The sequence below is a fragment of the Streptomyces sp. LUP30 genome (assembly GCF_001746365.1).
Lineage (GTDB): Bacteria > Actinomycetota > Actinomycetes > Streptomycetales > Streptomycetaceae > Streptomyces.
The window spans coordinates 1-56,338 of the sequence record NZ_MJAJ01000011.1; the positions used below are offsets into that span (position 1 = coordinate 1).

Below are 56,338 nucleotides of genomic sequence, written 5' to 3' on the forward strand. Positions count from 1 at the left end.
ATCCGACGACCAGCAGCGGCACCGCGACCAGGACGGCCGGCGCGATGGCGGGCGCGGCCGCCGTCCACACCCCCAACGGCTTCTTCGCGGCGAGCGGCGGCTACGAGCACGCCGCCTCCCTGGGCCTGGCCGCCGCGGGCCTCGCCGTCGCCGGCCCCGGTCGGCTCTCCCTGGACCACGCCCTCGGCCACACGGTCGACCGCGGCTGGATGGTCCCGGCGGCGCTCGGCGCGACGGCGGCCGTCACGGCGGTGGTCGTGGGCCTGCGCAACCAGCGGCTGCGCAGGCGGGCGGAGGGCGAGCAGGAGTCCCTGTTCGACGAGTGAGCCCCGCCGCCCGCCGGGCCCCCGCGCCCGGTGCGTGACCTGGCAGGCTGTGGCGATGGACACTCCGCCCCAGCAGCCCGCCCCGCGTCCGGTTCCGCAACGCGCGCCACGTCCGGTTCCGCAGCCGCCCCCGGGACCTGGGCCGGCCCCCGTCGGGATGCCCGGTCCCGTCGGGATTCCCGGTCCCGCCGAGGTGCCCGGTCCCGCCGAGGTGCCCGGTCCCGCCGGACCACCCGACCCGACCCGACTTGCGAACCCCTCAGGGCTTCCCGGTCCTGACGGTCCGTGGGCCGGCGCCGACGTCTGGGCCACCGTCGACGCCCTGCGGGTCTGGCTGGACGACAACCGGGCGCACGGCGGCCGCGAAGGGCTGCTGCTGCGCGTGCTGAAGCTGTCCGAGGAGGTCGGCGAGGTCGCCCAGGCGGTCATCGGCGCCACCGGCCAGAACCCCCGCAAGGGCGCAGACCACACCTGGGAGGACGTCCAGGCCGAGCTGTGCGACGTGGTCGTCTCGGCGCTGGTGGCCCTGCGCACCCTGACGCCGGACGCCCCGACGGTCTTCGCGGGGCATCTGGCGCGCGTGGCGGACCGATCCCTGGGGGCCGGGCATCCGGACGGCCGCCCCGCGTGACCCGGCCGAGCGAACGGCCGGCGTGACGGACACGGGGCGGCTCCCGCGCTCACCGGCTGCCGCGGCCCGCGGCCCGCGGCCGTGCGGAACGTTCCCTCGGTTCACGGAACCGTCCGTCCGCCGTCCGCGTGGCTCTGTACGATCACCGCACGCGAAGCGGGGGCGCTGAGGCTGAGGGGGCGGGCATGGTGGACAACGCACGCAGACGCAGAACGACTTGGTCGGTGAGGGCGGCGGCGTCGGCGGCCGGGGCGGCACTGCTGGTGGGCGGTTGCGGCGCCGGGGGCGGCGAAGCGGCCGGACCGAGCCCTTCGGCGTCCGGCCGGTCCGCGACGCCGTCCACGTCCGGCTCCCCCTCCCCACCGGCGTCCACCGAGGCGTCGGGCGGGGCCACGGCGAAGGCGACGCCGTTCAAGGCGGACCCCGCCAAGCTGCCCCGGACGGGGCGACAGGCCGAGGCCCTGGTGCAGGCGGTCGCGCTGCAGCCGCAGGACTGGGGCTCGGGCTTCCGGGCCCAGCGGCCGTCCGCGAGCACCCCCGGCACCGTCGCCGTGCTCGACGCGGAGTGCCGCTGGCAGCGCCGGCCCCTCCCGAGCAGCGTCCTGGCCTCGTCGTCCCGTTACAGCGAGCTGCCGGGCACGGGCGGCGAGGGGACGCTGAAGGTGACCGCAGCGGTCACCGTGCACACCACCGTCCGGGCCGCCGACGAACAGTTGGCCACCACCCTGGAGGAGGCGCTGCGCTGCCGGGAACAGCAGGTCCGCACCGACGAGCGGATCTCCGGACTCGCGTCGGTCGCCACTCCCTACGGCCAGGGCGGCAACACCTACGCCGACGACTCGGTGCTGGAGATCGGTTCCTACCTGACCGGGAACACCCCGCAGTCGTACCGCTGGAACGTCGCCCGGCTCGGCTCGGTGACCGTGGCCGTGTCCGTGATGGGCGCCCAGGGTTACCGGGACGACGAGTTGACGAAGCGCGCGTCGTACGCCCTCACCACCATGCTCAGCCGGATCGAGTCCGAGCTCGGGGGGAAGAACTGATGGAACCGCTGCGTTCGTCCGATCCCGCGCGGATCGCGGACCACCGTCTGCTGGGCCGGCTCGGCGCCGGGGGCATGGGCGTGGTGTACCTGGCACGCACGCCGGGCGGCGCGCTGGTGGCGCTGAAGGTCCTCCTCGCCGAGTACGCCGAGGAACCGGGCTTCAAGGAGCGGTTCCGCCGCGAGGTCGAGACCGCCCGGCGGGTCGACAGTCCCTGGGCGGTGCCGCTGGTGGACGCCGACCCGGACGCCGAGGCGCCGTGGCTGGCGACCGCGTTCGTGCCCGGCCCGTCGCTGGGCGAGGCGGTGGTCGCGCACGGCCCGCTGACAGAACCCGGCGTGCGGCTCCTCGGCGCCCGGCTGGCCGAGGCGCTGGGCGAGGTGCACCGGGCCGGTCTGGTCCACCGGGACCTGAAGCCGGGCAATGTGCTGATCGCCCACGACGGCCCCCGCCTCATCGACTTCGGCATCGCCCGCGCGCCGGAGGACACCGCGCTGACCGCGACCGGGCTGGTCGTCGGCACCCCCGGCTATCTGTCGCCCGAGCAGGCCATGGGCCCCGGCGGCGACGGCATCGGACCGGCGAGCGACGTGTTCTCCCTCGGCTGCGTGCTGGCGTTCGCGGCGACCGGACGGGCGCCGTTCGGCAGGGGGGCGGTCGACGCCCTGCTGTACCGGGCCGTGCACGACCCGGCGGACCTCGACGGGATGCCGCCGCGGCTGCGCGAGGTGGTGGAAGCCTGCCTGGAGAAGGAGCCGGCCCGGCGGCCCGAAGCCGCCGAGCTGGTAAGGCGGTTGGCGGCCGGGGGCGACCCGCGGACCGCGGTGTGGGCCGACGGCGGCCCGCAGCACGCGGCGGCCTCCGGGTGGCTGCCGGAGCCGGTCGCCCGGCTGATCGCCGAGCGGTCGGCCGCCGCGCTCGCGCTGCCGGACATCGAGCACACCCAGGCCCCGTCCGACGCGCTTCCCGAGCCCGGGCCGGCGCAGCCCGGCACGGACGGGACCTCCGGCTCCGGCCGGGCAGCGCCCGGCACGGGCGAGACGTCCGGATCGGGGCGGCCGGAAGCCGACACCCAAGGGACGTCCGGCTCGGAGCGGGCTGAAGCCGACACCCAAGAGACGTCCGGCTCGGAGCGGGCTGAAGCCGACACCCACGAGACGTCCGGCTCGGGGGCGCAGACTCAGGACGCCCACCCGGCCGGCCGGCGCCGTTTCCTCCTCCTCGCGGGCGGGGCCGTCGCGCTGACGGCGGCCGGGGGCGGGGGCTGGTGGGCCGCTGCCCGGGACGACGACACGGGAGGCGACAGTCCGTCCGCCGCCGCGTCTTCACCGCGCCCTGTGCACACCGTCGCGCTGCACGGTGACCTCAGCGGGCCGCAGCGGGACACGGGCAGGGCACAGGAGCGCGGACTGCGGCTGGCCGTCGCGGAGTTCAACGCGCGCGGCGACGCCCCGTTCACCGTCAAGGTCAGGACCGTCGACGACGGCGGCGATCCCGCGGCCTCGGCCCGGCTCGCGGCGGAGCTGACGGACGACCCGGCGGTCCTCGCGGTGGTCGGCCCGACGACCGACGCCACGGCGCAGGCGGCGCTCGCGAAGTACGACTCCGGGTTGCTGCCGGTCGTAGCCGTGTCCCCCGGCGGGATCAGCCTCGTCCTCCAGGGGTTCCGCTCGTTCCTGCTCGGGCGGCTGCCCGACTCGGTGCTCGGCCTGTACCTCAGCAACTACCTTCGCGGGACCGCCCGTTCGCACAAGGTCGGCCTGATCGTCGATCGACCCGCCGGCAACTACGGGACGGATCTCGGCACCGCCCTCAGCACCCAGCTCAGCAACGCGCAACAGCCGCCGGTGCCGGAGGTGGTCAGCGCGATGCGCCGCGACTTCGGCGCCGCGGTGGACGCGGTGCTCTCCGCCCGCGCCGACTCCGTGTTCTTCGCCGGTCTGCCCGACCGGGGCGCGCTGCTCGCCTCCACGTTGCGGGAACGCGCCTTCCGGGGTGCGCGGGTGTCCGGCCCGGCGCTGCTCGACGGCCGTTTCCTGACGCAGGCCCAGGAGGCCGCCGAGGACTGGGTGATGGTGGCCCCCGTCATCGACGCGAGCGGCAAGCCCGAGGCGAGGAAGTTCGCCGCGGCCTACCGCGAGCACTGGAAGGAGGCCCCGCCCCGGTACGCGGCGGAGGCCTACGACGTGACGGGGATGCTGCTGAAGGCCCTGTCCGGGCTCCCGGCGAAGAGCAGGACCCGCAAGAACCTGCTCACGGCCGTTCAGACGGGCAAGTACCAGGGCGTCACCAAGGCGTTCGCCTTCGAGCAGACCGGCCAGATGGCCAAGACCGGTCTGATGGTCATCGACGGCACCGGTGGCTTCCTCTGGCGGGTCGAGCAGGGCGACTTCGTGTACGGCGGCCCCGCGCCGCTCACCATCTGATGGAGCCGCTGCGCTCCGGCGACCCGTCCCGGCTGGGTCGCTACCGTCTGCTGCGGCGGCTGGGCGCCGGCGGCATGGGCGTCGTCTTCCTGGCCCGTGCGCCGGGCGGGGGAATCGCCGCCGTCAAGACGGTCCGTGCCTCGTACGCCGAGGAGCCGGGCTTCCGGGCCCGGTTCCGCCGGGAGGTGGAGGTCGCCCGGCGGGTGGACAGCCCGTGGGTGGTCCCGCTGCTGGACGCGGACGCCGACGCGGAGACGCCGTGGCTGGCGACCGCGTACGTCCCGGGCCCGTCGCTCGCCGAGACGGTGGACGTCTTCGGACCGCTCGCCCCGGCCTCCGTGCGGGTGCTGGGTATGCGGCTGGCCGAGGCGCTCGACGCGGTGCACACGGCGGGTCTCGTGCACCGTGACGTGAAGCCGGGCAACGTCCTGCTGGCCCCGGACGGCCCCCGGCTCATCGACTTCGGCATCGCCCGCGCGCCCGAGGCGACCGCGCTCACCTCCAGCGGCGTGATCGTCGGCTCGCCCGGCTTCCTCTCGCCGGAGCAGGCCCGGGCACGGGGCGGGGAGATCGGCCCGGCGAGCGACGTGTTCTCGCTGGCCTGCGTGCTGGCGTTCGCCGCGACCGGTGTGCGGCCCTTCGGCGGCGGCGGGGCGGCCGGCATGCTGCTGCGCACGGTCTACGAGGAGCCGGACCCCGCCGCGATCCCGGACGAGCAGGCCACGCTGCTGAGAGCCTGTCTGCACAAGGACCCGGGCCGCCGCCCCACCCTCGCCCGTCTCCGCGCGACCCTCGAGGAGCAATCAGAGGGGGCAGAGGGGCCGGAGGGGGCACAGGGGGCTGCGGGAGGAGCCGGAGGGACAGGCGGGACCGGAAGGGCGGGAGGCGCGGGTGGCGCCGGAGGAGGGAGAGGAGGGAGAGGAGGGGGACGGGGAGGTGATCCGGCCGAGCCGACGGGCTGGCTGCCCGCGTCGGTCACCCGCCTGATCAACGACCGGTCCGCCGCCGTGCTCGCCATCGGCGCCATCGAGCCGACCCAGGTGTCCGCGCGGGCGAACCCGGCTTCCGCCGCCTCCCCCACGCCCCTGGTGTCGCCGGAAGCCGCGACGATGACGGCCGTCACGGCTTCCCCTCCCGTCACGCCCACCGTGCTCGGCCTGCGCCGCCGCAGCTTCCTGCGCCTCGGCTCCACGGCCGGGGTCCTGGCGGCGGGCGGCGGGGCGTGGTGGTGGAGCACCCGCCCCGGAACGGCGACGTCTCCGCCGTCCTCGACGGGACCGCGCCCCGAACTCGTCGTGGCGTTCCACGGCGACCTGACCGGCCCCGGCAGGGAGAACGGCAACACCCAGCTCAACGGCGCCCGGCTGGCCGTCGAACAGGTCAACGGCCGGAGCGGCCGCCCCTTCCGCGTGAAGCTGCTCCCGTACGACGACGGCGGCGCCCCGGCCCGGGCGGCCGGCCTGGCCCGGCAGCTCACGAAGAACCCGGCAGTCCTGGCGGTCCTGGGGCCCACCACCGACGCGTGCTTCCTCAGCTCCGAGGCCGCGTACAACCAGGCGGCGATGCCGGTGGTGTCGGTCTCGGTGGGCGTCGACACCCTGACCGATTCGCTCGGCCTCAACGTGTTCCACTCGCACGCGGCGCTGCACGTCAAGGACGACCTCTTCGCCGCCCCCTGCGTCCGCTATCTCAGCAACCACGCCGACGCGCGCAAGGTGTTCCTGGTGGACGACCGGGCGCAGGGCGACCTCGCCTGGACGCTGTGCGACCAGACCCAGCGCGGACTGCGCCAGGCCGGCCGGGACTCCACGCTGACCAGCGTCCCCGCCGGGAAGTTCGACCCCACGGCGCTGGCCGCGGCGGTGCTGGCCGCGGGCGCGGACGCCGTCCTGTGCACGGGTGACGCGCCACGGACCGCCGGACTGGCGTCCGCCCTGCACGCCGCCGGATTCACCGGGACCCGCATGGCGACGGAACGCGCCTTCGGCCCCGCGTTCCTCACCGGCGCCGGCGCGGCCGCGACCGGCTGGGTCTTCGCAACGTCCTTCGTCGACCCCGGGGTCCGCCCCTCCGCCCGGGCCTTCGCCGCCGCCTATCGCAGCCGGTTCGGCGCCGCTCCCGGCTGGTACGCGGCGGAGGCCTACGACGCCGTGATGTTCCTGGCGGAGGCCTGCGCACAGGACGGCACCGCGCTGAGAGAGCGCGGCGCGATCGCCCGCAGACTCCGCGAGGTCTCCCACACCGGGATCACCCGCACCGTCAGGTACGTGCAGAGCTACGGCTTCAATCACGACGCGATGTTCGACTACCAGGTCACCGACGGCAGGTTCCGCTACCTCGGGCAGTACCTGGAGGCCGCGGTCTCGTGAGAGCGAGTCCGTCGGCCCGTGACTCCGTCGACCGGCGGGGCAGCGGGCAGCGACCGGCGGGGCAGCGGGCAGCGGGGAACGACGGGGCGAATCCGGCGGTCGGCCCCTGGCGCGGCGATGTCACTCCGCGTCGGCGACGACCGATCCGACGCGCTCGGCGAGGCCCGGGTCGCGCCGGACCAGGAGGGCCGCATAGCAGACGGCCGCCAGCAGGGCCGCCAGCGCCGCGTACGGGAACCAGCTGTACGGGGCGGGCTGTCCGGGCTTGGCGAGGTAGTACAGCGGGATGAGAACGGCGAGGGCGCCGACCGCGGGCAGCACCACGTGCCGCACTATCCGGAACTCCTGCGGACGGTACCTGCGGTAGTACAGCGGCAGCGCGATGTTGGACGCGAGGTAGACCAGCAGGATCAGGATGGCGCCCAGGCTCGACGACTCGGCGAAGAACACCACCGGGTTCATCGGACCGCCGTCCTCCCCGAGCACATGCCCCGCACCCCAGCCGACGATGATCAGCAGCGCGGTCGCGGCGAAGGTGACGATCGCGTTGTTCGGCGTGCGGCGCGTGGGGTGCACATAGCCGAAGAAGGACGGCAGCAGCCCCTCGCGTCCGGCGTTGAACACCAGCCTGGCCTGCGAGTTGATGCCCGCGATCAGCACGCCGAGCGTGGAGGTCAGCCCGCCGACGTAGGCGAGGACGGCGAGTGCCCCGAGGGTGTGCTGGGCGACGTCGACGAAGGGGATCCGGGAGGCGCCGAGCCGCTGCACGTCGTAGCCGAAGCCGGTGACCGTGGCGTAGGAGAAGAGGATGTAGCTCACCGTCATGATCGCGACGGAGGAGAACACGGCGCGGCCGACGTTGCGCCGCGGGTTCTCCGTCTCCTCGGCCAGCGCGGCCGAGTTCTCCCAGCCGATGAACAGGTAGACCGCCAGCGGGAAGCCCGCCGCGAGGCCCTTGACGCCGTGGGTGAGGTGGGAGGGCAGGAACGGGGCCGCGGAGAGGTCGCCGCGGTGCTCGACGAGCGCCGCGACCGACACCACGACCAGCACGAGCATCTCGACGCCGAAGAAGTAACCGGCCCACTTGGTGGACACGCCGATCCCGCGCAGCATCAGCACCACCGACAGGCCGGTCAGCAGCACCGTCCAGATGATCCAGGGCAGATCGACGCCGGTGTAGTGGTTCAGGGTGATCTGCATGAACCCGCCGGAGATCGCGATGACGGAGGCCATCGCGATGATGTAGCCGAGTCCGGCGAGCAGAGCCGTGGTGACGGCGCTGACCGGCCCGAAGGTCTTGCCGACGAAGGTGGTGAAGCTGCCCGCCGAGGGGTGCGCCCGGGAGAACTCGGCCAGTGTGTTGCCGAACAGCGCGACCGCGGCGCCCGCCGCGACGATGGTCAGCGGGGAGGCGACGCCCGCGGTGGTGGCGAGGAACGCGAAGCCGAAGAAGAAGCTCATGGCGGGGCCGACGTTGGCCATCGTGGCGGCGGCGATGTCCGCCATGCCGAGCACGCCGCCGCGCAGCCGCTGAGGCGTGCCGCCGGCGCGACCCGACGTCGGCGAGGGTCCGACGGGTCCGTGGTGAGGCATGGCGACAGCTCCTTCGAAGAGGTCAGCGCGGTTCGGCGTGCTGGTGCGCCTTCACCGCTCGGACCGCAGGGTCCATCGCGCCGCGGGCGAGTTCGTCGAGCAGGTCGGCGTGGCAGCGGTTGCGGGCCCGCACCTGCGCGGGTGCCGGCGCGGGCCCCAGCAGGCACTGCCGGCCGAGCAGGTCGGCGGCGAACTCCCGGATCCCGGCGCCGCCGAGCGCCTGGGCGAGGTCGAGGTGGAAGCGCGTCTCCAGTTCGAGCAGCTGCGCCGGGTCGTCGGTCAGCTCCATCTCCTCGACCAGCGCCCGCAGCCCGTCGAGCGGACTGTCGAGCAGACCCCCGTGCGGGCCGCCGGGGAGTTCGCCGGGGAGTTCCCCGCCGAGTTCGCCGGCGGCGTGTGCGACGAGCCCGCACTCGAGCAGCAGGTGGAACGCGTCCAGTGCGGCCGCCTCCTCCGCGTCGTACATCACGGCGACGACGGCGTCCCAGTCCGTCGCGACGAAGGTGCCGCCCGCCCGGCCGCGACGGCGGTCGAGCAGGCCGTCCTGGCACATGGCCTCCAGCGCCCGGCGCACGGTGATCTCACTGATCCCGAGCTCCTCGGCGAGGACGCCCGCGTCCGGCAGCCGGTCACCCGGCGACACCGAGCCCAGACGCACCCGCAGGGCGATCCGGGACCGGACGAGCTCCGCTCCCGTGGGGCCCCGGCCGGCCAGCACGCGAGTGTCCCAGCCGGTGTAGGGGCCGAACTTGCCCGCTGCATTCACCACGGCGCCACCTTAACGGCCTGGCGAACGGGGTCACGGTGTGGTCCACAGAGGGCTCCCGGAAACGTGGGGGTCCGCGCAGCACGAAAAATAGAGCAAGGTGAACACTTAAACAAGTCTTGTTCTTTTGGATCGTACTGAACTAATTTCCAGACACCCCTGGTCCGCACTCCCCTCCATGGATGTCGACATGACCACAACCGTCCCCAGAACCCCTCCCTCCGAGCCCGGCAGGTCCAGCGAACCCGGCGAGTCCGGCGAGTCCGGCGGCCTGCAGGCCGGACTCAAGAACCGTCACCTGTCGATGATCGCGATCGGCGGAGTCATCGGCGCCGGCCTGTTCGTCGGCTCCGGCTCCGGCATCGCCGCCGCGGGCCCCGGCATCCTCGTCTCCTACGCGCTCGTCGGCGTCCTCGTCGTCCTCGTGATGCGCATGCTCGGCGAGATGGCCGCGGCCAACCCGACCTCCGGTTCGTTCTCCGCCTACGCCGACCGCGCGCTCGGCCGCTGGGCGGGCTTCACCATCGGCTGGCTGTACTGGTTCTTCTGGGTCGTGGTGCTCGCCGTGGAGGCGACCGCCGGGGCCAAGATCCTGGCCGGCTGGATCCCGGCGGTGCCCCAATGGGGCTGGGCCCTGATCGTCATGATCGTCCTGACAGCCACCAACCTCGCCTCGGTCAGCTCCTACGGCGAGTTCGAGTTCTGGTTCGCCGGCATCAAGGTCGTCGCCATCGCCGCGTTCATCGTGCTCGGCGGCCTCGCGATCTTCGGACTGCTCCCCGGCTCCGACCACCCGGCGAGCGGATTCTCCAACCTCACCGCGCACGGCGGCTTCCTGCCGCACGGCCCCGGCGCCATCCTCACCGGCGTCCTGATGGTCGTCTTCTCCTTCATGGGCAGCGAGATCGTCACCCTCGCGGCAGGCGAGACCGCCGACCCGCGCGCCGCCGTCACCAAGGCCACCAACAGCGTGATCTGGCGGATCGCGGTGTTCTACCTGGGCTCGATCCTGATCGTGGTGTCGCTGCTGCGCTGGGACGACCCGGCGATCCTCAAGGACGGCTCGTACGTCGCCGCCCTGAGCTCCATCGGCATCCCGCACGCGGCCCAGATCATGAACACCATCGTGCTGACCTCGGTGCTGTCCTGCCTCAACTCCGGCCTGTACACGGCCTCGCGCATGGCCTTCTCGCTCGGCCGCCGCAACGACGCCCCGGCCGCCTTCGGGAAGACCAGCGGCCGCGGCGTCCCGCGCTCGGCCATCCTCGCCTCGGTGGTCTTCGGCTTCGTCGCGGTCGCCTTCAACTACCTCTGGCCCGACACGGTCTTCCAGTTCCTGCTCAACTCCTCCGGCGCGATCGCCCTGTTCGTGTGGTTGGTGATCTGCTTCTCCCAGCTGCGGATGCGCAGGATCATCGAACGCGAGTCCCCGGAGAAGCTGGTCGTCCGCATGTGGCTCTACCCCTACCTGACCTGGGCGACCATCGCCCTGATCACCTTCGTCCTGGGCTACATGCTCACCGACACGGCCGACGGCGGCGGCCGCGACCAGGTGGTCCTGTCCACGGCGGTGGCCATCGCGGTGGTGGTCTTCGCGCTGGTCCGCCAACGCCTCACCGACAGGAACAAGGCACAGGCGACGCCCGAGCCGGCTCCCCTGTCCTGACGGTCACCGGCGACAGCCGGGAGGACCGGCGCCGGCCTCGGCGCCGGTCCTCCCGGCATCCGACCTCCGCCGAGGCGTCTCCACCTCGAAGAGGACGACGAACAGCCCGGCGTGCCGACCTCGCGCGGCCCGACGGCGAGCCCCCGCAGGAGCCCGAGGGAACGGGATTGACAGCGGGGGCGCCGGTTCGTGAGGGTGGCCTCCGCGCGAACACGAGGTGGCCTCTCCCGGTCACCGATGCCTAGGTACACCGCGTCCCGGGGCGTGTCGCCGACGACGCCCCCCGGAACCGGTTGGAGCCTGACGCATGGACGACCCGACCCAGGACCCTCGCTTCCTGCGCGACCCCTATCCCACCTACGCGGCCATGCGCTCCGCGTGCCCCGTGCAGGCCGTTCCCACCGGCTCGGGCGGACACGGCAGCTACCTGATCACCGGATACGCGGAGGCCCGGCAAGCCCTCAGCGACCCCCGGCTCTCGAAGAACACGGCCGCCTTCTTCGCCGACAAGGAGTCGCGGCGCCGCCTGCACCCCGCCGTCGCGCACACCATGCTGGCGAGCGATCCGCCCCGGCACACCCGCCTGCGCAAGCTCGTGACCAACGCCTTCACGACGGGCGCCGTCGCCGGGTTGCGACCGTTCATCGCCCGGGTGACCGACACGCTGCTGGACGAGTGGCCCGTCGACGAGCAGGTCGACTTCGTCGCCGGCCTGGCGGTGCCCCTCCCGATCATCGTGATCTGCGAACTGCTGGGGGTCCCTGAGGTCGACCGGTCCGAGGTGCGGCGCTGGTCCGCCGAGTTGTTCAGCGCCGGGAAGCCCGACGTGATCGACACCGCCTCGCACGCCTTGGCCGACTACATGACCGACCTCATCACCGCCAAACGTCTGCGGCCCGGAAACTCGCTCCTCGACCGCCTCATCGCAGCGCGCGACGGCAACGACCACCTCAGCGAGGAGGAACTGGTCTCCCTGGCCGTGCTGCTGCTCGTCGCCGGACACGAGACCACGACCAACTTCCTCGGCAACGCCGCCCTGGCGCTCCTCCGGCATCCGGCCGAGCTGGAGCGTCTGCGCAACAACCCGGAGGACATCCCTTCCTCACTGGACGAGTTGCTTCGCTTCGACTCGCCCGTCAGCACGGCAACCTTTCGCTTCACCACGGAAGCCGTCACGCTCGGGGGCACCGACCTCCCCGCCGGCGCCCCTGTGCTGGTCGCTCTTGGAGCCGCCAATCGAGACCCGAAGCGATTCCCCTCACCGGACCGGCTCGACCTGGACCGCGAAGCCGCCGGCCACCTCGGCTTCGGCCACGGCATCCACCGCTGCGTCGGCGCTCCCCTCGCCAAGACGGAGGCGGGCATCGCCCTGACCGCAGTCCTGTCCCGCTTCCCCGGGATCCGGCTCGCCGTATCGCCCGATCAACTCGAATGGCGCCGCACCCGCCTGATGCGCGGCCTGGCCGCACTGCCCGTACTGATCTAGTCAACTCTGTCCGAGGGACGCCCGAGGAGCATCTCGCCGCCTGCCGCGGCAGGCCCCCGGTGGACCGGAAAGGGCCTCCGACGCAGGTCGGAGGCCCTTTGCAGGCAAAGCCGCAGGTGGCGGCAGACGAGTCGGGCTGTACGCCGGGTTCTGTCGCCCGGCTGCCTCGCGGCGGCCGGGGAGACGGCCATCCATCTAGGGCCGGCGTTGCCGCCGGCCTCGTGCGGTCTACCCGCGGACTCGGGCGGGCAGCCCTCGAACGTCCGCGCAGAGCACGTTTTACCGTGCTCCTTTTGACCTTGCTCCGGGTGGGGTTTACCTAGCTGCCCAGGTCGCCCTGGGCACTGGTGGTCTCTTACACCACCGTTTCACCCTTACCGGGGGCCGGAGCCCTCGGCGGTCTGTTTTCTGTGGCACTGTCCCGCGGGTCACCCCGGGTGGCCGTTAGCCATCACCCTGCCCTGTGGAGCCCGGACGTTCCTCGGGAAGTCCCGTGAGGGACTCCACGCGGCCGTCCGCCCGGCTCGTCTGCCGTGTCGACCATGTTACCGGGCGGGAGTCGCGCTTCGGTCCCGCCGCCGTCGCGAGGACCGAGCCCGCGAGGATCAGGGTGAAGGCGGCCACGATCGTCGCCGTCAGGGGCTCGTCCAGGAACAGGGCGCCCGCTGCGACCGCCACGGCCGGGTTGACGTAGGTGATGACCGTGGCGCGGGTCGGGCCGGCCTCCTTGATCAGCTCCATGAAGGCGACGAAGGCGACTGCCGTGCAGATGACGCCCAGTCCCGCGAGGGCCAGCAGGACGGTGGCGGCGGGGATCGCCGCGGGGCGGGTGGCGACGGCGGCCGGTGCGTAGACCAGAGCCGCCAGTGCCAGACAGGGGGTCGTCAGGTGGAGGGAGGGGACGTTCTTGAGGTGGCGGGCGGCTATCAGGGGCGCGGTCGCGTAGCCGACGACCGTCAGCAGGACCTCGGCCAGGGAACGGGCGTCGCCGCCGGTGAGATGCGGGACGGTGAGAACCGCGACGCCGGTCAGGCCCAGAGCGAGGCCCGCGACCCGGCGGGCGCCCAGCCGCTCCGTGTCGCCGAAGAACCGGGCCAGCGCGACTCCCACGATGGGGACGCCCGCGATCAGCAGCCCGGCGGTGGAGCTCGACAGGTGCCGTTCCGCGTCGGTGAGGGTGAACCAGGGACCGATGATCTCGATGACCGCGAAGGCCAGCATGGGCTTCCAGTGCGTCCTCACGGTGGTGGTCAGGCCGCGTTGGCGCAGGGCGAAGGGGAGCAGCAGGGCCGCGCCCAGGGAGCACCGGGTGAAGACGACCACGGACGGGGAGAGGCCGTCCTGGCCGTCCACCGCCACTTTGATCAGGAGGTAGGGGATCCCCCACACCACTCCCATCAGGGAGAACAGGAACCAGCCGCGAGCAGTCATGGGAGGAGTCTCGGCCGGTTCCGGTCAGGTGTCTTGAACGCTGTTGCGGTATGCCGCCGGGGTCACGCCCAGGACGCGGCGGAACCAGCGGGTGAGGTGGGCCTGGTCCGCGAAGCCGACCCGGGAGGCGACTTCGGCGGGACGCAGACCGCACTCCAGGAGCGCCCTGGCCCGGGTCACCCGGTACTGGGCGAGCCAGGCGTACGGCGGGATCCCGGTCGTCGTGCGGAAGGCGCGCAGGAGTTGGTAGCGGGACAGGCCCAGCTCGGCGGCGAGGTCGGCCAGCGAGGGCGGGGCGAGCAGTTCGTCGGCCAGGCGGGTGCGGACGGCGTGGGTGATGTGCTCGGCGCCGGGGATCGTGTCGCACACCGGGCGGGCCGTGGAGTGGCGTCGGGCCAGGGCCGTCAGGAGCCAGGGCAGCCGCGACTCGGCCTCGAGCGGGTCGGGGCGGACGGTCAGTTCCGTGTGGGCGCGGCGCAGGGCGGCGGCGAGCTCGGGGTCGTCCAGGAGGGGCTCCCGGAAGTGCGGTATGCCGCCGACAGTGCCCTCGGTGAGCAGGCGGGGGGCCGCGTACAGGGCGCGGTAGGCGTAGCCGCCGCTGTCGTCGCCCGGGCCGCCGGTGTGGGTCTCGCCGGGGTCGAGGACGACGATGGAGCCGGGACCGGTGCGGATGTGGCCGCCGCGGTAGGCGATGATCTCCGCCCCGTCCACGCACACTCCGACGGTGAACTCCTCGTGCGTGTGCGGTGCGTAGACGTGCCGCTGGAAGCGGGCGGTGAGCAGGTCGAGCGGCGGCCCGCAGCGGCCGAGTCTGGCTCTGGTCCACAACGCCTGTTCACGGCTCATGCGCCACCCCCGGTCGTCCTCTACGCGTGTTCTGTGGGTGCAACGCGTTCGGAGGCCGGTTCCATGCCGGGTCGGGGCGCCGGTCGGCCCGGTGCGGCGTCGGCCGGGGGACGCCCGAACACCTCCTCCAGCGCGTCGAAGGCTGCCGCCATCCGCGCCCTGTGACCTTCGGCCACGTCGGCCGCGGCCTCCCCCTCGAGCAGACGGCGGGCGGACGCGACGAAGACCGAGCGGTACGCGGCAACGGCCAGGGCGGCGGCCAGGCGGGGGTCGGGGAGCTCCGGGGCCGTCTCCGTGAAGGCGTCGGCGAGGGCCTCCTCCACTTCCTCGACCCCTTCGCGGGCGCGGGCCCGCAGCGCGGGCGAGTCGAGGACGATCCGCCAGAAGTAGCGGAAGTCGTCGGCGATGCCGCCCAGCGGGTGGCCCTGGTCGAGGAGTCGCAGCGCGAGGGCCCGCAGGGCCGCGATCGGGCTCTCGCCGGGGTCGCGGCGCCGTACCGCCTCCGTGAACATCTCGACGGCCTGGGGGATGCGGTCGAGGAAGAGGTCTTCTTTGCGCGGGAAGTAGTTGAAGACGGTCATGGTGGAGACCTCCGCCGCCCGGGCGACCTCCGCGACCGTCACCTCGTCGAAGCCGTGCGCCACGAACAGGCCGGTCGCCACGTCCGAGATCCGCTGCCGTGTGGCCTGCTTCTTCCGCTCCCGAAGGGAGGGTTCCGCTTCCCTTTGCTCCACCATGAGGAAAAACTATAGCTGCCACAATTTTTTAGTGACTACAGTTAAGTGCATGACGGACACGGAGTACGACGTGGTGGTGGCCGGCGCCGGACCGGTCGGGCTGATGCTGGCGTGCGAGCTGGCCCTCGGCGGGGCCCGGACGCTGGTCGTCGAGCGGCTGACCGAGGTGGACGAGACGGTCAAGGCGGGCGCGATCAACGTCCCCACCGCGGTCGCCCTCTACCGACGCGGGCTGCTCCCGGCCCTCACGCGGGTACAGGAAGCGGCGATGAAGCGGTTCGCGGAGTTCCGGCGGGCGCAGGCCGGGGCGACGGGAGCGGGGCCAGGGGCCGAGGGGGCGGCTCCGGCCGGGGCGGGGGCGGGGGTGGCTGAAGCGCCTGCTCCCGCTGCCGCTCCCGCTCCCGCTCCCGCTCCCCGGATCGTGCCGCCGCCGCGGTTCGCCGGCCACTTCGCCGGGATCATGCTCCACGCGGACCGGTTGGACGACTCGGACCCGGCCTTCGCGGCCCTCGGCCCTGTCGACGGCGTCGGCCTGATCCCGCAGGCCGCCCTGGAGCGGCTGCTCGGCGAGCGGGCCCGGGAGCTGGGCGTGGAGGTGCGCCGGGGGGTCGAGCTGACCGGCTTCGAGGCCGACGACGACGGCGTCACCGTACGTCTCGCGCCCGGGCCGGAGGTGCGCGCGGGCTGGCTCGTCGGATGCGACGGCGGTCGCAGCACCGTACGCAAGCTCGCCGGGTTCGACTTCCCCGGCACTCCCCCGGAGATCACCGGCTACCAGGCGCTCGCCGACCTGACCGGCACCGAGGTGCTGCCGAGCGGCTGGCAGACGACCGCCGTCGGGACGTACGCGCACGGTCCGATGCCCGGCCGGATCCTCACCGTGGAGTTCGACGGGCCGCCCGCCGACCGCGAGTCGCCCGTCACCGCGGCGGAGTTGCAGGCCAGCGTGCGCCGGGTGACCGGCGTGGACGTGACGGTGGACAAGGTGCACTCACTGACCCGGTTCACCGACAACTGCCGTCAGGCGAGCACCTATCGCGCGGGCCGCGTGCTGCTCGCCGGCGACGCGGCGCACGTGCACTCGCCGTTCGGCGGACAGGGACTGAACCTCGGCATCGGGGACGCCGTGAACCTCGGCTGGAAGCTCGCGGCGACGGTGCGCGGCCAGGCTCCCCGGGGGCTGCTCGACTCCTACACCCGCGAACGGCATCCCGTCGGCGCCTGGGTGCTGGAGTGGACGCGGGCCCAGATCGCGTTGATGCGCCCCGAGTCGCACGCGCGCGCCCTGCGCGAGGTGGTGACCGCCATGACGGAGACGGTCGACGGCACGACCTACCTGGTCAAGCAGATCTCCGGCGTCTGGCAGCGCTACGACCTGCCCGGCGACCACCCGCTCGTCGGCCGCAGCGCCCCCGACCTGAAGTTCTCCGACGGCACCCGGCTCGCCGACCGTCTGCACGAGGGACGAGCCCTGCTGCTCGACCTGGCCGACGACCCCAAGCTGCGCGCCCGCACGGAGGGGTACGACGACCGGGTGGACGTCCACACGCCGACCGCCTGCGACCACGCCGGTCTCACGGCGCTGCTCGTGCGGCCGGACGGATTCGTCGCCTGGGCCGCGGACACGGAGCACGTCCCGCAGGACACCCTGGAGGCGGCCCTGGAGCGGTGGTTCGGCCCGCCCGCCGCCTGACCGTCCGGCTCAGGCAGGCGGAACGGGGGCCTCCGGCGGCACGCCGTACGCTGTGGCTGCTGAGCTCGATGTGAGGAGATGTCCCGTGCTGGTCCTGCTGCCGCCCTCCGAAGGCAAGGCGTCCTCCGGACGCGGCGCCCCGCTCAAGCCGGAGGCCCTCTCCCTGCCGGGGCTCGGCGCCGCCCGCGAGGCGGTTCTCGAAGAGCTGGTCGAGCTGTGCGCGGCCGACGAGGACAAGGCGCGCGAGGTGCTGGGGCTGAGCGAGGGACTGCGCGGCGAGGTCGCGAAGAACACGGAGCTGCGCACGGCGGGCGCGCGCCCGGCCGGGGAGATCTACACGGGCGTCCTGTACGACGCCCTCGGCCTGGCCTCCCTGGACGCGGCGGCGAAGCGGCGCGCGGCCAGGTCGCTGCTCGTCTTCTCGGGGCTGTGGGGCGCGGTGCGGGTGACGGACCGGATCCCTTCCTACCGGTGCTCCATGGGCGTGAGGCTGCCGGGCCTCGGGGCGCTGGGCGCGCACTGGCGTGCGCCGATGGCGTCCGTGCTGCCCGAAGTCGCCGGGGGCGGACTGGTGCTGGATCTGCGGTCGGCGGCGTATGCGGCGGCTTGGAAGCCGAAGGGCGAGGTCGCGGCGCGGACGGCCGGGGTGCGGGTGCTGCACGCGCCGACCCGCAAGGTCGTCAGCCACTTCAACAAGGCCACGAAGGGGCGGATCGTGCGCAGCCTGCTGACGGCGGGAATCGCGCCCAAGGGCCCGGCGGAGCTGGTGGAGGCGCTGCGGGATCTCGGCTACACGGTCGAGGAGCACGCGCCGGCCCGGGCAGGAACCGCGTGGGCACTGGACGTGCTGGTGGACGAGGTCCACTGAAGCTCGGCAGGACCCCACACACACCGGTCGGACTGCTTCGGATCCGGCTCCGGCCCGCTCCCCGTTCCCTCCCCCCTCCAGCCCTCATCGCTCCAGTCCTCCAACCTCCGGCCCTCCAACCTCCGGCCCTCCAACCTCCAGTCCTCCGGCTTGGCCGTCCTCCAGCTTGGCCGTCCTCCGGACATCCAGTCCATCAACTGTTCCAGCCGTTGCAACATATGCAACGACCTTTGCACGGGCTGCAAGGCGACGGCAGGATGAGGCGCATGACCTCATCCCTGCCCGCGTCCTCGGCTGCCTCGGTGCTGGACCTCGCGCCCGCTCCCGTGGTGCCCGTGGTGGTCGTCGAGGACGCCGCCGACGCCGTGCCGCTGGCGCGGGCGCTGGTGGCGGGCGGGCTGCCCGCGATCGAGGTGACGTTGCGGACGCCGGCCGCGCTCGACGCGATCCGGGAGATCTCCGGGGCGGTGCCGGAGGCGGTCGTGGGGGCGGGGACGGTGATCTCGCCGGAGCAGGTGACGGCGTGCGCGGCGGCGGGCGCGCGGTTCCTGGTGAGCCCCGGCTGGACGGACGTCCTGCTGACGGCGATGTGCGCCTGCGGGCTCCCCTTCCTGCCCGGGGTGTCGACCACGTCGGAGGTGGTCGCCCTGCTGGAACGGGGCGTGCGGGACATGAAGTTCTTCCCGGCGCAGGCGGCGGGCGGCACCGCCTATCTGCGCTCGCTCGCCGGACCCCTCCCGCAGGCCCGGTTCTGCCCGACGGGCGGCATCGGGCCGGACAACGCGCCGGAGTACCTCGCCCTGCCCAACGTCTGCTGTGTGGGCGGGAGTTGGATGGTCCCGCGGGAGGCGGTCAGGGCGCGTGACTGGCCCCGGATCGAGGGGCTCGCCCGGACCGCCTCCCGCCTCACCGCAGGTGGGACGTGTCGTTGAACAGGCGGACGCTGGCGTTGCCGTCCGCGAAATAGGCCACTGCCGACAGCGAGGCCGCCGAGAGCTCCATGCGGAACAGGGATTCGGGCGGGGCGCCGAGGGCGAGCCGTACGAACGTCTTGATCGGCGTCACATGGGTGACCAGCAGAACCGTGCGGCCCGCGTACGCCGCGGCCAGTCTGTCGCGGGCTGCCGCGATGCGGACGGCGGTGGCCGCGAAGCTCTCGCCGCCGCCGGTCGGCTCGGCCTCCGGGTCGGCCAGCCAGGCGTTCAGGTCGTCGGGGTAACGTTCGCGGACCTCGCCGAAGGTGAGTCCCTCCCACGCGCCGAAGTCCGTCTCGATCAGTCCGTCGTCGACGGTGACCTCCAGCCCGAGGCGGGCCGCGACCGCGCCGGCGGTCTCCCGCGTACGGGCCAGCGGGGAGGCGAGGATGTGCTGCACCGTGCCGCGCCGGGCGAGCGCGGCGGCGACCCGCTCGGCCTGCTCCCTGCCCACGTCCGAGAGGGACGGATCGGTGCCGCCGCTGCCGGAGAACCGCTTCTGCGGGGTGAGCGGCGTCTCGCCGTGCCGCAGGAGGACGAAGGTCGCGGGCGCCCCGAGGTCGGGGGCCGTGCCCCAGCCGACGGTGGGGGCGGCGACGGTCCGGGCGGCGCGCACGTCGGCGGCGGCGGAGTCCTGGGGCGGTGCGGTGGACGACGGGCGGGTCCGGGACAGCGCCTCCCGGGCCTTCGCCGCGCCCGCGACGGCGTCGCCGGGCGGTCCGGACGGCTCGGGAGCGCGCGAGGCAGCGGCGGCCGCGCCGGCGTCGAGCGCCGCCCTCGACGCCCCGGCGTCCCACTGCTCGCCCCGCTTGCCCGCGTCCATCGCCTCGTTGGCCAGCCGGTCGGCGTGCTTGTTCTGCTCGCGCGGGATCCACTCGTAGGCGACCTGCCCGGCCGGCAGCACCCGGGCCGCCTCGGCGGCGAGCGGCTTCATGTCGGGGTGCTTGATCTTCCAGCGGCCCGACATCTGCTCGACGACCAGCTTGGAGTCCATCCGCACGCGCACCTTCGCCGAGGGATCGAGCTCGCGGGCCGCCCGCAGCCCCGCCACCAGCCCGCGGTACTCGGCCACGTTGTTGGTGGCGACGCCGATGTACTCGGCGCGCTCGGCGAGCGTCTCCCCCGTCGCCGCGTCGATCACCACGCTGCCGTAGCCCGCGGGCCCCGGGTTGCCCCGTGACCCGCCGTCCGCCTCGACGATGAACTCCCGCACGGAACAAGCCTCTCAGCGGCGTGGCTACAGACCGGACTCGGACGTGCGCACCAGGATGCGGCGGCAGTTCTCGCACCGGACGACGGTGGTGGGCGCGGCCGAACGGATCTCGTTGATGTCGGTGATCGCCAGCTCCTGGCGGCAGCCCTGGCAGGTGCGCTGGAGCAGCTTCGCCGCGCCGATGCCGCCCTGCTGCTCGCGCAGCTTGTCGTAGAGCTTGAGCAGCTCGGCGGGGACGGACCCGGCGATGACCTCGCGCTCCTTCGTCACCGTGGCCGCCTCGCCGTCGAGCTCCTCGAAGGCCGCGTCCCGGCGCGCGGTGGCGTCGTCGATCTTCCCCTGCACGGAGCCGACCCGCTCGGTCAGCTGGGCGACCCGCTCCTGGGCGCTCTCGCGGCGCTCCATGACCTCCAGGACGACGTCCTCCAGGGCCCCCTGCCGCTTGGCGAGGGAGACGATCTCCTTCTGGAGGTTCTCCAGGTCCTTGGGGGAGGTGACGGCCCCGGAGTCGAGCCGCTGCTGGTCGCGGACGGCGCGCTGGCGCACCTGGTCGACGTCCTGCTCGGCCTTGGTCTGCTCGCGGGCGGTGTCGCCCTCCTCGGTCTGCGCGGCGACGAGGAGGTCGCGCAGCTGCGTGAGGTCCTTGCTCAGCGACTCGATCTCGGCGTGCTCGGGCAGGGACCTGCGCTTGTGCGCGAGCTGCTGCAGACGGACGTCGAGGGCCTGGACGTCGAGGAGTCGGATCTGGTCGGCGGGCTCGGCGTTCAGTTGGGGGCTCCCATTGAGCTAGAGGTGATGTCGGACGCCGCGTGGGCGGTCCAGGGGTCGGTGACCGTGCGGGAGACATGGACCCTGAGGTCCCATCCCCGGCGGTCGGAGATCTCGTCGAGCTGGGATGCGGCCAGCTCGCACCAGGGCCACTCGGTGGCCCAGTGCGCCGCGTCGAGCAGCGCGAGAGGACTGTGGGCGCCGGCCGCGACGAACTCCGACGCCGGGTGGTGGCGCAGGTCCGCCGTGAGGAAGGCGTCGACGCCGGCTGCGCGGACCTGCTCGAAGAGGCTGTCCCCGGAGCCGCCGCTGACGGCCACCCTCCGTACGAGCGCCTCCGGGTCCCCGGCCACCCGGATGCCCTGCGCGGTGGCGGGCAGCCGCTCGGCGGCGCGGGCGGCGAGTTCGCGGACGGTGATCGGGTGGTCGAGTTCGCAGACCCGCCCGAGACCGCGCCGCCCCTCGGCGTCGCTCGGATCCGGCACCAGGGGGCCGACGACCCGAAGGTCGAGGGCGCCGGCGAGGGCGTCGCTGACGCCGGGGTCGGCGGTGTCGGCGTTGGTGTGGGCGACGTGCAGGGCGATGTCGTTCTTGATGAGGGTGTGCACGACACGGCCCTTGAAGGTGGAGGCCGCGACGGTCGTCGTCCCCCGCAGATACAGCGGGTGGTGGGTGACGAGCAGGTCGGCGCCGAGCTTCACGGCCTCCTCGACGATCTCCTGGACGGGGTCGACCGCGAACAGAACCCGGGAGACCTCCTGCCCGGGATCGCCCACGACCGTACCGACCGCGTCCCAGGACTCGGCCCGTTCGGCGGGCCACAGGTTCTCCAGCGCGGCGATGACTTCAGACAGACGGGGCACGAGCAAAAGGCTACCCGCCCCCTCTGCACGCCAGTACCGCCCGTACCGCCCCGCTCAGGAGAACGGGCCCTCCGACGGCCGCCGACGCTCCGCACCCGGCCCGCCCGACGCTCCGCACCCCGCCTACGCTCCGCACCCCGCCCACCCCGCCTACGCGCCGGGCCCCGCCCACCCCGCCCGGCCGACGCGCCGGAAACCGGTCACGGCGGACGGCCGACGCGCCGGAAACCGGTCACGGCGGACGGCCGCAGGCGGGTTATGGGGGGGGCGGTAGGACGGCTGGGCCATGCACACGCGTTCCCCGGACCTCAGGCGAATCGCTTCTGCGCCACTCCTTCGAGGGAAGAAGGCTGCTCGTAGGTCCCACGCCCGCGCGTGCGAAAACTAGCTTCGTCGCCGGAGGTGACACCACGATGCCGATGCCGACGCCGACGCCGATGCCGATGCCGGACTGCGCGATCGAGCCCGCCGCAGCGGTCGCCGACAGCCCCGAGCCCGCACCGCACGGAGACTGTGTGATCACGGCGAACGGCGCCTACGCCGCACGCCTCGCCCGGGACGGCGACTCCTGGTTCCCTGAGCGGTGGACCCTGGACGGCCCCGAGCCCTACGCCGTGCCGCTGCCGGGCAACCAGCCGGAGGAGCCCGGCACCGAGGTGCACCCGATGGCCGACGGCCGGGTCCTCATCCGGCGCTTCGCCGACGGACGGCACGCCTTCGCCCTGCTGTACCCCACCGGCCCCGGCACGGGCGAGCTGCCGCTGGGCGCCGTCGAGTGCCCCGACGAGAGCGCCCGGCTGCGCCTGCTCCCGCCGGCCCCCTGCGGCGAACGCGCCTACGCCCTGGCCGTCGGCCGCTTCACGACGGCCGTCTGGCTGGTCGCGGGCGGCTCCTTCGGGCCCGAGCACCTAGCCGAGATCCCCGGCCGGTGCTCCGGCGGCGTCTGGCTGGACCGCACGGGCCGCATGCTCGCGCTGGACCGGGAGGTCGCCGGCCGGACCAAGACCGTCGTCGTGGACCTGGAGCGCGGGGGCGAAGTATCCCCCCTGCTGCAGATCGCCGCCGACAGCGACGACCGGCTGCTGCTCGCCGACCCCGACAGCGGCCTGCTCCTCATCGCCTCGGACGCCCCCTCCCCGGGAGAGACCCGGCTGGGCTGGGGGGTCCTCGGCAGCACGCTGCCGGTCCGCTTCCCGGAGAGCCTGCGGCTGCCCGACCTCGTGCTCACCCCCTTCGCGATCCAGCCGGGCCAGATGCTCCTGCCCGAGGCCTGCGCGGTGGCGCTCCGCATCGACGGCCCCTTCGGCGCCTGGGTCGGGGTATGGCGGCCCGCCGAACGCCGGCTGCATCAACTCGCCGCCCCGGAGGGGTGGTTGGCGGGCAGCGGACTGTGGACGCCGGACGGCGTGCTGCGTCTGCCGTACGCCACCGGGGCCGAACCCTGCGGCGTGGCGCCGCTGACCGCGCCGGTCGCGCCCCCGACCGAAGCCGGTGACGACGGCGAGCCCGGGCCCTCGGAGGAAGCCCCGGAGCCGGTGGCGCCGGCGCCCTGCGCACCCCGTCCGATCCCCCTCCAACAGGCCCCGCTGGGCGGCCTTGTAACGAAGTAGCTGCGGTTGGCGTGGCCGCCTGGATTCGCCCCTCGGTGTGCTGGATAAAATCGCCCGGCTGTAAAGAAAGATCATGTTGACGGGGTGAACTTTTCCGATGAGCGACACAAGCACGATGCGGCCGCTGTCCACCGACTCCCAGGACACGGCCGGTCACGGCCGGCACCGGGGCCCGGTCTCGTCCCACGACGGCGACTCGGCACCGCACGGCCGGCACCGCAAGCCGGCTGAGAACAGGGCCGACGACAGGGCCGAGGCGACTGTCTGACAGCGCCGCAGACACATCGAAGGGGCTCCGGCCGTCCTTGGACGGCCGGAGCCCCTTCCGCATCCCCACCCCTGCCCTTACCCTTCGCCGCGCCGCAGTCCCAGCACCTCCGCCGCCGCGAACGTCTCCCCGGCCGGCCGTTGCGCGAAGTGCGCGCCGAGGACGGCGTCCAGCTCCTCGTAGCCGAACGTGTCCTCCTTGCTGTCGAACTTCGCCCGCACACGCGGCCGTTCGACGACGGCGACCATGCCGCCGTGCACCACCAGCAGCTGCCCGTTGATCCGCGCGGCGGCCGGCGAGGCCAGATAGCCGACCAGCGGGGCGACATGCTCCGGAGCGAGCGGGTCGAGCCCGCCGCCCTCCGGCCCGGACAGCCCCGCGAAGACGTCCTCCGTCATCCTGGTGCGGGCGCGCGGGCAGATGACGTTGGCCGTCACCCCGTACTTGGCGAGCGCGAGCGCCGTCGACGTCGTCAGCCCGACGATCCCGCCCTTCGCCGCCGCGTAGTTGGGCTGTCCTGCCGATCCGGCGAGGAACGCCTCCGACGAGGTGTTCACGATCCGCCCGTACACCGGCGCCCCCGACGCCTTGGAGCGCTCACGCCAGTGCGCGGCGGCGAACCGGGTCGTGTTGAAGTGGCCCTTGAGGTGGACCCGGACGACCGCGTCCCACTCCTCCTCGGCCATCGAGAAGACCATGCGGTCGCGCAGGATGCCCGCGTTGTTGACCAGCACGTCCAGCTTGCCGAACTCGGCGATCGCCGCCTCGACCAGCAGCCGGGCCTGTTCGAAGTCGGCGACGTCCCCGGTGTGGGCGAACGCGGCGCCGCCCGCCGACCGGATCTCGCGGGCCACCTCCTCGGCGGGAGCGGCCGACGCCTCGCCCGAACCGTCGCGGCCGGGCTGGCCGAAGTCGTTGACGACGACGGCCGCGCCCAGCCGGGCCAGCTCCAGCGCCTCGGCCCGGCCGAGTCCGCGCCCGGCGCCGGTGACGATCGCCGAGAGTCCCTCCAGCGGCCGGGACACGTGCGGGGAGACACCGTTGGACGTGTGCTGAGACATGCGGCGGCCTCAGATCTCGATGCACGTACGGAGCGCGGCCCCGGTACGCATCTGGTCGAGCGCCTCGTTGATCTCGGCGAGTGGCACACGGTGCGTGATCAGGCCCGACAGGTCGATCCGGCCGGCCCGCCACAGGGCGATCGTCCGCTCGTAGGAGCGAAGGACGTCGCCGCCGCCGTACATCGACGGCAGGATCCGCTTCTCGTCGAAGAACAGCTCGAACATGTTGAGCTGGAGGTAGTCGTCCAGGGCGCCCGCGCCGACGACGACGAGGGTGCCGCCGCGCCGGGTGTTCTCGTACGCGGTCCGCGCGGTCGAGGAGCGGCCGACGACCTCGAAGACGTAGTCGAACCCTTCGCCCCCGGTGACGAGTTGCTTCGCGCCGGGCAGCTCCTCCGGCGGGACGGCCTTCGTGGCGCCGAAGTTCAGCGCGGCCTCCCGGCGCGAGGCGACCGGGTCGACGGCGACGATCTCGGCGGCGCCCTTGAGCCGCGCGCCCTGGATGGCGGAGATGCCGACGCCTCCGCAGCCGATGACGGCGACCGACGAACCGGCCTCCACGTCGGCCGTGTTGAGCGCGGCGCCCAGTCCGGTCGTCACCCCGCACCCGATGAGCGCGGCGATGTCGAAGGGGACGTCCTCGGGGATCGGGACCGCGCATCCCGCGTCGACGACGACCTCCTCGGCGAAGGTCCCGGTGCCGGCGAAGCCGAAGACGTCTCCTCCGGGGCGGCGGAAGTTGGGCGTGCCCGCGTTCATGAACCCGGCCAGGCACAGTTCGGTCTGACCGCGCTTGCAGGCGGGACACGCCCCGCAGGCCGGCAGCCAGCAGACGACCACCCGGTCGCCCGGCTTCACCCGGGTGACGCCCTCCCCCACCTCCAGGATCTCGCCCGCGCCCTCGTGACCGGGCACGAACGGCGCGGGCTGCGGCAGCACACCGCCCATCGCGGAGAGGTCCGAGTGGCACAGCCCCGTGGCCCGCACCCGGATCCTGACCCGGCCCGGGCCGAAGCCCACCGCCTCGACGTCGTCGAGGACCTCCAGCTTGTCCTGACCGATCTCGTGCAGTACGGCTGCGCGCATGGTGCGGCTCCCCTCGGGTCCCCTCGGATGCTGGGTGGTTCAGGAGGTGCTTGTGGAGGTGCTTCAGGAGGTGGCGCGGGATCTCGTGCGGGGGTGGTGACGGCGGCGCACGGTGCGGCGACGGTGGTGACGGCGGTCAGGCGTGCTCGACGACCGTGTCGGCGAGGACCGGTGCGTCGTCCCGCTGCACGGCGCTGACGGCCACCCGGACCGCCCCCTCGCCGCGCCACATGCAGATGCGCAGGGTCTCCCCCGGGAACACCACCCCGGCGAACCGTGTCGCGTAGCCGCGCACCCGGCTGACGTCCCCGTCGAGCAGCGTGTCGACGACCGCCTTGAGCGTGATGCCGTACGTGCACAGGCCGTGCAGGATGGGCCGGTCGAACCCGGCGCTCTTCGCGAACTCCGGGTCGGCGTGCAGCGGGTTGTAGTCGCCGGAGAGGCGGTAGAGGAGGGCCTGGTCCTCGCGGACGGCCCGCTCCACCTCCTTGTCGGGATCGCCGGCGGGCGGGTCGAGCCGGGCGGACGGGCCCCGGTCGCCGCCCCAGCCGCCCTCCCCGCGGACGAAGATCTGGGCGTCGTTGGTCCACAGCGGGCCGTCCGCGTCGGCGACCTCGGTGCGCATGACGAGGACGGCGGCCTTGCCCTTGTCGTACACGCCCGCGATGCGCCCGGTGGCGGTGGCCCGGCCCTCGACGGGGAGGGGGCGGTGGATCTCCAGTCGCTGGCCGCCGTGCAGGACCCGGGCGAGGTCGACCTCGACGCCGGGCATGGACAGTCCGCTGATCACGCCCGGCGAGCCGGAGCCCGCGACGGTGGCGAAGCTCGGCAGGACGTGCAGCCGGGACTCCAGCGTGTAGCGCAGTTCGTCGGGGTCGGTGGCCGGTACGCCCGCGCCGATGCCGAGGTGGTACAGCTGGACGTCCCGGCGGTCCCAGGCGATCTCACCGGTCCGGGGTTCGGCGGCGAGCGCCTTGGCTGCGTCGATGGGCATGGGGCTCCTGATCGCTCGGATCGCTCGGATCGTGTCGAGACCTCGGCACGGCCGTCCGCACCGATCGGCCGCACCGAGGTCGCCACGGGGCCGCGGAACACGTCCTCCACGGAACAGACAGCAGGTCCAGGTACAGGTGCAGGTGCAGACCTAGAACGCGTTCCCATGCGGCGACCCCCTGTATAGCCCAGCCCCCGGCACTTGTGAAGAGACCTGACGGCCGACACCTGACGGTATGTCAGAAACAGTCGCCGGTGACATTTGTACCGGCCGGGTCCGTACATCTCGGCACTGCCGCGGACGGGCCCGGGACCGTAGCGTCGAACCCGGTCGCACCGCACGGGAGCGGTGGGCACGGGAGAAGGAAACGGGGACGGGGACCATGACAAGGTCGTTCGAGGACCGGCGACGCTCACAGGCGTGCCGCTGGGCCGCATGGCGCTCGGCCTTCCGGGAGGCCCGGGAGCAGCAGCGGCACTGGAAGGCCGACAAGGAACGCCTCAAGGACCGGTACCGGGCCGCCCACGAAGCGGGACGCCGGAGCGGGGTCCCCGCGGAACGGATTCCGGACGAAGCGGGTCCGCCCGCCAGCGGCTTCACGCTGATGCCGTGGCTGCTGATGGGGATGGGCGCCATCTCCAACCTCTTCCACGGCGAGACCCCCGACCCGTGGATCGGCGGTCTCGGCCTGCTGACGTTCAACTCCCTCTACATCTACGTCGCCTTCCGCTCCTTCGCGAAGGAGGCCCGCCAGGCCACCTCCACGCGGGTGGCGCTGGCCCTGATGGGCCTGGTGACCTGCGGTCTCGCGCTCGCCTACGGCGACAGCTGGCTGCTGTTCTTCCCTCTGCTGGGCCTCGCGACGGGCGCGGCCCTGCGCGGTCCCCACCTGCGCGCCGTCGGTACCGCGGTGGCCGTGGCGGCGGGGACGGTCTCCGGCGTCCACGAAGGCTGGGACGGCCTCACGATCGCCTACGCCACCTGGATCTCGACGATGGTGACGGCCGCGATCCTGTCCCTCTCCGAGGCCGTGCGGGAGCTGCGCGCCGCCCGTGAGGAGCTGGCCCGCCGGGCCGTGGAGGAGGAGCGGCTGCGCTTCTCGCGCGATCTGCACGACCTGCTCGGCCACACCCTCTCGGTGATCGTGGTGAAGTCGGAGGCGGCCCGGCGCCTGGCCCCGCGTGACATGGACGCGGCCCTCGCCCAGGTGACGGACATCGAGGCGGTCGGCCGCCAGGCGCTGACCGAGATCCGGGAGGCGGTCACCGGCTACCGCGAGGGGAGTCTGGCCGGCGAGCTGGACCGGGCCCGCTCCGCGCTCACGGCGGCGGGCGTCGAGCCGTCGGTGACCCGGTCCGGGCCGCCGCCGGACCCGCAGAGCGCGGCCCTGCTGGGCTGGGTGGTGCGCGAGGCGGTCACCAACGTCGTCCGGCACAGCGGCGCGACCCGGTGCCTGATCACGGTGACGGCCGCTCCGGAGCGGATCCGGCTGACGGTGACGGACGACGGACACGGCCGCCAGGGCGCGGACGGCGACGAGCGCTGTGCCCCCGGCGGCGGCACCGGTCTGACCGGTCTGCGCGAACGCCTCGCGACCGCGGGCGGCGCCCTGACGGCGGGCCCGGGCCCACGCGGCGGCTTCACGGTCACGGCGGAACTGCCGGTCGAGCCGGCGGCCGAGCCGTCCGTCGAGCCGCGCGAGTCGCAGGCCCGGTCGACGCCGGAACTCCCGGCGCACCCGGACGCGACGGCGGACGGGGACGCGAGCGGGGGCGCGGGCCGGGGCGAGGAGGGCGGCCAGGACGGGGGCCGCGACGGCGACCGGGACGCGACCACGTCGTCCGCGGCGGCGGAATCCGTCGGCACGGTGCCGTCCGTCGCCGTCGGCCCTAACCTGGGGCCGTGACCGAGACTCCGGGCGGGCCCGTGAACGAGATGCCCCGCCCCCATCGCCCCGCCAAGTCGATCAGGGTGCTCCTCGCGGAGGACCAGGGGATGATGCGCGGCGCCCTGGCCCTGCTGCTGGGTCTCGAACCCGACATCGAGGTGGTCGCCCAGGTGGGCGCCGGGGACGCGATCGTGGACGCGGCCCTCCTGCACCGACCGGACATCGCGCTGCTCGACATCGAACTGCCCGGCATGAGCGGCCTGGACGCCGCCGCCGAGCTGCGCGAACAGGCCCCCGACTGCCGGGTGCTGATCCTGACCACGTTCGGCCGGCCCGGCTATCTGCGCCGGGCGATGGAGGCCGGGGCGGCGGGCTTCCTGGTCAAGGACGGTCCCGTGGAGGAGCTCGCGGCGGCGATCCGCCGGGTGCTGACCGGCGAGACGGTCGTCGACCCGGCGCTGGCCGCGGCCGCGCTGAGCGCCGGACCCAATCCGCTGACCGCCCGCGAGCGCGACGTCCTGAAGGCCTCCGTCGACGGCGCGACGGTCGCCGACATCGCCGCCAGGCTGCATCTGTCGGAATCCACGGTCCGCAACTACCTCTCCTCCGCCATCGGCAAGACGGGCACGCGCAACCGTATGGAGGCGATGCGCGAGGCCCGGCAGCAGGGCTGGCTGTAGAGCCGGCAGCAGGGCCGGCTGCAGGCAGCGGTCCCGGCCCGCGCCGCGGCACGTGCCGGCGGCGACGCCCGCGGACGTCGCCGCCGGAGCGCCTCCTACAGTTCGGCGACCGCCGTGCCCGTGCGTCGCAGCACGCGCAGCGAGCCGGTGTCCGAGACCTCCGTGAAGGCCCCGGAGGCCAGGGCGCGCAGGTAGACGCGGTAGGGGGCCTGGCCGGTGAACTCGTCGACCGGATCCGGGAAGACGTCGTGGATGACGAGGAGCCCGCCCTCGGCGACATGCGGCGCCCAGCCCTCGTAGTCGGCGCTCGCGTGCTCGTCGGTGTGGCCGCCGTCCACGAAGACGAGTCCGAGGGGCGAGTTCCAGAACGCGGCGATCTGCGGTGACCGTCCGACGAGCGCGACCACGTGTTCCTCGAGGCCCGCCCGGTGCAGGGTCCGGCGGAAGGCGGGCAGCGTGTCCATCAGGCCTGTCTCCGGATCGACAGTCTCCGGGTCGTGGTACTCCCAGCCCGGCTGCTGCTCCTCGCTCCCGCGGTGATGGTCGAGCGTGAGGGCGCTGACCCCGGCCCGGCGGGCGGCGTCCGCGAGCAGGACCGTGGAACGTCCGCAGTAGGTGCCGACCTCCAGCAGCGGCAGCCCGAGCGCGCCCGCCTCGACGGCGGCCGCGTACAGCGCGAGCCCCTCGTCCACGGGCATGAACCCTTTCGCCGCCTCGAACGCGGCCAGGATCTCGGGCTCGGGCGCCGCGGTCGTGGGGGTCGAGGTCATGGGGGTCCTTCCGGTGGTACGCGGGTGAGGGCGCCCATGCTGCCGCACCCCCCGTCGCGATCGCGACGGGGGGTGCGGAAAGCCGGGGCCCTCGGCGGCCCTCGGCGCGCTCGGGGCGCGCAGGTCAGGCGGCCGGACGGTCGGGCCCTCGGGCGCCGGGCCGTCGACCGGTCAGGCGGTCGACCCGTCAACCGGCCGGACGGTCAGGCGGTCGACCGGTCGGACGGCCAACCGGTCAGGCGGTCAGGCGATCAGGCGGCCAACCGGTCAGGCGTTGACCGTCTCGGCCGGCAGGGCGAGGTCCAGGTCGACCGGTCGTTCGTCGCCCGCGTGGGTCGCGGAGCTCGCGAGCGGCCCGTGCCCGGCGGCCTTGGCGGCGAGGACGTAGGCGCCCTCGGCCGGGACGACGAGGGCGTAGCTGCCGTCCTCCTGCGACAGGGTGGCGCCCGCCTGGCGGCCGCGGCGGTCGATCAGGGTGACCTTGGCGCGGGCGACCGGGTCGCCGCCGGCGTCCAGGACACGGCCGCGGAAGCCCCGTAGGGCCTCCTCGGCGCGCTCCAGGTTGGCGTCCTCCTCGCTGCTGGCGCGCAGCTGCGGCACGGCCGACGGGCGCTGCTGCCTGGGCAGGAAGAGGGCGAGGACGAGGCCCACCGCGACGGCGGCCGTGGCGATCAGGAAGGAGACGCGGAAGCCGTGCATGGTCGGGACGGCGACGCCACCGACGTCGTTCGCCGTGTTGGCCAGCACCATGCCGATGACGGCGCTGGACACCGATGTGCCGATGGACCGCATCAGGGTGTTGAGGCCGTTGGCCGCGCCGGTCTCGGAGGCCGGGACCGCGCCCACGATCAGCGCGGGCAGCGAGGAGTAGGCGAGGCCGATGCCCGCGCCCAGGACGACCGCGATGACGAGGCTCTGCCAGGCGGCGCTCATCAGGCCGAGGCCGGCGCCGTAGCCGATCGCGATGATCAGCATGCCCAGGATCAGGGTGAACTTGGGGCCGTACTTGGCGGACAGCCTGGCGTAGACGGGCGCGGTGATCATCATCGTCAGGCCGAGCGGCGCGACGAGCAGTCCGGCGACGACCATCGACTGGCCGAGGCCGTAGCCGGTGGCCTTGGGGAGCTGGAGCAGCTGCGGCAGGACCAGGGAGACGACGTAGAAGGAGACGCCGACCATGATCGAGGCCAGGTTGGTGAAGAGGACGGCCGGACGGGCCGTGGTGCGCAGGTCGACCAGCGGGGCCTTCACGCGCAGCTCCATCACGCCCCACAGGACGAGGACGACGGCGGCGGCGGCGAAGAGGCCGAGGGTGGTGCCGGAGGTCCAGCCCCAGTCGCTGCCCTTGGTGATCGGCAGCAGGAAGAGGACGAGGCCGATGGAGAGGCCGATCGCGCCCAGGACGTCGAAGGTGCCCTCGGCGCGCGCCGGAGACTCGGGGACGACGACGAGGGTGAGGACGATGGCGAGCACGCCGAGGCCGGCCGCACCGTAGAACAGGGCGTGCCAGTCGGCGTGCTGGGCGATCAGGGCCGCGAGCGGGAGGGCGAGACCGCCGCCGACGCCGATCGAGGAGCTCATCAGGGCCATGGCCGAGCCGAGCTTCTCGCGGGGCAGCATGTCCCGCATCAGGCCGATGCCGAGCGGGATCGCGCCCATGGCGAAGCCCTGGAGGGTACGGCCGGCGATCATGGTGAGCAGGTCGCTGGTGAGCGCGCTGACCAGGGCGCCGACGACCATCACGGCGAGGCTGGCTATCAGCATGCGGCGCTTGCCGAACAGGTCGCCGAGTCGGCCCATGATCGGGGTGGCCACGGCGCCCGACAGCAGGGTCGAGGTCAGGACCCAGGTGGCGTTGCTGGGTGCGGTGCCCAGGAGCTGCGGCAGGTCCTTGATGACCGGGACGAGCAGGGTCTGCATCACCGCGACCACGATGCCCGCGAAGGCGAGGACCGGGACCACGGCTCCGCTCGCTTCGCGGGTGGGCCGGTCGGTGGTCGTGTGCGTCATGAGGGGGTGCCTCCGGGCGGTGGTTCGGTGATTACATGGGACCTGAACCTGTATGCACGGGCAACTATTCCGATGCTTCGGCGTACTAACGATTTCTTTATCTTCTCTTGACGCAAGCGACGGCAGACCGGTGGCGGGCCCCGGTCGGAGCGCGGACCGCCGCTCAGCGGGCCGGGGTCTGGAGGATGCCGCTGAGCAGCACGTCCAGGCCCCAGGCATCCCGGTCGCCGGACGAGAACAGGGCGGGCCGCAACGCGGTGATCATGGGGTAGCGGTCGGCGGGCAGGGCCGCGTACCGGCGGTCGGCGTCCGCCACGGCATCGTCCTCGTCGCCGCCCCGGGAGACACGGGCGCTGTGTTCGGCGGCGGCCGCGGCGATGTGCAGGTGGAGCAGGTCGACGGCCCAGGCGGCGGTGACGTCGTCGAGACCTCCCTGCTTGAGCAGGGCGAGCATGCGGTCGAGGACGAGCAGGGCGTTGGCGCCGGTGGGGATCGCGCCGAGGGCGACAGCGGCCAGCCCCTCGTGCCGGCCCATGGCCTCGACGCTCGCCATGACCAGGGCGTGCAGTTGCTCCCGCCAGCCGCCCTGCCCGGTGAGCGGGACCAGCGCGAGCGCCTCGTCCAGCATCGCCGCCATCAGGTCCTCACGGTTGGCGACGTAGACGTAGAGGGAGGCCGGTCCGGTGTCGAGCTCCTTGGCCACGCGGCGCATGGTCAGGGCGTCCAGACCCTCGCGGTCGAGGACGGCCAGCGCCGTGCGCACGATCACCTCGCGACCGAGCGGGGCCTTGGCGGGCCGCGCACGCCGACTGACCGGCCCCCCGGCCACGGCGGTGCCGGACGGCCCGGGAGAGGCGGGGCCCGCCGGGTCCATGGCGTCCGCGGGGTCCACGGGGAGCTCTGGCGGCTCGGGAGGTTCGGAGGTCGCGCGGGTCACGGGGAGAGGGTAGCGGCGCACGAACAACGGTCGCCACGAACAACGGTCGCTACCGGCACCGGTCGCCACTGGCAACGGTCGCCACTGACCACGGCCGAGGGAACAGGTCCGAACGAACCTGAGCGGACGAGCAACGTCGACGCCACGGCAAGGGCCCGGGCCCTCCCCAAACCTTTTGACACGAACACCGTTCGCTCCCTAGCCTGCCGAGCAGACGACGAACACCGTTCGGCACGAACATCGTTCGCTCCACTTCCAGGGGGAACCCAGATGATCCTGATCACCGGCGGCCGAGGCGCGATCGCCACCGAGTTGCTCGCCCTGCTGCACGCGGACGGCCTGCCCCTGCGGGTCGGTTCCGCCAGACCCGCCGACCTCGCCCCGCCGCCCGGCGTCCAGACGGTCGCCCTCGACCTCACCGACCCCTCGACCTTTCCGGCCGCGCTGGCCGGCGTCACCGCCGTCTTCCTCTATGCGAGCGCCGACCGCGTCACCGACTTCGTCGACCAGGCCCGGCGGGCCGGAGTCGACCATGTCGTGGTGCTGTCCAGCTCCGGCGTCCTGGGGCTGCTCGGCCCCGAACCGAAGGACGACGCCCTGGCCGCCTCCCATCTGGCCGTGGAGCGCGCGCTGCTCGCCTCGCCGATCGAGACCACCCTCCTGCGGCCGGGCTCCTTCGCCTCCAACGCCACGGCCTGGGCATGGCCGGTCAAGGCCGGAAGGCCCGTCAGCCTGCCCTTCCCCGGCGCCCACACCGACCCCGTCCACGAGAAGGACGTGGCCGAGGCCGCCCGCGCCGCGCTCACCGACCCCCGGCTCCGCGGCGGCCGGTTCACCCTCACCGGACCCGAGTCGCTGACGTTCGCCGAGCAGATCGACCGTCTCGCCGCCGTCACCGGTCTGGCCGTCGCGTACGAGCACGTCACCCCGGAGCAGTGGAAGAGGGAGACGGCCGAGCACATCCCGGCCGCCTACGCCGACGCCCTCCTCGCGTGGTGGCGGTCCGCGGACGGCAGGCCCGTCGACCTCACCCGCACCGTGGAGGAACTCACCGGCCACCCCGCCCGCCCCTTCACCGCCTGGGCCGCCGACCACATCGCCGACTTCACGACGCCCTGACCACCGGCATCCGGGACGAGCCGCGGCTGCCCGGCACGGCAGGACCGACGACTGGTTCGTCCCGCCGGGCTCCGCCGGCGCCGAGCTCCGATCGGTGGAGGTGACGCGTCGGGGGCGGCCGTTAGGGTGGCAGGCGTGTCGTACTCAGGCCCTCACTCCGACCCCTTCGGCCCCTCCGACCCCTACCGGCCGTCCGACTCCTTCGACTCGGACCGGCCTCGGCGGTCCCGGCTGCGCCGTCCGCTGACCGTGGCGCTGGCCGCGCTCGTGCCCGGGGCGCTGCTGGGCTGGCTGGCGTACGAGGCGCTGGGCGGGGCCGGGAGCGGCGGGGACGGCGGGCCGGACGGGGCTCGGGCGGGGGCGGGCGCCGCTTCGAGCGCTCCGGGGACCGCCCCGGGCGGTGACGACCGGCCGGGCACCCTCTCCGCACCGCCGAGCCGGGCCACCGCTCCCCTCAGGGGCAAGGTCGTCGTCATCGACCCGGGGCACAACCCCGCGAACTTCCGGCACACCGCCGAGATCGACCGCCAGGTGGACATCGGCACCAACCACAAGGAGTGCGACACCACGGGAACGTCCACGAACTCCGGTTACACCGAAGCCGAGTTCACGTTGGACGTGGCCCACCGGCTGCGCACGCTGCTGCAGCGGCAGGGCGCCACGGTGAAGCTGACGCAGGACGGGGACCGGCCGTTCGGGCCGTGCGTCGACGAGCGCGCCCGCATCGGGAACACGGCGCACGCCGACGCGGTCGTCTCGATCCACGCCGACGGCTCGGCGGCCGGCAACCGCGGCTTCCATGTGATCCTGCCGGCCGCGGTGCACGCGGGCGCCGCGGACACCCGGGCCGTCGTCGGCCCGTCGAAGGACCTCGGAAAGGTGCTCGCGAGCGACTTCGCCCGTTCCACGGGCACTTCGCCGTCCAACTACGTCGGAGACGGAACCGGTCTCGTCACGCGCAGGGACCTCGGCGGTCTCAATCTGTCAACGGTTCCCAAGGTGTTCATCGAGTGCGGCAACATGCGCGATAGCAAGGACGCGGCGCTGCTGACCAGTGGCGTCTGGCGGCAGAAGGCGGCGCAGGGGATGTCTGAGGGAATCGTGAGTTTCCTGCACGGGTCCTGATCAGCGCCCGGATCCCGGCGGACAGCGCGATCGTGCGGACGATAGTGTCGTCCCTACGATGAGGGGCCACCCCCGCGCTCACACCGGGGCCTGACGGCGACCTGGTGACAGCGACGCCTCTACCGATATGTGTATGCGTGTGCCGATGACGAGACGACTGACGAAGGACCTGAAGTGAATATCCGCTCCCTCACTCGAGGCGACGGCGTGGTGATCGGAGCAGCGGTATTGCTGTTCGTCGCGTCGTTCTTCGATCTCTACTCGATCGACGGGATCCCTGACAGCTACGATCTGCCGAACCTCTGGAACAGCGGGCCCGTGCTGTTCGGCGTCGTGCTCGCGGGGATCATCGGCGCCGCTCTCGTGGTCGTCAGCCGGGGGCTGCCGCAGGCGCCCAAGGTCGTCGGACTCGAGCTCCGTCAGTTCGGCGTGGCCTTCACGGTCTTCGCCGCGTGGAGCGCGCTGGGCAACATCTTCGACCCGTCCGGCGGCTACGACAACGTCGGCGACAGCTCGAACGCCCCCGACGCCGGAGCGGGTCTGATCCTCGCCCTCATCGCCACGCTGGTGCTGGCCGGCGCCGCCGTCGCCACTCCTCTCGTCCCCGCTCTCCAGGCCGGTCTCGTCCCGGCGCCGAAGCCACAGGCTCCGCAGCCCTACGGCGCGCAGCCGCCCGCCGGTTACGGCTACCCGGGCGCGCCGCAGCCCTCGGCGTTCGGCGGCCAGCCGCAGCCGGGCCAGCCCGGTCAGCCGGGTCAGCCGGGTCAGCCGGGCGGGCAGCCCTTCGGCGGGCAGCCGGGTCCGGCGCAGCCGGCGGCCGCGGACTTCTCGCCGTTCTGGTTCGCCGTGCCCGTGCCGCGTCCGCTGTACGCGGAGGACGGCGCGCCGACGCCGATCGCCGAACTGGCTCCGGGCACCTGGTACCTGGCGGTCGAGCAGGGCGCCCAGGGCCTGGTCGCACAGACCCAGGACGGCCGGCGCGGCGTCCTGCGGGACACCTCCGGCATCCAGCGCGGCTGAGCGTCCGCCCCGACCACGTCGGACCACGGCAAGCAGGCCCCTCGCCCTTCCGGGCGGGGGGCCGTTGTCGTACAGTCGCAGCCCCCTGCAACTGACGGACCGTCAGGAGGCTGTCATGCGGCTCGGTCTCGCGCTCGGCTACTGGGGCCGCGGCCCCTCCCCGGACCAGGTGGAGCTGGCCCGGGAGGCGGAGCGGCTCGGATACGACTCGGTGTGGACGGCGGAGTCCTGGGGATCGGACGCCTTCACCCCGCTCACCTGGATCGCCGCACGGACGTCCACGATCAGGCTCGGCACGGCGGTCGCGCAGATGGCGGCCCGCTCCCCCACCACGACCGCGATGCACGCCCTCACCCTGGACCATCTGTCCGGGGGACGGATGATGCTCGGGCTCGGCCTGTCCGGCCCGCAGGTCGTCGAGGGCTGGTACGGCCGCCCCTTCCCCGGATCGCCGCTGACCGCGACCCGGGAGTACGTGGACGTGGTCCGGCAGGTGCTGCGGCGGCAGGGTCCGGTCGAGACCGACGGCCGGTTCCATCCCCTCCCCTACCGGGGCCCCGACGGGACCGGCCTGGGCAGGGCGCTGAAGTCCATCACCCATCCGCTGCGGCCGGATCTGCCGGTGCTGCTCGGCGCGGAGGGGCCGAGGAACGTGGCGCAGACCGTGCGGATCGCCGACGGCTGGCTGCCGTTGTACTGGTCGCCGAGCAGGCCCGACGCGTACGGCCCGGGGATCGAGGAACTGCCGGAGGGCTTCCGGGTGGCCCCGATGGCGCGGGTCAAGGTGTGCGACGACGTCCCCGAAGGGCTGCTGGCCGTCAAGGCCATGCTCGGCTTCTACATCGGCGGCATGGGCCACGCCACCCGCAACTTCCACGCCGACCTGATGGCGCGCATGGGCTACGAGGAGGAGGCCCGGCACATCCAGGACCTGTTCCTGGCGGGTCGTCGTGAGGAGGCCGTGCTCGCCGTGCCGGACGCCTTCGCCGACGAGATCTCCCTCGTCGGACCCCGCGAACGCATCGCGGAGCGGCTGGAGTCGTGGCGCAAGGGCCCGGTGACGGACCTGCTGGCCGTGGCCCCGGACCGGACCTCGCTACGGGTGCTGGCGGAGCTCAACTCCTGACAGGGCAAGGGCAAGGGCAAGGGCAAGAGCAAGGGCCAGGCTCTGGCCGGCCAGAGCCCTGTGCCCAACAAGCCGGAAGCGCCCGAGGTTTCATTCGGAATCGAACGGCAATCCGGATGGCATGTCTCGATATCGCAGTGGTTCCAACTCGGCAGGAACGGTCATAGCGGTCGTCGCGGACGTCATGGCCGTCATCCTCGGGCTCTGGATCCTCATGTATCTGCTGGACGCCAACCGGGGCAACGACCTCGTCCAGTTCATCCATCACACGGCCAACTGGCTCGCCGGCTGGTCCCGTGACCTCTTCACGTTCGACGAGGCATGGGCCCGCGTCGTGGCCGGTTACGGCCTGGCGGCGGTGGTGTACCTGTTCGTCGGCCACGCCATCGCGAACCGCGTCCACCGCCACTGAGCCCCGCTCGGTCCCCGCACCCCCACAGTCCCCTCACTCCCCGGAGCCCCCGCAGTCCGCTCGGTCTCCGGAGCCCCCGCAGTCCTCTCGGACCCGGGAGTCCCCGGAGTCGACCGTGCGCTCCGAGCTCTCCTCAGGCGCAGCAGTCGGCTTCCAGCCCGGAGGGCAGCTGCTCTCCGCCGAAGACGGCGCAGGTGGCCTCGTGACCGCCGAGGGCCGCGACGGCGAGCAGCAGCGATCCCGCCGTCCAAGTGGTCAGCTCGCGGGGCCAGATGGCCTCGTCCTCGAACACGAACCCGGTCCAGTACAGCCCCGACTCCGCGTCCCGGAGGTGCTGGATGGCCTGCAGGATCTCCAGCGCGCGGTCGGACTCGCCCATCGCCCACAGAGCGAGGGCGAGTTCGGCCGACTCGCCGCCCGTCACCCAGGGGTTGGGAGCCACGCAGCGCACGCCCAGCCCGGGGACGACGAACCGCTCCCAGTCCGCCTCGATGCGGGACTTGGCCTCCGCGCCGGTCAACGCGCCGCCCAGGACGGGGTAGTACCAGTCCATCGAGTAGCGGTCCTTGTCGAGGAACCGTTCCGGGTGCCGTCGTATGGCGTGCCTCAGGGCGCCCGCCGCCAACTCCCAGTCGGGCTGCGGCTCTTCGCGCTGCTCGGCGACGGCCAGCGCGCAGCGCAGCGCCTGGTGGATCGAGGAGGAGCCGGTGAGCAGCGCGTCGGCGGTCGGCGTGCCGTCGTCGTCGCGCCGCCAGCCGATCTGCCCGCCGGGCTGCTGCAGCCGCAGCACGTACTCGATCGCCGCGTGGACGGTCGGCCACATGCGGTCGAGGAAGGTGTCGTCGCCGGTGGACAGGTAGTGGTGCCAGACGCCGACGGCTATGTAGGCGACGAAGTTCGTCTCGCGCCCCCGGTCGGTGACGGCGTCGAACTCGCCGTCCTGGTAGGCCGCGAACCAGGAACCGTCGTCGTTCTGGTGGCGGGCCAGCCAGTCGTAGGCGCGCTCGGCGGCCTCGTGCTCGCCGGCCGCGTCCAGCGCCATGGCGGTCTCGGTGTGGTCCCACGGGTCGAGGTGGTGGCCGCGGAACCACGGGATCGCGCCGTCCTCCCGCTGTACGGCGAGGATGCCGGCGACGGTCGCGGCGGCCTGCTCGGCGGTGAGGACCCCGGTCAGGACGAGGTGTTCTGTCCGGGGCGTCGTCACTTGGCGGCCGCCTCGGACAGCGAGGGCAGATGGGGCTTGGTCGCGTAGGCCACGAAGCTCTTGCCGATGAGCGGGTTCAGCGCCTGCTCGGCGACCCGGGTGGCCAGCGGCTTCTTCATGATGTCCCAGACCAGCAGCTTGTGGTAGGCGCGCACCGGCAGCGCCTTGTCGTTGTCGACGCCGAACGCGCACTTCAGCCACCAGTACGGCGAGTGCAGCGCGTGGGCGTGGTGGGTGCCGTACGGCTTGAGGCCCGCCTCGCGGATCTTCTCGAGCAGTTCGTCCGCCCGGTAGATGCGGATGTGGCCGCCCTCGACCTCGTGGTAGGCGTCGGAGAGGGTCCAGCAGACCTTCTCGGGGCCGTAGCGCGGGACGGTGATCGCGATGCGGCCGCCCGGCTTCAGCACGCGCACCATCTCCGCGAGGACGCCCTTGTCGTCCGGTATGTGCTCCATGACCTCGGAGATGATGACGACGTCGAAGGACTCGTCGGGGAAGGGCAGGGCGAGGGCGTCGCCCTCCATGGCGGTCGCGGTCGCGCCCTCGGGAGCCTCCCCGGCCTCCTTCATCGCCGCGAACCACTTGGCGACCTCGCGGATCTCCTCGGCGTTCTGGTCGAGGGCCACGACCTGTGCGCCGCGCCGGTAGCACTCGAAGGCGTGCCGGCCGGCCCCGCAGCCGAGGTCCAGGACCCGGTCGCCCGGGGCGAGCGGGAACCGGGAGAAGTCGACGGTCAGCACGTGGCCCTGCTTTCGCGATCGGATGCTTCGGATACATCGGCGGCGGGAACGACGCCGGTCGCCCGGGCGTCGACGGCCTCGGGAGCTGAAGGGGCGGAAGGAACGGAAGGAACGGCGAGGGCCGCGGGGGCAGTCGGCGCCGCCGTCGCCCCGGGCGCCGCCGTCGCTTCGGGGGCCGCCGTCATTTCGGCGGCGACGGGGCGAGCCGGCGGAGCCTCGGGGGCCCGGGTGCGGCCGTCGTCGGCCATCGCCTCGCGGTAACGGGCCACGGTCCCCTCGGCGGCCCGCGCCCAGGTGAACCGCTCCAGCACCCGCTGCCGTCCGGCCGCGCCGAGCCGGGCCCGCAGTTCCGGGTCGCCGAGCAGCCGGCCCAGGCCCGCGGCGAGCGCGCCCGCGTCGCCGGGCGGCACGGCCAGGCAGGTCTCCCCGTCGCGCCCGGCGACCTCGGGGATCGCCCCGCCGGTCGTGGCGATCAGCGGGGTGCCCGTGGCCATGGCCTCGGCGGCCGGCAGGGAGAAACCCTCGTACAGCGACGGCACGCAGGCGACCTCCGCCGAGCGCACCAGGTCGACCAGTTCGGCGTCGGAGATGCCCTTCACGAACTCGACGGCCCCTTCGAGGCCGTACCGCTCGATCGACTGGGCGACCGGCCCCTCCTGCGGGCGCTTGCCGACGACGACCAGGTGGGCGTGCGGGTGCTCGGTACGCACCTTCGCCAGGGCGTCGACGAGGTGGACCAGGCCCTTGAGCGGAACGTCCGCGCTGGACGTCGTCACGATCCGGCCGGGTATCTGCGCCACGGCGGGATTCGGCGAGAACAGGTCGGTGTCGGCCCCGATGTGGACGACGTGGATGCGGTCGTCGCGGACGCCGAGATGGTCGACTATCTCCTGGCGGGAGGTCCCGGAGACGGTGAGCACGGAGGGCAGCCGGCGGGCCACGCGCTTCTGCATGGCGGTGAACGCGTACCAGCGGCGCACGGAGTACCGCCGCCGCCACCCCTCGGCGGCGTCCAGCTCCAACTGCCGGTCGACGGTGATGGGGTGATGGATGGTGGTGACCAGGGGTGCGCCGACGTCCCCCAACAGGCCGTAGCCCAGAGTCTGGTTGTCGTGCACGACGTCGAACTCACCGCGGCGGGCGCGCAGATGGCGGCGGGCGCGCAGTGAGAAGGTCAGCGGCTCGGGGAACCCGCCGGTCCACATCGTCGCCACTTCGAGGGCGTCGATCCAGTCGCGGTACTCGCCCCGACCGGGGGTGCGGAAGGGATCCGGCTGACGGTAGAGGTCGAGGCTGGGCAGCTCGGTGAGGGAGAGCCGGTCCTCGTGCCCCGGGTCGAGTACCGGGTAGGGCTGCGAACCGATGACCTCGACGCGGTGCCCGAGACGGGCGAGCTCGCGTGAGAGATGCCGAACGTAGACGCCCTGGCCCCCGCAGAACGGGTTTCCCTTATAGGTGAGGAGCGCGATCTTGAGCGGTCGCCCGCCGTCAGCGGCAACGTCATGCCGAGACCCTGCCTGACTGGCCTCAGCGGTCACCCCGGGCCCCCTTCTGCCTGCATTGTCCCGCGAGACTACGTCGGGACGCTAACCTAGAACAAGTTTCAGACTTGATCGTTCGGGAGGCTCTGAATCTACCGGCAGGTACGAGCGCTGTGAGCAGTGGATCAGGTGATTCACGCCACCACCGATCACCCGTCAGCCGTATGATCACCGCCCCTCACCGACTGTCACCACGACTGTCACGGAACGGACCGGAACGGGACCCATGTCTGCGGAAGCCAGCCCTCAGCGCCCCGCGCACTCCTCCCTCACCGAGCGGCAGGAGGCGCGCCGCCGCCGCATCCTGCACGCGAGCGCGCAGTTGGCCAGCCGGGGCGGTTTCGACGCGGTGCAGATGCGGGAGGTCGCGGAGAACTCGCAGGTCGCCCTCGGCACGCTGTACCGCTACTTCCCCTCCAAGGTGCATCTGCTGGTGGCCACCATGCAGGACCAGCTGGAGCACATGCACGGCACACTGCGGAAGAAGCCGCCGACGGGCGAACGGGCGGCGGAGCGCGTGGCCGAGACCCTGATGCGCGCGTTCCGCGCCCTGCAGCGCGAGCCGCACCTGGCCGACGCGATGGTCCGTGCGCTGACCTTCGCCGACCGCAGCGTCTCACCGGAGGTCGACCAGGTGTCCCGTCAGACGACTGCGATCATCCTGGACTCGATGGGCCTGACCGACCCCACCCCCGAGCAGCTCTCCGCGGTCCGCGTCATCGAGCACACCTGGCACTCGGCGCTCATCACCTGGCTGTCGGGCCGCGCGTCCATCGCGCAGGTGCGGATCGACATCGAGACGGTGTGCCGGCTGATCGACGTGACCGACCCCGAGGCCCGCAACGAGCCGCCGACGCGCGCATAGCGCCGCGCGACGGCACGGATCGACCGCCGGATCGCCCAAGACGCCGCTGGCGCCTCGGTCCCTCCCGCCGTGGACGTGGACGTGGACGTGCATGGAGATGTCGACGGCGACGTCCGCCTGCACATCCACGTCGTTCCCGGTCCCGACGGCGTCCCTACCTCACTCCTCGGGCGGGAACACCGGCTCGCCGTTCCCCGCCAGCGTGATCATGATCGCCTCCACCGGGCAGCTCTCCGCCGCCGCCAGCACCCGCTCGTTGGCGTCCGTGTCCGGGTCGGCCGGATGGGACTGACGTGCGGTGTCCAGCCGGAAGCCGTCCGGCGCGTGATGGACGCACTGGGCGGAACCGATGCACAGGGACCGGTCCACCTCGACGCGCCACCGGTCCCCCGCTCCTGCGCCCGGACGCTCCGGCGCGGGAGGCGCCCCCACCTCACTCACCCCTCCCAGCCCGCCGGGAGATGGATCATCTTGTGCTCCAGGTACTCGCCGAAACCCTCGGGCCCGAACTCCCGCCCCAGGCCGGAGTTCTTGTAACCGCCGAACGGTCCGAGCATGTCCAGGCTGAAGGTGTTCACGGAGTACGTCCCGGTGCGGACCTGGCGGGCGATCTCGACGCCGTGCCCGACGTCGGACGTCCACACACTGCCGCTGAGCCCGTAGTCCGAGTCGTTCGCGATCTTCACCGCCTCGGCCTCGTCACTGTAGGGCAGCAGGCAGATCACCGGGCCGAAGATCTCCTCGCGGGCGATCCGCATGGAGTTGTCGACGTCGCCGAAGAGGGTGGGCTCCACGTACCAGCCGCGCTCCAGGCCCGCCGGACGCCCGCCGCCCGTGAGGATCTTCGCGCCCTCCTCCTGCCCGATGCGGATGTAGTCGAGGTTGCGGAGCTGCTGCCGCTCGGCCACCAGCGGGCCGAGCTGGGTCGCCGGGTCCAGCGGGTCGCCGACCACGAGCGCGTCCGCCGCCGCGGCGAAGGCGTCCGCGAACTCGTCGTAGCGCGAGCGCGGGAGCAGGATCCGGGTCTGGGCGACACAGGCCTGGCCGTTGTTCATCCAGGCCGCCGAGGCGATCCCGGGGACGGCGGTGGCGAGGTCCGCGTCGGGCAGGACGAGCGCCGCCGACTTCCCGCCCAGCTCCAGGGTCACCCGGGTGAGGTTGCGGGACGCCACCTCCATGACCCGCTTGCCGGCCGCGACCGAGCCCGTGAACGAGACCTTGTCCACGCCCGGGTGCCCGACCAGGTACTCGCTCACCTCGCGGTCCGCCGGGAGGATCGACAGCACGCCCTCCGGCAGCCCGGCCTCCCGCACGATGTCCGCGAGGACGTAGGCGTCCAGGGGCGACTCCGGGGACGGCTTGAGGATCACCGTGCAGCCGGTGAGCAGCGCGGGAGCGAGCTTGGCGGCGGCGACGAACTGCGGGACGTTCCAGGGGACGACCGCCGCGACCACCCCGACCGGCTCGCGCCGCACGAGGATCCGGCCGAGCACGCCGTCGCGCCCCTCCTCGTAGGTGAAGCCCCGGGCGACGGTGATCGCCGCGTCCCACACCATCATCGCGCCGAGGGCCTGCGCGAGGACGCTCCAGGAGTACGGGGAGCCGTTCTCGGAGGAGATCACCCGGGCGAGCTCCTCGTGGCGCGCGAGGATCCCGTCCTTGATCCGGCCGACGACCTCGATCCGCTCGTCGAGCGAAAGGCGGGGCCAGGGCCCCTCGTCGAAGGCCTGCCGGGCGACGGCGACGGCCCGGTCCACGTCGGCCGGCGAGGCATGCGGCACCCGCCCGATGACCTCCTCGGTGTGCGGCGAGATCACCTCGATGACGGCATCGCCCAGCGGGTCGGTCAACTCCCCGCCGATGAAAAGCTTTCCGTGCTCCACGAGCTCAGCCATGGCCACTGCCTTCATTTTCTGACGGTGTTTCAGAAACTGATACCAGTTCTAGTTATAGTGGGCAATGGCCGTGGGACGGAGGGCAGATGACGAACGTGTTCGATCATGGCGGGGGTGTGCGGTCCCTGCGGGTGCCCATCCCTGACAACCCGCTCGGCCACACGCTCGTCTATGTCGTCGACACCGACCGCGGGCCGGTGCTCGTCGACACCGGCTGGGACGACCCCGCCTCCTGGGACGCCCTCGATGCGGGCCTCAGGGCCTGCGGCACGTCCGTCACCGCGCTGCACGGCGTCGTCATCACCCACCACCACCCCGACCACCACGGCCTGTCCGCCCAGGTGCGGGAGGCGTCCGGGGCGTGGGTGGCGATGCACGCGGCGGACGCGTCGATCGTGCGGCGGACCCGGGAGACCCGCCCCGAGCGCTGGTACACGTACATGGCCGAGAAACTGGCCGCCGCCGGAGCCCCGGACGCGCACCTCGCCCCGCTGCGCACGGCGCGCCGCCGCACCCTGCCCGGCCTCTCCCCCGCCCTCCCCGACCGTGAGATCGTCCCCGGCGAGCTCCTCGATCTGCCCGGCCGCCGACTGCGCGCGATCTGGACCCCCGGGCACACCCCCGGCCATGTCTGCCTGCACCTGGAGGAGGACCACCCGGCCGGGCTCCCGGGCCGCGGCCGGCTGTTCTCCGGTGACCATGTGCTCCCCGGCATCACCCCGCACATCGGCCTCTACGAGGACCCCGACGACGCGACGGTGACCGACCCCCTGGGCGACTACCTCGACTCCCTCGAGCGGGTCGGCCGGCTCGGGCCCGCCGAGATCCTCCCGGCCCACCAGCACGCCTTCACCGACGCCTCGTCCCGGGTAAGGGAGTTGCTCGCTCACCACGAGGAGCGCCTCACGGGGCTCATCTCACTCCTCGCCTCGCCCCTCACCCCATGGCAGCTCGCCGAACGCATGGAGTGGAACCGGCCCTGGGAGCAGATCCCCTACGGGTCGAGGAACATCGCCGTCTCCGAGGCCGAGGCGCATCTGCGGCGGCTGGTGAAGCTGGGCCGGGCGGAGGCCGTGACGGGCAGCGACCCCGTGACGTACGCGGCGGTGTGATCCCTGCCCCCTGACCCCTGGGGCTCCGCACGATCCGGTCGGTCCGATCGCGTGGTGGCGGGCCCACCTGTCGGACAGCTCCATGGACTCCAAGGACCCTATGAACCCGATCGACCCTGTGAACCCGATCGACCCGATCGACCCGATCGACCCCCTGGAGCGGCTGCTCGCCGAACGCGCCTGTGAGCGGCTCGTCGTCGACTTCGTCCACCGTCTCGACCTCGGCGAACCGCCGACCGTGGCCGAACTGTTCACCGAGGACGGCAGCTGGGCGTGGCCGGCCGGCGAGCGGCTCGTCCAGGGGCGGCCGGCGCTGCGGGAGTACTTCGGCGCGCGGCCCGCCGACCGACTGTCCCGCCGTCTCATGGCGAACATCCTGGTCACGGTGACCGCGCCGGACGCCGCCACGGCCACCTCGTACTTCTCGACGCACCGGGTCGACGGGTACGAGGGCGGCACCGTCCCCGCGGGCCCCCCGGTCCAGGTCGGCCACTACGAGGACACGTTCCGCCGGGTCGGCGGCGAGTGGCTGCTGGACCGGCGGGTGCTGTTCCTGCCCTTCGGGGGGCCCACGCCGCGCGCGGTCGAGCCGTCGGCGACCTGACCGACTCCCGCGCGGGGACGAGGAGTTACCTCTCCAGCGGGCGCATCGCGGGGGCGGCGGGCCGTCGGCGCACCGCCTCCGTCCGGCCACCGGCATGAGCAGGACCCAGGCAGGGACACGGGCAGGGACACGGGCAGGAGCCCGCCGTCGTCCGCAGGCGCCCCTCGGACGCCTGCTTACCTGCCGGTAGAGTGGCCGGGTCGTATCACGCCCGTACAGGGGGAAGCCGGTGCAATTCCGGCGCTGACCCGCAACCGTTGACAGCCGGATCACCTGGCACGGGGCCGTGACCGGCTCATGTGCGTCGGCAGGTCGGCCGTCGCACGGCACCGTCGAGGCATACGGAGCCGAGCCGCCGGGGTCGCCCCGTGCTGCCCGGCTCCCTCACAGGGAGAGGCACCCGCCGATCATGAACGTCCGCCGTAGCGCCGCGGCTCTGGCCGCCGCCACCGTCGTGCTGGGCGCCGCCGTCCCCGCGGTGGCCGCCACCGCGTCCCCCACCCCGCCCGCGGCGATACCCGCCGGGCTGTACGGGACCGGGGACCCGACCTACGACGGCGTCTGGCGCCAGTCGCTGGCCCTGCTCGCGCAGCACACCACGGGCGTCGCCCCGGCCGACGCGGCCGTGACCTGGCTGGCCGGCCAGCAGTGCGCGAACGGCTCCTTCGCCGCTTTCCGCGCCGACGCCGCCAAGCCGTGCGACGCGAAGCTGACGGTGGACACCAACAGCACGGCGGCCGCCGTCCAGACGCTGGCCGCGCTCGGCGGCCACAGCGCCGGGACGCAGAAGGCGGTCGGCTGGCTGAAGTCCGTGCAGAACACGGACGGCGGCTGGGGCTACTTCCCCGGCGGGGCCAGCGACACGAACTCGACGTCCGTCGTGGCCGGGGCGCTGGCAGCGGCCGGGCAGCAGCCGGGCGGAGTGAAGAAGGCCGGAAAGTCGCCGTACGACGCCCTCGTGAAGCTCTCCCTCCCCTGCGACCGGGCCGGCGGCGGCGCGTTCGCGTACCAGCCGGACAAGAAGGGCGGCCTCGCGGCCAACGCGGACGCGACGGCGGCGGGCGTCCTCGGCGTCCTCGGCAAGGGGTTCGTGACGACGGCCGGCAAGGCGTCGCCGGGCGACCACGCGTGCGGCGGCTCCTCCGCCGCGCTCACCCCGGACGGGCTCGCCCGCAACGGCGCGGCCTACCTCGCCGGGGCGGTCGCCCACGACGGCCATCTGAAGTCGGTCCTGCCCGGCTCCGCGGACCAGCCCGACTACGGCAACACCGCCGACGCGGTGGTCGCCCTCGCCGCCCTCGGGTGGACCGAGCAGGCCAGGAAGCCCCTGGCCTGGCTGGAGCAGAACGCCGTGGGCTGGGCGAAGCAGAACGGGCCCGCCGCCTACGCCCAGTTGGTCTTCGCGGCGCACGCCATGGGCGTCGATCCGCACGCCTTCGGCGGCACGGACCTGGTCGCACAGCTCAACGCGACGGGTCCGGCCCCGCAGAGCGCAGCGAAGGCGGCCGGCGCGACCGCCTCGGCGGACCCGAAGAAGGCGGACGACTCGGACGGCTCCGGCACGGGTTACAGCCTCTGGCTGATCATCGGCGTCTTCCTCGTGGCCGGCATCGGCATCGGCTTCCTGATCAGCGTCCGCGGCAGGAAGCAGCAGCCGTGAGGCGTCTGCCCGCCGTACGCACCCCCGCGCGCGCCCATACTCACGCCCGTGCCGATATCCGTGCCCGTGCCCGTGGCCGTGCCCGTGCCCGTGCCTCTCGTGCGTACGGGCGGGTCCGCGGCCGCGTCCAGCTCCTGGCCGCCGTACTCGCCGCCTCGGCGCTGGTGTTGACGGGCGCGGCGGGCTCGGCCCAGGCCGCCGGCTACCGCTACTGGTCCTTCTGGGACCGCGCCGGCGACCACTGGACCTACGCCACCCAGGGCCCGTCCACCGCCCGCCCCCTCGACGGCGACGTCGAGGGCTTCCGGTTCGCGGTGAGCGAGGACTCGCAGGACGCGACGCAGCCGCGCGGCGCCGCCTCCTTCGCGGCGATCTGCGCGAAGACGCCCGCGCGGGACGGCACGAAGCGGGTGGCCCTGGTCATCGACTTCGGCACGGCGGCGGACGCCCCGGGCGGCGAGACCCCGCCGTCGCCCGCGCCGCGCACGGCGTGCGCCCAGGTCGACTCCGGGGCGACGACGGCCGAGGCGCTCGCCGCGGTCGCCAAGCCGCTGCGCTACGACGCCAACGCCCTGCTGTGCGCGATCGCCGGGTATCCGGGGACCGGGTGCGGAGAGCAGGTGTCGACGGACGGGACGCGCACCCGGCAGCCGACGACGACCGCGGAGACCGGAAACAGCAACAGCAACACGAACAGCAGCACGAACGGCGGCGGGAAGGACGGGGGCCCGTCGGTGGGCCTGTTCGCGGGCGGGGCGGCGGTGGCGGTGCTGGGCGCGGCCGCGGTGTGGCAGGCGCGGCGGCGCCGGAATGGCTGACCGCCGCTCCTCGCCTCAACTGCACCCCGGCGCTTGGTGGTTGTGGGCCCTCGGCCTCGGCGCCGCCGCCACCCGCACCACCAACCCGCTCCTGCTCGGCCTGCTGCTCACCGCCTCCGCGTACGTCGTCACCGTGTGCCGCCCCGACACCCCCTGGTCCCGTTCCTACTCCGCGTTCCTCAAGCTGGCCCTCGCCGTCCTCGTCGTCCGTCTCGTCTTCGTGGTCGCGCTCGGCTCGCCGATCCCGGGCACGCATGTGCTGCTCACGCTGCCCGAAATCCCGCTGCCGCACTGGGCGCAGGGCATCCGGCTGGGCGGCCCGGTCACGGCCGAGGGCCTGCTCTTCGCTTTGTACGACGGTCTGAGGCTGGCCACCCTCCTCGTGTGCATCGGCGCAGCGAACGCCCTGGCCTCCCCGTCGCGCCTGCTGAAGGCGCTCCCGGGCGCCCTGTACGAGACGGGGGTGGCGGTGGTCGTGGCGCTCACCTTCGCCCCGAACCTCATCGCGGACGTCCACCGTCTGCGCGCCGCCCGCCGTCTGCGGGGCCGTCCGGACCGGGGCCTGCGCGGCCTGCTCCAGGTGGGCCTGCCGGTGCTGGAGGGCGCCCTGGAGCGCTCGGTCGCCCTGGCCGCCGCGATGGACGCGCGCGGTTACGGCCGTACCGCCGACGTCCCCGCCCCCGTACGCCGCACCACCGGCGCCCTCACGCTGGGCGGCCTGCTCGGCGTCTGCGCGGGAACCTACGGCCTGCTCACCACCGCCGGCGGCACCTACGGCCTTCCGGTGCTGTTCGCCGGTGTGGTCGCGGCCCTCGCCGGGCTGCGGCTGGGGGGCCGCCGTTCGGCGCGCACCCGCTACCGCCCGGACCGCTGGACCCCGCGGGCCTGTCTGACCGCCGCCTCCGGCGTCGCGGTAGCGGCCCTGCTCGTCATGGCCGCCTCCGCCGACCCGGCGGCCCTGAATCCGGGGGTGGTCCCGCTGACCGCGCCCGCCCTCCCGCTGTGGCCGGCGGCGGCCGTACTCCTCGCCCTGCTGCCCGCGTTCGTGCACAAGGAGCCGTCGTGATCCGCTTCGAGAACGTCTCCGTGACGTATGACGGCGTCGCCGAACCCACCGTCAGGGACGTCGACTTCACCGTCCCCGAGGGCGAACTCGTGCTGCTGGCGGGCCCGTCGGGGGTGGGCAAGTCGACGTTGCTCGGCACGGTGAGCGGGCTCGTGCCGCACTTCACCGGCGGCGTCCTGCGCGGCCGTGTCACGGTCGCCGGCCGCGACACCCGCACCCACAAGCCGCGTGAACTCGCCGACGTCGTGGGGACGGTGGGCCAGGACCCCCTCTCGCACTTCGTGACGGACACGGTCGAGGACGAACTCGCCTACGGCATGGAGTCGTTGGGCCTTCCGCCTACGGTGATGCGCCGCCGCGTCGAGGAGACCCTCGACCTGCTCGGCCTGGCCGCCCTGCGCGACCGTCCGCTCGCCACCCTCTCGGGCGGCCAGCAGCAGAGGGTCGCGATCGGCTCGGTCCTCACCCCGCATCCCCGGGTGCTCGTCCTGGACGAGCCGACGTCCGCGCTCGACCCGGCGGCCGCGGAGGAGGTCCTCGCCGTCCTGCTGCGGCTCGTCCACGACCTCGGCACGACGGTGCTGCTGGCCGAGCACCGCCTGGAACGCGTCCTGCAGTACGCCGACCAGGTCGCCCTGCTGCCCGCCGCCGGGGCGGCCCCGCTCCTCGGCGCGCCGGCGGACGTCATGGCCGTCTCCCCGGTGTTCCCGCCGGTGGTGGACCTGGGCCGGCTGGCGGGCTGGTCCCCGCTGCCGCTGACGGTCCGCGACGCCCGCCGCAGGGCCGTAGACCTGCGGGAACTCCTGGCCGCTCGGGAGGCCCGAGAAATACCTCCGAGGCCCGTATCCGCTCCCGCCCCGGTACCGGCAGTCGAGTCAGCCGCCCCCGCCCCCACCGCCGTCCCTCGGGCCCGCCGCCTCTTCCGCCGCTCTCTCCCCGCCCCGGCCGCACGGTCGGCCCCGGCCGCCGCCTCCCCTGCGACCCCCTCCCCCGCCGCTTGCTCTCCTCCCGCTCGCACCCTGTCCGCGCCGCCCGCCCAGGCCCGGTCGCTCGCCGTCCGCCGGGGCGGCGTCCAGGCCCTGCGCGACGTCGGCCTCACCGTCGGGCCCGGCGAGACCGTCGCCCTCATGGGCCGCAACGGCGCCGGGAAGTCGACGCTGCTCAACGCGTTCGTCGGCCTGGTCGCGCCGTCCGCCGGCACGGTGCGCGTCGGCGGCGCGGTCCCGCACCGCACCTCCCCCCGCGACCTGGTCCGGCGCGTCGGCCTGGTCCCGCAGGAGCCGCGCGACCTGCTCTACGCCGACACGGTCGCCGCCGAGTGCGCGGCGGCCGACCGGGACGCGCAGGCCGCGCCCGGCGCCTGCCGCGCCCTGGTCTCGGAGCTCCTCCCCGGCATCGCGGACGACACCCACCCCCGCGATCTGTCCGAGGGCCAGCGGCTCACGCTCGCGCTGGCGGTCGTCCTCGCCGCCCGGCCGCCGCTCCTGCTGCTCGACGAGCCCACCCGCGGCCTCGACTACGCGGCGAAGGCCCGCCTGGTCGCCGTCCTGCGCGGGCTGGCCGCCGCCGGTCACGCGATCGTGCTCGCCACTCACGACGTGGAACTGGCCGCCGAACTGGCCGACCGGGTGGTGCTGCTCGCGGAGGGCGAGGTGATCGCCGACGGTCCCACGGCGGAGGTGGTGGTCTCGTCCCCGTCCTTCGCCCCGCAGGTGACGAAGATCCTCGCGCCGCAGGAGTGGCTCACGGTCGCGCAGGTGAGGCGGGCGCTGCGATGACGACGCCCCGGCGGCGCTCCCGTCCCGTGCGGTTGGGCCCCCGTTCCCTGGCCGCGTTGGCGCTGGTCGGCGCGGTGGGCGTGATCGCGTTCGGCTGGCCCTTCCTGGCCCCGCCGAGCTCCGCCCTGAACGCGCACGCGCAGGACGCGCCGTGGCTGTTCGCGGGCCTGCTGGTGCTGCTGGTCGCGGTCGTGACGGCGACGATCTCGGAGTCCGGGCTCGGCGCGAAGGCGGTGGCGATGCTCGGCGTGCTGGCGGCGACGGGCGCGGCCCTGCGGCCGATCGGCGCCGGGACGGCGGGGATCGAGCCCATGTTCTTCCTGATGGTGCTGAGCGGCCGGGTGCTGGGCCCGGGTTTCGGCTTCGTCCTGGGCTCGGTCACGATGTTCGCGTCCGCCCTGCTCACGGGCGGGGTGGGTCCGTGGATGCCGTTCCAGATGCTGGCGATGGGCTGGTTCACGATGGGGGCGGGGCTGCTGCCGGGTCCGGAGCGGCTGCGCGGCCGGGCCGAGCTGGCGCTGCTCGCGGGGTACGGCTTCCTGGCCGCCTTCGCCTACGGCACGGCGATGAACATGGCCGGCTGGCCGTTCATGGGCGCGCTGGCCTCGGGGGTGGCCTTCGACCCGGACGGGACGGTCCCGGCGAACCTGGCGCGTTTCGTCGCGTACTGCGTGGCGACGTCGCTGGGCTGGGACCTGGGGCGGGCGCTGGTGACGATGTCGCTGACGCTCACCCTCGGCCCGGCGGTGCTCAGGGCGCTACGCCGAGCTACGCGCAGGGCGGCCTTCGAGACGGCGGTCACATTCGAGAGCCCCGGAGAGCCCCCGAGAGCCGCCCGGGAGGCCGTTGACCGGTGAACCACCCCACATGACTCACATCACCTACTATCTGACCTAGTCCGGCAATTCGGACGCCATGCCCATGCCATTAGGGCCTCTGACCTGCACGTTGAGAGGCAGGTCACACAAGTGGCACTCCCCCCGACTACGGCCACAACTAGCAAAAGGGGTCTTTGCGGACAGCGCCGGATCCTGTTTCTCTGGATGACGTCGCAGGGCGCCGAAGAGCCTCACGGCCTCGACGCCACGGCATGCAGCCACCCACCGCACCTCACGCGGCGCGGCCCACGCACCGCGTGACTCCGGCATGCAGGCGACCACAACGTCCCCGAAGGAAAAGGTTCTCCGTGTCCGTCTCCGTCATCCGTCGCATCGCTTCCCCGAAGAAGGCCCTCACCGGCATCGCCGTGGCCGCCGCCACCGCAGGCATGGCGCTGTCCGCAGCTCCCGCCCACGCCGCGACGGCCTCCTCCGCCTCCCAGGCCCAGGCGATCGCGCACAAGATGATCCCGAACGCGGCTCAGTACAACGCCTTCTCCAACATCGTCAAGCACGAGAGCGGCTGGAACGTCAGCGCCACCAACGCCTCCTCCGGCGCCTACGGCCTCGTGCAGGCCCTGCCCGGCTCGAAGATGGCCTCGGCCGGCTCCGACTGGAAGAGCAACGCCAAGACCCAGATCAAGTGGGGTCTGGACTACATGAACTCCCGCTACGGCAGCCCGGTCGCGGCCTGGAACTTCTGGCAGGCGAACGGCTGGTACTGAGCCGACCCCCAGTGAGCTCCTGAGTTCACTCCCCCAAGAACGCGCGTTCAGCGCGACGAGAGCGGCGGCCCCCGATCCCCGGGGCCGCCGCTTTCGGCGTTTCGCCGCCTCGCCGTGCTGCACTGAGCGGATGACCGGCACCGAGCACCCGACCGAGCCGCCGCGGGACCCGCAGACCGGGGGCCAGCACGACGCACGCGGCCTGCGTCTGGTCCCCGCCCTCCTCGCCCTGACCGCCATGAGCGGCCTGATCGACGCGGTGACCTATCTCGGCCTGGGGCATGTGTTCACCGCCAACATGACCGGCAACGTCGTCGTCCTCGGTTTCGCCGCCGCCGGCGCCCCGGGCTTCTCGGTCCCGCACACGGCGGCCTCGCTCGTCTGCTTCCTGCTGGGCGCCGCGACCGGCGGCCGGGCGACCCGGCACATGGGCGCGCTCTCACGCCGCGGCCTGGCCCGGATGACGCTGGGCGTCGAGGCCCTCCTGCTGGCCGCCGCGGCGGCCGTGGCGGCCGCCACCCCGGACGACGCCCCGGCCACCGTCTACACGATCATCGCCCTGACCGCCTTCGCGATGGGGCTGCGCAACGCGACGGTCCGCAAGCTGGCGGTGCGCGGCCTCACCACGACCACCGTCGTGACGATGACCCTGACCGGCCTGGCCGCCGACTCCTGGGCGGGCGACGGCACCCGCCCGCGATCCCCGCGCCGCACGGCGTCCGTGGCCGCGATGTTCACGGGCGCGGTCCTGGGCGCGGTCCTGGTGCTCCACCACGACCTGGCGGTTCCGCTGCTGCTGGCCGCCGCGACGTCGGCGGTCCTGACGTTCACGGTGTCCGGCAGGGACTGACGCCGGACACCGGATTCCCCTTCACGGCACGCCGGTCACCCCGCGTCGACCCGCAACTCCTTCACCCCATTGATCCAGGCGGACCGCAGCCGGCGCGGATCCTCGACCAGGCGCAGGTCGGGCATGGCGTCGGCGATGGCGTTGAAGATGAGGTTGATCTCCAGCACCGCCAGGGACTTGCCGAGGCAGAAGTGCGGTCCGCCCCCGCCGAAGCCGAGATGCGGGTTGGGATCCCGGGTGACGTCGAATTCGTCGGGCCGGTCGAACACCTCGGGATCGCGGTTGGCGGAGGCGTAGAAGATCCCGACCCGGTCGCCCTTCCTGATCAGCTTGCCGCCGAGCTCGGTGTCCTGGGTGGCGGTCCGCTGGAAGGCGACGACGGGCGTCGCCCACCGCACGATCTCCTCGGCGGCCGTGGCGGGCCGGTCGCGCTTGTACAGCTCCCACTGCTCGGGATGGGTGAGGAAGGCGTGCATCCCGTGCGTGGTGGCGTTGCGGGTCGTCTCGTTGCCGGCGACAGCGAGCATCAGCACGAAGAACCCGAACTCGTCGGAGTTGAGATTGCCCTCGTTCTCCGCGGCCACGAGCGTGGAGACGATGTCCTGAGCGGGGCACTTCTTCCGCTCGGCGGCCATGTCCATGGCGTACGACAGGATCTCGGCGGCGGACTGATGGCCGACCTCGGCGGTGACGGCGTACTCGGGGTCGTCGTACGCGATCATCTTGTTGGACCAGTCGAAGATCTTGGCGCGGTCGTCCTGCGGTACGCCGATCAGCTCCGCGATGGCCTGCAGAGGCAGTTCCGAGGCGACGGACGTCACGAAGTCGAAGGAGTCGCCGCCCTGCTCGCGCGCCCGCGCGACGATGGCGGTGGCCCGCGCCCGCAACCGCTCCTCGAGCCCCCGGATCGCCCTCGGCGTGAACCCCCGCTGCACGATCTGCCGCACCCGGGTGTGTTCGGGCGGATCCATGTTCAGCAGGATGAAGCGCTGGGCGTCGATCGAAGCGCGCTCGATGTGCTCGTTGAACCGGATGATCGCGGTGTTGAGGTAGGAGGAGAAGATCTCGGGGTGCGTGGACACGTATCTCACGTCCGCGTGCCGGGTCACGGCCCAGTACCCCTCGTCCTGGAAACCGGCGACATTGCCCGTCTGCGGGATCCAGCGGACCGGTTCGGCCTGTCGCAACGCGGCGAACTCCGGCAGGGGCACATGGTGTTGCAGCAGGTCCGGGTCGGTGAAGTCGAACCCGTCGGGAAGCGCTGGACAGGGCATCGGCGGCTCCAGCCGTCTGACGAGCCATCAGAAACAGAGTGCGGTGAAGGTAGTTCAGGACCCTCGAGGCTGCAAGACCCTTGCGGTGACGCACATCACGTCAGCAGACTGCATGCAGCAGAACTAGAACACGTACTAGTTCCGAAGGGATCCGCACCCATGGCCGCCGAACCCGTGATCGTGGAAGCAGTCCGCACCCCCATCGGCAAGCGCGGCGGCGCGCTCGCCAACCTGCACCCCGCCTACCTCCTGGGCGAGACCTACCGCGAACTCCTCGGCCGCACCGGCATCCCCGCCGACGCGGTCGAACAGATCGTCGGCGGCACGGTGACCCACGCCGGCGAACAGTCCATGAACCCCGCGAGGACGGCCTGGCTGACGGTGGGCCTCCCCTACGAGACGGCGGCGACGACGGTCGACTGCCAGTGCGGCTCCTCGCAGCAGGCCTCGCACATGACGGCCAACATGATCGCGGCAGGCGTGATCGACGTCGGCATCAGCTGCGGCGTCGAGGCGATGAGCCGTGTCCCCCTCGGTTCGGGCTCCAAGCACGGCCCGGGCAAACCGTTCCCGGACGAGTGGAACGTGGACCTCCCCAACCAGTTCGAGGCGGCGGAACGCATCGCCCGCAGAAGGGGGTTGGGCCGCGAGGACGTCGACGCCCTCGGCCTCCTCTCCCAGACCCGGGCGGCGACGGCCTGGTCGGAGGAGCGCTTCAAGCGCGAGACGTTCGCGGTCCAGGTCCCCACCACCGAGGACGAGCAGGCGGCCGGCCAGGGCATGTGGCGCCTGGTCGACCGCGACGAGGGCCTGCGCGACACGTCCCCGGAAGCCCTGGCGGGCCTCAAGCCCGTAATGCCGACGGCGATCCACACGGCCGGCAACTCCTCGCAGATCAGCGACGGAGCGGCGGCGATCATGTGGGCGTCGAAACGGATGGCGAAGGCCCTGAAGCTGAAGCCGAGGGCACGGATCGTGGCCCAGGCCCTGGTGGGAGCCGACCCGCACTTCCACCTGGACGGCCCGATCGACGCGACGAAGGCCGTCCTGGGCAAGGCGGGCATGTCCCTGAAGGACATCGACCTCGTCGAGATCAACGAGGCCTTCGCGTCGGTCGTGCTGAGCTGGTCCCAGGTCTTCGAGGCGGACATGACCAAGGTCAACGTCAACGGCGGCGCCATCGCCCTCGGCCACCCGGTCGGCGCGACGGGCGCCCGCCTGATCACCACGGCCCTGCACGAACTGGAGCGCACCGACAAGGAGTTCGCCCTGATCACCATGTGCGCGGGCGGCGCACTGGCGACGGGCACGATCATCCAGCGGCTGTAGCGCCACCGCCGGTCCAGGCGAGGAACGTCGAGAATGCGGCGGGCTCGATGATGAGGATCGGGCCCGCCGGGGACTTGGAGTCGCGGACGGCGACGGCAGCTCTCTGGAGCTGGGCGACCTCGACGCAGTTGCCGCCCTGGTCGCTGCTGTAGCTGGACTTACGCCAGTTGATCTCCATAGCGTTCCTCCATCAG

50 protein-coding genes, 1 other RNA gene, 2 pseudogenes and 1 riboswitch (1 of these 54 cut by a window edge) are annotated in these 56,338 nt (G+C 73.2%); of the genes and pseudogenes, 30 read left to right on the top strand and 23 right to left on the bottom strand.

Features of this window, described 5'->3' with window-relative positions:
• The 5 genes and pseudogenes from BG482_RS11915 to BG482_RS43875 all read left to right on the top strand — a co-directional run.
• A pseudogene (locus BG482_RS11915) lies at nt 1–326 on the top strand (RpiR family transcriptional regulator); the annotation flags it as partial.
• A 322-nt stretch (nt 327–648) separates the two neighbouring features.
• Entirely contained in the window at nt 649–957 is a 309-nt protein-coding gene (locus tag BG482_RS11920) for a MazG-like family protein (RefSeq protein WP_069769071.1), read from the top strand.
• A gap of 185 nt (nt 958–1,142) precedes the next feature.
• A complete protein-coding gene (locus BG482_RS11925) occupies nt 1,143–2,000 on the top strand; it encodes a hypothetical protein (protein WP_079141753.1) in 858 nt (285 codons plus the stop codon).
• On the top strand, nt 2,000–4,426 hold the full coding sequence (locus BG482_RS11930; protein WP_069768949.1) for a bifunctional serine/threonine-protein kinase/ABC transporter substrate-binding protein: 2,427 nt from the start codon (nt 2,000–2,002) through the stop codon (nt 4,424–4,426). Before BG482_RS11925 ends, BG482_RS11930 begins: the two co-directional genes overlap by 1 nt.
• A complete protein-coding gene (locus tag BG482_RS43875) occupies nt 4,426–6,795 on the top strand; it encodes a bifunctional serine/threonine-protein kinase/ABC transporter substrate-binding protein (protein WP_069768950.1) in 2,370 nt (789 codons plus the stop codon). Before BG482_RS11930 ends, BG482_RS43875 begins: the two co-directional genes overlap by 1 nt.
• Nucleotides 6,796–6,915: 120 nt before the next feature.
• Here BG482_RS43875 and BG482_RS11940 read toward each other — a convergent pair whose 3' ends face one another.
• Nucleotides 6,916–8,388: an APC family permease gene (locus BG482_RS11940; protein ID WP_069768951.1), complete on the bottom strand. Its 1,473-nt coding sequence runs from the start codon at nt 8,386–8,388 to the stop codon at nt 6,916–6,918.
• Between the two features lie 22 nt (nt 8,389–8,410).
• Nucleotides 8,411–9,157: a FadR/GntR family transcriptional regulator gene (locus tag BG482_RS11945; protein WP_069768952.1), complete on the bottom strand. Its 747-nt coding sequence runs from the start codon at nt 9,155–9,157 to the stop codon at nt 8,411–8,413.
• Nucleotides 9,158–9,344: 187 nt separating this feature from the next.
• Here BG482_RS11945 and BG482_RS11950 point away from each other — a divergent pair, with 187 nt between their 5' ends.
• Complete coding sequence (locus tag BG482_RS11950) at nt 9,345–10,820, top strand: amino acid permease (RefSeq protein WP_069768953.1); 1,476 nt, start codon at nt 9,345–9,347, stop codon at nt 10,818–10,820.
• A 307-nt stretch (nt 10,821–11,127) separates the two neighbouring features.
• Nucleotides 11,128–12,306: a cytochrome P450 gene (locus tag BG482_RS11955; RefSeq protein WP_069768954.1), complete on the top strand. Its 1,179-nt coding sequence runs from the start codon at nt 11,128–11,130 to the stop codon at nt 12,304–12,306.
• Nucleotides 12,307–12,429: 123 nt separating this feature from the next.
• Here BG482_RS11955 and rnpB read toward each other — a convergent pair.
• From rnpB to BG482_RS11975, 4 genes and pseudogenes are all read right to left on the bottom strand, one after another.
• Nucleotides 12,430–12,833: RNase P RNA component class A (rnpB, locus tag BG482_RS11960), an RNA gene on the bottom strand.
• 67 nt (nt 12,834–12,900) lie between these two features.
• Nucleotides 12,901–13,737, bottom strand: a pseudogene (locus BG482_RS46105) (DMT family transporter); the annotation flags it as partial.
• A gap of 24 nt (nt 13,738–13,761) precedes the next feature.
• Nucleotides 13,762–14,583, bottom strand: a complete 822-nt coding sequence (locus BG482_RS11970) for an AraC family transcriptional regulator (RefSeq protein ID WP_069768956.1) — start codon at nt 14,581–14,583, stop codon at nt 13,762–13,764.
• A 20-nt stretch (nt 14,584–14,603) separates the two neighbouring features.
• Complete coding sequence (locus BG482_RS11975) at nt 14,604–15,320, bottom strand: TetR/AcrR family transcriptional regulator (RefSeq protein WP_079141755.1); 717 nt, start codon at nt 15,318–15,320, stop codon at nt 14,604–14,606.
• Between the two features lie 49 nt (nt 15,321–15,369).
• Between BG482_RS11975 and BG482_RS11980 the strand changes: the two genes are divergently transcribed.
• The 3 genes from BG482_RS11980 (at nt 15,370) to eda (ending at nt 18,813) form a co-directional block, all read left to right on the top strand.
• On the top strand, nt 15,370–17,013 hold the full coding sequence (locus BG482_RS11980; protein ID WP_069768957.1) for an FAD-dependent oxidoreductase: 1,644 nt from the start codon (nt 15,370–15,372) through the stop codon (nt 17,011–17,013).
• 85 nt (nt 17,014–17,098) lie between these two features.
• Complete coding sequence (gene yaaA, locus BG482_RS11985; protein ID WP_069768958.1) at nt 17,099–17,881, top strand: peroxide stress protein YaaA; 783 nt, start codon at nt 17,099–17,101, stop codon at nt 17,879–17,881.
• Nucleotides 17,882–18,147: 266 nt separating this feature from the next.
• A complete protein-coding gene (gene eda, locus BG482_RS11990) occupies nt 18,148–18,813 on the top strand; it encodes a bifunctional 4-hydroxy-2-oxoglutarate aldolase/2-dehydro-3-deoxy-phosphogluconate aldolase (protein WP_069768959.1) in 666 nt (221 codons plus the stop codon).
• Here the strand turns inward: eda and BG482_RS11995 are convergent.
• The 3 genes from BG482_RS11995 to BG482_RS12005 are packed head-to-tail and all read right to left on the bottom strand — an operon-like array spanning nt 18,788 to nt 21,699.
• Nucleotides 18,788–20,068, bottom strand: coding sequence for a bifunctional RNase H/acid phosphatase (locus BG482_RS11995; RefSeq protein WP_069768960.1), 1,281 nt, complete (start codon nt 20,066–20,068; stop codon nt 18,788–18,790). The genes eda and BG482_RS11995 overlap by 26 nt on opposite strands.
• Before the next feature lie 24 nt (nt 20,069–20,092).
• On the bottom strand, nt 20,093–20,836 hold the full coding sequence (locus BG482_RS12000; RefSeq protein WP_079141756.1) for a C4-type zinc ribbon domain-containing protein: 744 nt from the start codon (nt 20,834–20,836) through the stop codon (nt 20,093–20,095).
• Nucleotides 20,833–21,699: a Nif3-like dinuclear metal center hexameric protein gene (locus BG482_RS12005; RefSeq protein WP_069769073.1), complete on the bottom strand. Its 867-nt coding sequence runs from the start codon at nt 21,697–21,699 to the stop codon at nt 20,833–20,835. Before BG482_RS12005 ends, BG482_RS12000 begins: the two co-directional genes overlap by 4 nt.
• 443 nt (nt 21,700–22,142) lie before the next feature.
• Between BG482_RS12005 and BG482_RS12010 the strand changes: the two genes are divergently transcribed.
• Entirely contained in the window at nt 22,143–23,309 is a 1,167-nt protein-coding gene (locus tag BG482_RS12010) for a hypothetical protein (protein ID WP_069769074.1), read from the top strand.
• 97 nt (nt 23,310–23,406) lie between these two features.
• Entirely contained in the window at nt 23,407–23,577 is a 171-nt protein-coding gene (locus BG482_RS43880) for a hypothetical protein (RefSeq protein ID WP_176741357.1), read from the top strand.
• A gap of 77 nt (nt 23,578–23,654) precedes the next feature.
• Here BG482_RS43880 and BG482_RS12015 read toward each other — a convergent pair whose 3' ends face one another.
• The 3 genes from BG482_RS12015 to BG482_RS12025 form a co-directional block, all read right to left on the bottom strand.
• A complete protein-coding gene (locus BG482_RS12015; RefSeq protein WP_069769075.1) occupies nt 23,655–24,602 on the bottom strand; it encodes a 3-oxoacyl-ACP reductase in 948 nt (315 codons plus the stop codon).
• Nucleotides 24,603–24,647: 45 nt separating this feature from the next.
• On the bottom strand, nt 24,648–25,724 hold the full coding sequence (locus BG482_RS12020) for a Zn-dependent alcohol dehydrogenase (protein ID WP_069768962.1): 1,077 nt from the start codon (nt 25,722–25,724) through the stop codon (nt 24,648–24,650).
• A gap of 136 nt (nt 25,725–25,860) precedes the next feature.
• Nucleotides 25,861–26,718, bottom strand: a complete 858-nt coding sequence (locus BG482_RS12025; RefSeq protein ID WP_069768963.1) for a MaoC/PaaZ C-terminal domain-containing protein — start codon at nt 26,716–26,718, stop codon at nt 25,861–25,863.
• Nucleotides 26,719–27,100: 382 nt separating this feature from the next.
• On the opposite strand from BG482_RS12025, the gene BG482_RS12030 reads away from it, so the two are divergent.
• Entirely contained in the window at nt 27,101–28,624 is a 1,524-nt protein-coding gene (locus BG482_RS12030; RefSeq protein ID WP_069768964.1) for a sensor histidine kinase, read from the top strand.
• 29 nt (nt 28,625–28,653) lie between these two features.
• Nucleotides 28,654–29,286 carry a response regulator transcription factor gene (locus tag BG482_RS12035; RefSeq protein WP_069769076.1) on the top strand — a complete coding sequence of 211 codons (633 nt, stop codon included), beginning with the start codon at nt 28,654–28,656 and terminating at the stop codon, nt 29,284–29,286.
• 95 nt (nt 29,287–29,381) lie between these two features.
• Here the strand turns inward: BG482_RS12035 and BG482_RS12040 are convergent, their stop codons facing one another.
• From BG482_RS12040 to BG482_RS12050, 3 genes are all read right to left on the bottom strand, one after another.
• The gene (locus tag BG482_RS12040; protein WP_069768965.1) at nt 29,382–30,056 is read right to left on the bottom strand and encodes a class I SAM-dependent methyltransferase; all 675 of its coding nucleotides are present in this window, start codon (nt 30,054–30,056) and stop codon (nt 29,382–29,384) included.
• 267 nt (nt 30,057–30,323) lie between these two features.
• Nucleotides 30,324–32,066, bottom strand: a complete 1,743-nt coding sequence (locus BG482_RS12045) for an MFS transporter (protein ID WP_069768966.1) — start codon at nt 32,064–32,066, stop codon at nt 30,324–30,326.
• Nucleotides 32,067–32,229: 163 nt separating this feature from the next.
• Complete coding sequence (locus tag BG482_RS12050; RefSeq protein WP_256096337.1) at nt 32,230–33,003, bottom strand: TetR/AcrR family transcriptional regulator; 774 nt, start codon at nt 33,001–33,003, stop codon at nt 32,230–32,232.
• A gap of 270 nt (nt 33,004–33,273) precedes the next feature.
• Here BG482_RS12050 and BG482_RS12055 point away from each other — a divergent pair, with 270 nt between their 5' ends.
• The 5 genes from BG482_RS12055 to BG482_RS12075 all read left to right on the top strand — a co-directional run bounded on the left by BG482_RS12055 (nt 33,274) and on the right by BG482_RS12075 (nt 37,805).
• Nucleotides 33,274–34,122 (top strand): NAD(P)H-binding protein, encoded by an 849-nt coding sequence (locus BG482_RS12055; protein ID WP_069768967.1) that lies wholly within the window; start codon nt 33,274–33,276, stop codon nt 34,120–34,122.
• A gap of 135 nt (nt 34,123–34,257) precedes the next feature.
• On the top strand, nt 34,258–35,247 hold the full coding sequence (locus BG482_RS12060; protein ID WP_079141758.1) for an N-acetylmuramoyl-L-alanine amidase: 990 nt from the start codon (nt 34,258–34,260) through the stop codon (nt 35,245–35,247).
• A gap of 174 nt (nt 35,248–35,421) precedes the next feature.
• Nucleotides 35,422–36,267 (top strand): DUF5336 domain-containing protein, encoded by an 846-nt coding sequence (locus BG482_RS12065; protein ID WP_079141759.1) that lies wholly within the window; start codon nt 35,422–35,424, stop codon nt 36,265–36,267.
• Between the two features lie 115 nt (nt 36,268–36,382).
• Nucleotides 36,383–37,393: an LLM class F420-dependent oxidoreductase gene (locus BG482_RS12070; RefSeq protein ID WP_069768969.1), complete on the top strand. Its 1,011-nt coding sequence runs from the start codon at nt 36,383–36,385 to the stop codon at nt 37,391–37,393.
• A 121-nt stretch (nt 37,394–37,514) separates the two neighbouring features.
• Entirely contained in the window at nt 37,515–37,805 is a 291-nt protein-coding gene (locus tag BG482_RS12075; protein WP_069768970.1) for a hypothetical protein, read from the top strand.
• Between the two features lie 133 nt (nt 37,806–37,938).
• On the opposite strand, the gene BG482_RS12080 is transcribed toward BG482_RS12075, so the two are convergent.
• Genes BG482_RS12080 through BG482_RS12090 form a run of 3 tightly spaced genes read right to left on the bottom strand, consistent with a single transcriptional unit; the run spans nt 37,939 to nt 41,287 of the window.
• Complete coding sequence (locus BG482_RS12080) at nt 37,939–39,009, bottom strand: prenyltransferase/squalene oxidase repeat-containing protein (protein ID WP_069768971.1); 1,071 nt, start codon at nt 39,007–39,009, stop codon at nt 37,939–37,941.
• Entirely contained in the window at nt 39,006–39,749 is a 744-nt protein-coding gene (locus tag BG482_RS12085; protein WP_069768972.1) for a class I SAM-dependent methyltransferase, read from the bottom strand. The genes BG482_RS12080 and BG482_RS12085 overlap by 4 nt, the downstream gene beginning before the upstream one ends.
• Nucleotides 39,743–41,287, bottom strand: a complete 1,545-nt coding sequence (locus BG482_RS12090; protein WP_069768973.1) for a glycosyltransferase family 4 protein — start codon at nt 41,285–41,287, stop codon at nt 39,743–39,745. Before BG482_RS12090 ends, BG482_RS12085 begins: the two co-directional genes overlap by 7 nt.
• 229 nt (nt 41,288–41,516) lie before the next feature.
• Between BG482_RS12090 and BG482_RS12095 the strand changes: the two genes are divergently transcribed.
• Nucleotides 41,517–42,155 carry a TetR family transcriptional regulator gene (locus tag BG482_RS12095; RefSeq protein ID WP_069768974.1) on the top strand — a complete coding sequence of 213 codons (639 nt, stop codon included), beginning with the start codon at nt 41,517–41,519 and terminating at the stop codon, nt 42,153–42,155.
• 159 nt (nt 42,156–42,314) lie between these two features.
• Here BG482_RS12095 and BG482_RS12100 read toward each other — a convergent pair whose 3' ends face one another.
• Together BG482_RS12100 and BG482_RS12105 are read right to left on the bottom strand one after the other, a co-directional pair.
• Nucleotides 42,315–42,587, bottom strand: a complete 273-nt coding sequence (locus tag BG482_RS12100) for a ferredoxin (RefSeq protein WP_069768975.1) — start codon at nt 42,585–42,587, stop codon at nt 42,315–42,317.
• A 5-nt stretch (nt 42,588–42,592) separates the two neighbouring features.
• A complete protein-coding gene (locus BG482_RS12105) occupies nt 42,593–44,050 on the bottom strand; it encodes an aldehyde dehydrogenase (protein WP_069768976.1) in 1,458 nt (485 codons plus the stop codon).
• 86 nt (nt 44,051–44,136) lie between these two features.
• Here BG482_RS12105 and BG482_RS12110 point away from each other — a divergent pair, with 86 nt between their 5' ends.
• From BG482_RS12110 to BG482_RS12150, 9 genes are all read left to right on the top strand, one after another.
• The gene (locus BG482_RS12110; protein WP_069768977.1) at nt 44,137–45,162 is read left to right on the top strand and encodes an MBL fold metallo-hydrolase; all 1,026 of its coding nucleotides are present in this window, start codon (nt 44,137–44,139) and stop codon (nt 45,160–45,162) included.
• 100 nt (nt 45,163–45,262) lie between these two features.
• Nucleotides 45,263–45,766 carry a nuclear transport factor 2 family protein gene (locus BG482_RS12115; protein ID WP_069768978.1) on the top strand — a complete coding sequence of 168 codons (504 nt, stop codon included), beginning with the start codon at nt 45,263–45,265 and terminating at the stop codon, nt 45,764–45,766.
• Between the two features lie 175 nt (nt 45,767–45,941).
• Nucleotides 45,942–46,062, top strand: a riboswitch (cobalamin riboswitch).
• A 113-nt stretch (nt 46,063–46,175) separates the two neighbouring features.
• Nucleotides 46,176–47,426, top strand: a complete 1,251-nt coding sequence (locus BG482_RS12120; RefSeq protein ID WP_069768979.1) for a prenyltransferase/squalene oxidase repeat-containing protein — start codon at nt 46,176–46,178, stop codon at nt 47,424–47,426.
• Between the two features lie 134 nt (nt 47,427–47,560).
• Entirely contained in the window at nt 47,561–48,244 is a 684-nt protein-coding gene (locus BG482_RS12125) for an SCO2322 family protein (protein ID WP_069769079.1), read from the top strand.
• On the top strand, nt 48,237–49,310 hold the full coding sequence (locus BG482_RS12130) for an energy-coupling factor transporter transmembrane component T (RefSeq protein ID WP_069768980.1): 1,074 nt from the start codon (nt 48,237–48,239) through the stop codon (nt 49,308–49,310). Before BG482_RS12125 ends, BG482_RS12130 begins: the two co-directional genes overlap by 8 nt.
• Nucleotides 49,307–51,088: an ABC transporter ATP-binding protein gene (locus BG482_RS12135; RefSeq protein ID WP_069768981.1), complete on the top strand. Its 1,782-nt coding sequence runs from the start codon at nt 49,307–49,309 to the stop codon at nt 51,086–51,088. The genes BG482_RS12130 and BG482_RS12135 overlap by 4 nt, the downstream gene beginning before the upstream one ends.
• Complete coding sequence (locus BG482_RS12140) at nt 51,085–51,945, top strand: ECF transporter S component (protein WP_069768982.1); 861 nt, start codon at nt 51,085–51,087, stop codon at nt 51,943–51,945. The genes BG482_RS12135 and BG482_RS12140 overlap by 4 nt, the downstream gene beginning before the upstream one ends.
• 329 nt (nt 51,946–52,274) lie before the next feature.
• Nucleotides 52,275–52,691, top strand: coding sequence for a transglycosylase SLT domain-containing protein (locus BG482_RS12145; protein ID WP_069768983.1), 417 nt, complete (start codon nt 52,275–52,277; stop codon nt 52,689–52,691).
• Nucleotides 52,692–52,821: 130 nt separating this feature from the next.
• Nucleotides 52,822–53,541, top strand: coding sequence for a YoaK family protein (locus BG482_RS12150; protein WP_069768984.1), 720 nt, complete (start codon nt 52,822–52,824; stop codon nt 53,539–53,541).
• Between the two features lie 35 nt (nt 53,542–53,576).
• On the opposite strand, the gene BG482_RS12155 is transcribed toward BG482_RS12150, so the two are convergent.
• Nucleotides 53,577–54,815 (bottom strand): cytochrome P450, encoded by a 1,239-nt coding sequence (locus BG482_RS12155; RefSeq protein ID WP_069768985.1) that lies wholly within the window; start codon nt 54,813–54,815, stop codon nt 53,577–53,579.
• A 159-nt stretch (nt 54,816–54,974) separates the two neighbouring features.
• On the opposite strand from BG482_RS12155, the gene BG482_RS12160 reads away from it, so the two are divergent.
• The gene (locus tag BG482_RS12160; protein ID WP_069768986.1) at nt 54,975–56,144 is read left to right on the top strand and encodes a steroid 3-ketoacyl-CoA thiolase; all 1,170 of its coding nucleotides are present in this window, start codon (nt 54,975–54,977) and stop codon (nt 56,142–56,144) included.
• On the opposite strand, the gene BG482_RS12165 is transcribed toward BG482_RS12160, so the two are convergent.
• A complete protein-coding gene (locus tag BG482_RS12165) occupies nt 56,128–56,322 on the bottom strand; it encodes a DUF397 domain-containing protein (protein ID WP_069768987.1) in 195 nt (64 codons plus the stop codon). The two genes, BG482_RS12160 and BG482_RS12165, sit on opposite strands and share 17 nt — an antisense overlap.
• A protein-coding gene (locus tag BG482_RS12170) for a helix-turn-helix transcriptional regulator (protein ID WP_069769080.1) crosses the window boundary here: on the bottom strand, nt 56,303–56,338 show its 3' end. It continues 792 nt past the right edge of the window; 36 of the gene's 828 nt are visible here — the last part of the coding sequence; its start codon lies beyond the right edge, outside the window — the gene reads right to left on this strand; it ends in the stop codon at nt 56,303–56,305. Before BG482_RS12170 ends, BG482_RS12165 begins: the two co-directional genes overlap by 20 nt.

What these genes read in the sequence shown, in the direction of transcription:
- BG482_RS12105 (WP_069768976.1), bottom strand. Translation starts at nt 44,050, where the DNA reads ATGGCTGAGCTCGTGGAGCACGGAAAGCTTTTCATCGGCGGGGAGTTG.
- BG482_RS12110 (WP_069768977.1), top strand. Translation starts at nt 44,137, where the DNA reads ATGACGAACGTGTTCGATCATGGCGGGGGTGTGCGGTCCCTGCGGGTG.
- BG482_RS12160 (WP_069768986.1), top strand. Translation starts at nt 54,975, where the DNA reads ATGGCCGCCGAACCCGTGATCGTGGAAGCAGTCCGCACCCCCATCGGC.
- BG482_RS11930 (WP_069768949.1), top strand. Translation starts at nt 2,000, where the DNA reads ATGGAACCGCTGCGTTCGTCCGATCCCGCGCGGATCGCGGACCACCGT.
- BG482_RS12010 (WP_069769074.1), top strand. Translation starts at nt 22,143, where the DNA reads ATGCCGGACTGCGCGATCGAGCCCGCCGCAGCGGTCGCCGACAGCCCC.
- BG482_RS12070 (WP_069768969.1), top strand. Translation starts at nt 36,383, where the DNA reads ATGCGGCTCGGTCTCGCGCTCGGCTACTGGGGCCGCGGCCCCTCCCCG.
- BG482_RS12155 (WP_069768985.1), bottom strand. Translation starts at nt 54,815, where the DNA reads ATGCCCTGTCCAGCGCTTCCCGACGGGTTCGACTTCACCGACCCGGAC.
- BG482_RS12020 (WP_069768962.1), bottom strand. Translation starts at nt 25,724, where the DNA reads ATGCGCGCAGCCGTACTGCACGAGATCGGTCAGGACAAGCTGGAGGTC.
- BG482_RS11980 (WP_069768957.1), top strand. Translation starts at nt 15,370, where the DNA reads ATGACGGACACGGAGTACGACGTGGTGGTGGCCGGCGCCGGACCGGTC.
- BG482_RS12140 (WP_069768982.1), top strand. Translation starts at nt 51,085, where the DNA reads ATGACGACGCCCCGGCGGCGCTCCCGTCCCGTGCGGTTGGGCCCCCGT.
- BG482_RS12025 (WP_069768963.1), bottom strand. Translation starts at nt 26,718, where the DNA reads ATGCCCATCGACGCAGCCAAGGCGCTCGCCGCCGAACCCCGGACCGGT.
- BG482_RS12115 (WP_069768978.1), top strand. Translation starts at nt 45,263, where the DNA reads ATGAACCCGATCGACCCTGTGAACCCGATCGACCCGATCGACCCGATC.
- BG482_RS12045 (WP_069768966.1), bottom strand. Translation starts at nt 32,066, where the DNA reads ATGACGCACACGACCACCGACCGGCCCACCCGCGAAGCGAGCGGAGCC.
- BG482_RS11940 (WP_069768951.1), bottom strand. Translation starts at nt 8,388, where the DNA reads ATGCCTCACCACGGACCCGTCGGACCCTCGCCGACGTCGGGTCGCGCC.
- BG482_RS12150 (WP_069768984.1), top strand. Translation starts at nt 52,822, where the DNA reads ATGACCGGCACCGAGCACCCGACCGAGCCGCCGCGGGACCCGCAGACC.
- BG482_RS12120 (WP_069768979.1), top strand. Translation starts at nt 46,176, where the DNA reads ATGAACGTCCGCCGTAGCGCCGCGGCTCTGGCCGCCGCCACCGTCGTG.
- BG482_RS43875 (WP_069768950.1), top strand. Translation starts at nt 4,426, where the DNA reads ATGGAGCCGCTGCGCTCCGGCGACCCGTCCCGGCTGGGTCGCTACCGT.
- BG482_RS12030 (WP_069768964.1), top strand. Translation starts at nt 27,101, where the DNA reads ATGACAAGGTCGTTCGAGGACCGGCGACGCTCACAGGCGTGCCGCTGG.
- BG482_RS12035 (WP_069769076.1), top strand. Translation starts at nt 28,654, where the DNA reads ATGCCCCGCCCCCATCGCCCCGCCAAGTCGATCAGGGTGCTCCTCGCG.
- BG482_RS11970 (WP_069768956.1), bottom strand. Translation starts at nt 14,583, where the DNA reads ATGAGCCGTGAACAGGCGTTGTGGACCAGAGCCAGACTCGGCCGCTGC.
- BG482_RS12055 (WP_069768967.1), top strand. Translation starts at nt 33,274, where the DNA reads ATGATCCTGATCACCGGCGGCCGAGGCGCGATCGCCACCGAGTTGCTC.
- BG482_RS11925 (WP_079141753.1), top strand. Translation starts at nt 1,143, where the DNA reads ATGGTGGACAACGCACGCAGACGCAGAACGACTTGGTCGGTGAGGGCG.
- BG482_RS12075 (WP_069768970.1), top strand. Translation starts at nt 37,515, where the DNA reads ATGTCTCGATATCGCAGTGGTTCCAACTCGGCAGGAACGGTCATAGCG.
- eda (WP_069768959.1), top strand. Translation starts at nt 18,148, where the DNA reads ATGACCTCATCCCTGCCCGCGTCCTCGGCTGCCTCGGTGCTGGACCTC.
- BG482_RS12165 (WP_069768987.1), bottom strand. Translation starts at nt 56,322, where the DNA reads ATGGAGATCAACTGGCGTAAGTCCAGCTACAGCAGCGACCAGGGCGGC.
- BG482_RS11955 (WP_069768954.1), top strand. Translation starts at nt 11,128, where the DNA reads ATGGACGACCCGACCCAGGACCCTCGCTTCCTGCGCGACCCCTATCCC.
- BG482_RS11975 (WP_079141755.1), bottom strand. Translation starts at nt 15,320, where the DNA reads ATGGTGGAGCAAAGGGAAGCGGAACCCTCCCTTCGGGAGCGGAAGAAG.
- BG482_RS11950 (WP_069768953.1), top strand. Translation starts at nt 9,345, where the DNA reads ATGACCACAACCGTCCCCAGAACCCCTCCCTCCGAGCCCGGCAGGTCC.
- BG482_RS12095 (WP_069768974.1), top strand. Translation starts at nt 41,517, where the DNA reads ATGTCTGCGGAAGCCAGCCCTCAGCGCCCCGCGCACTCCTCCCTCACC.
- BG482_RS12040 (WP_069768965.1), bottom strand. Translation starts at nt 30,056, where the DNA reads ATGACCTCGACCCCCACGACCGCGGCGCCCGAGCCCGAGATCCTGGCC.
- BG482_RS43880 (WP_176741357.1), top strand. Translation starts at nt 23,407, where the DNA reads ATGAGCGACACAAGCACGATGCGGCCGCTGTCCACCGACTCCCAGGAC.
- BG482_RS12130 (WP_069768980.1), top strand. Translation starts at nt 48,237, where the DNA reads ATGGCTGACCGCCGCTCCTCGCCTCAACTGCACCCCGGCGCTTGGTGG.